56 protein-coding genes and 1 pseudogene (2 of these 57 running past the window's edge) are annotated in these 56,396 nt (G+C 71.7%); 40 read left to right on the top strand and 17 right to left on the bottom strand.

Annotation, left to right across the window (positions count from 1 at the left end):
* Positions 1-963: the 5' portion of an ATP-grasp domain-containing protein gene (locus tag E4198_RS08570; RefSeq protein ID WP_136182653.1), read on the bottom strand. 309 nt of this gene lie to the left of the window's left edge; the window shows 963 of its 1,272 coding nt (coding positions 1-963); the start codon lies at positions 961-963; its stop codon lies beyond the left edge, outside the window.
* 448 nt (positions 964-1,411) lie between these two features.
* Here E4198_RS08570 and E4198_RS08565 point away from each other — a divergent pair, with 448 nt between their 5' ends.
* The 8 genes from E4198_RS08565 (at position 1,412) to E4198_RS08530 (ending at position 10,620) form a co-directional block, all read left to right on the top strand.
* Positions 1,412-1,720, top strand: coding sequence for a hypothetical protein (locus E4198_RS08565; RefSeq protein ID WP_247597600.1), 309 nt, complete (start codon positions 1,412-1,414; stop codon positions 1,718-1,720).
* Positions 1,721-1,733: 13 nt separating this feature from the next.
* Positions 1,734-2,423: an SDR family oxidoreductase gene (locus E4198_RS08560; protein ID WP_247597599.1), complete on the top strand. Its 690-nt coding sequence runs from the start codon at positions 1,734-1,736 to the stop codon at positions 2,421-2,423.
* The gene (locus E4198_RS08555) at positions 2,424-3,806 is read left to right on the top strand and encodes a fatty acid--CoA ligase family protein (protein ID WP_136182651.1); all 1,383 of its coding nucleotides are present in this window, start codon (positions 2,424-2,426) and stop codon (positions 3,804-3,806) included.
* 84 nt (positions 3,807-3,890) lie between these two features.
* Positions 3,891-5,606 (top strand): chloramphenicol-biosynthetic FADH2-dependent halogenase CmlS, encoded by a 1,716-nt coding sequence (cmlS, locus tag E4198_RS08550; protein WP_136182650.1) that lies wholly within the window; start codon positions 3,891-3,893, stop codon positions 5,604-5,606.
* Between the two features lie 102 nt (positions 5,607-5,708).
* A complete protein-coding gene (locus E4198_RS08545) occupies positions 5,709-6,686 on the top strand; it encodes an aldo/keto reductase (RefSeq protein ID WP_136182649.1) in 978 nt (325 codons plus the stop codon).
* Between the two features lie 267 nt (positions 6,687-6,953).
* A complete protein-coding gene (locus E4198_RS08540; protein ID WP_136182648.1) occupies positions 6,954-8,981 on the top strand; it encodes a thioredoxin domain-containing protein in 2,028 nt (675 codons plus the stop codon).
* A 762-nt stretch (positions 8,982-9,743) separates the two neighbouring features.
* Positions 9,744-10,085: a MerR family transcriptional regulator gene (locus E4198_RS08535; protein ID WP_136182647.1), complete on the top strand. Its 342-nt coding sequence runs from the start codon at positions 9,744-9,746 to the stop codon at positions 10,083-10,085.
* A gap of 175 nt (positions 10,086-10,260) precedes the next feature.
* Positions 10,261-10,620, top strand: coding sequence for a hypothetical protein (locus E4198_RS08530; RefSeq protein WP_136182646.1), 360 nt, complete (start codon positions 10,261-10,263; stop codon positions 10,618-10,620).
* 14 nt (positions 10,621-10,634) lie between these two features.
* Here the strand turns inward: E4198_RS08530 and E4198_RS08525 are convergent, their stop codons facing one another.
* The 4 genes from E4198_RS08525 to E4198_RS08510 form a co-directional block, all read right to left on the bottom strand.
* Complete coding sequence (locus tag E4198_RS08525; protein ID WP_136182645.1) at positions 10,635-10,943, bottom strand: SCO5918 family protein; 309 nt, start codon at positions 10,941-10,943, stop codon at positions 10,635-10,637.
* 104 nt (positions 10,944-11,047) lie between these two features.
* On the bottom strand, positions 11,048-12,526 hold the full coding sequence (locus E4198_RS08520; protein ID WP_136182644.1) for a DEAD/DEAH box helicase: 1,479 nt from the start codon (positions 12,524-12,526) through the stop codon (positions 11,048-11,050).
* Between the two features lie 329 nt (positions 12,527-12,855).
* Positions 12,856-13,059 (bottom strand): cold-shock protein, encoded by a 204-nt coding sequence (locus tag E4198_RS08515; protein ID WP_136182643.1) that lies wholly within the window; start codon positions 13,057-13,059, stop codon positions 12,856-12,858.
* A gap of 362 nt (positions 13,060-13,421) precedes the next feature.
* Positions 13,422-14,051 carry a TetR family transcriptional regulator gene (locus tag E4198_RS08510; protein WP_136182642.1) on the bottom strand — a complete coding sequence of 210 codons (630 nt, stop codon included), beginning with the start codon at positions 14,049-14,051 and terminating at the stop codon, positions 13,422-13,424.
* A gap of 79 nt (positions 14,052-14,130) precedes the next feature.
* On the opposite strand from E4198_RS08510, the gene E4198_RS08505 reads away from it, so the two are divergent.
* From E4198_RS08505 to E4198_RS08490, 4 genes are all read left to right on the top strand, one after another.
* Entirely contained in the window at positions 14,131-15,342 is a 1,212-nt protein-coding gene (locus tag E4198_RS08505; protein ID WP_136182641.1) for a pyridoxal phosphate-dependent aminotransferase, read from the top strand.
* A gap of 109 nt (positions 15,343-15,451) precedes the next feature.
* Positions 15,452-15,862, top strand: coding sequence for a hypothetical protein (locus E4198_RS08500; RefSeq protein WP_136182640.1), 411 nt, complete (start codon positions 15,452-15,454; stop codon positions 15,860-15,862).
* A gap of 60 nt (positions 15,863-15,922) precedes the next feature.
* Positions 15,923-16,201 (top strand): type II toxin-antitoxin system prevent-host-death family antitoxin, encoded by a 279-nt coding sequence (locus E4198_RS08495; protein ID WP_136182639.1) that lies wholly within the window; start codon positions 15,923-15,925, stop codon positions 16,199-16,201.
* The gene (locus tag E4198_RS08490; protein ID WP_136182638.1) at positions 16,194-16,598 is read left to right on the top strand and encodes a type II toxin-antitoxin system VapC family toxin; all 405 of its coding nucleotides are present in this window, start codon (positions 16,194-16,196) and stop codon (positions 16,596-16,598) included. Before E4198_RS08495 ends, E4198_RS08490 begins: the two co-directional genes overlap by 8 nt.
* A gap of 112 nt (positions 16,599-16,710) precedes the next feature.
* Here E4198_RS08490 and E4198_RS08485 read toward each other — a convergent pair whose 3' ends face one another.
* A complete protein-coding gene (locus E4198_RS08485; RefSeq protein WP_136182637.1) occupies positions 16,711-18,546 on the bottom strand; it encodes a phosphoenolpyruvate carboxykinase (GTP) in 1,836 nt (611 codons plus the stop codon).
* A 284-nt stretch (positions 18,547-18,830) separates the two neighbouring features.
* Here E4198_RS08485 and E4198_RS08480 point away from each other — a divergent pair, with 284 nt between their 5' ends.
* On the top strand, positions 18,831-19,580 hold the full coding sequence (locus E4198_RS08480; protein WP_136182636.1) for a hemolysin III family protein: 750 nt from the start codon (positions 18,831-18,833) through the stop codon (positions 19,578-19,580).
* 60 nt (positions 19,581-19,640) lie between these two features.
* Positions 19,641-20,201: a Uma2 family endonuclease gene (locus E4198_RS08475; RefSeq protein WP_136182635.1), complete on the top strand. Its 561-nt coding sequence runs from the start codon at positions 19,641-19,643 to the stop codon at positions 20,199-20,201.
* A 41-nt stretch (positions 20,202-20,242) separates the two neighbouring features.
* Here the strand turns inward: E4198_RS08475 and E4198_RS08470 are convergent, their stop codons facing one another.
* On the bottom strand, positions 20,243-20,992 hold the full coding sequence (locus E4198_RS08470) for a LysR substrate-binding domain-containing protein (RefSeq protein ID WP_136182634.1): 750 nt from the start codon (positions 20,990-20,992) through the stop codon (positions 20,243-20,245).
* 59 nt (positions 20,993-21,051) lie between these two features.
* Here E4198_RS08470 and E4198_RS08465 point away from each other — a divergent pair, with 59 nt between their 5' ends.
* A complete protein-coding gene (locus tag E4198_RS08465) occupies positions 21,052-21,459 on the top strand; it encodes a DUF5997 family protein (protein WP_136182633.1) in 408 nt (135 codons plus the stop codon).
* 80 nt (positions 21,460-21,539) lie between these two features.
* On the opposite strand, the gene E4198_RS08460 is transcribed toward E4198_RS08465, so the two are convergent.
* Positions 21,540-22,013: an ATP-binding protein gene (locus E4198_RS08460; protein ID WP_136182632.1), complete on the bottom strand. Its 474-nt coding sequence runs from the start codon at positions 22,011-22,013 to the stop codon at positions 21,540-21,542.
* Positions 22,014-22,167: 154 nt separating this feature from the next.
* On the opposite strand from E4198_RS08460, the gene E4198_RS08455 reads away from it, so the two are divergent.
* Positions 22,168-23,082 (top strand): helix-turn-helix transcriptional regulator, encoded by a 915-nt coding sequence (locus E4198_RS08455; protein WP_136185258.1) that lies wholly within the window; start codon positions 22,168-22,170, stop codon positions 23,080-23,082.
* The gene (locus E4198_RS25365) at positions 23,039-23,167 is read left to right on the top strand and encodes a DUF397 domain-containing protein (protein WP_348771293.1); all 129 of its coding nucleotides are present in this window, start codon (positions 23,039-23,041) and stop codon (positions 23,165-23,167) included. Before E4198_RS08455 ends, E4198_RS25365 begins: the two co-directional genes overlap by 44 nt.
* Positions 23,168-23,226: 59 nt before the next feature.
* Here E4198_RS25365 and E4198_RS08445 read toward each other — a convergent pair whose 3' ends face one another.
* Together E4198_RS08445 and E4198_RS08440 are read right to left on the bottom strand one after the other, a co-directional pair.
* A complete protein-coding gene (locus E4198_RS08445) occupies positions 23,227-24,867 on the bottom strand; it encodes a D-aminoacylase (protein WP_136182630.1) in 1,641 nt (546 codons plus the stop codon).
* Positions 24,868-24,908: 41 nt separating this feature from the next.
* Entirely contained in the window at positions 24,909-26,213 is a 1,305-nt protein-coding gene (locus E4198_RS08440; RefSeq protein WP_136182629.1) for an alanine racemase, read from the bottom strand.
* 195 nt (positions 26,214-26,408) lie between these two features.
* Between E4198_RS08440 and E4198_RS08435 the strand changes: the two genes are divergently transcribed.
* The 5 genes from E4198_RS08435 to E4198_RS08415 all read left to right on the top strand — a co-directional run bounded on the left by E4198_RS08435 (position 26,409) and on the right by E4198_RS08415 (position 31,147).
* Positions 26,409-27,434: a sugar kinase gene (locus E4198_RS08435; RefSeq protein WP_136182628.1), complete on the top strand. Its 1,026-nt coding sequence runs from the start codon at positions 26,409-26,411 to the stop codon at positions 27,432-27,434.
* Positions 27,431-28,222 carry an IclR family transcriptional regulator gene (locus E4198_RS08430; protein ID WP_136182627.1) on the top strand — a complete coding sequence of 264 codons (792 nt, stop codon included), beginning with the start codon at positions 27,431-27,433 and terminating at the stop codon, positions 28,220-28,222. Before E4198_RS08435 ends, E4198_RS08430 begins: the two co-directional genes overlap by 4 nt.
* Complete coding sequence (locus E4198_RS08425; RefSeq protein ID WP_136182626.1) at positions 28,219-28,641, top strand: RidA family protein; 423 nt, start codon at positions 28,219-28,221, stop codon at positions 28,639-28,641. Before E4198_RS08430 ends, E4198_RS08425 begins: the two co-directional genes overlap by 4 nt.
* Before the next feature lie 162 nt (positions 28,642-28,803).
* Positions 28,804-29,703 carry a serine protease gene (locus tag E4198_RS08420; RefSeq protein ID WP_136182625.1) on the top strand — a complete coding sequence of 300 codons (900 nt, stop codon included), beginning with the start codon at positions 28,804-28,806 and terminating at the stop codon, positions 29,701-29,703.
* Between the two features lie 127 nt (positions 29,704-29,830).
* Positions 29,831-31,147: an Nramp family divalent metal transporter gene (locus E4198_RS08415; protein ID WP_136182624.1), complete on the top strand. Its 1,317-nt coding sequence runs from the start codon at positions 29,831-29,833 to the stop codon at positions 31,145-31,147.
* Positions 31,148-31,385: 238 nt separating this feature from the next.
* Here the strand turns inward: E4198_RS08415 and E4198_RS08410 are convergent, their stop codons facing one another.
* Positions 31,386-31,823, bottom strand: a complete 438-nt coding sequence (locus E4198_RS08410) for a hypothetical protein (protein ID WP_136182623.1) — start codon at positions 31,821-31,823, stop codon at positions 31,386-31,388.
* 125 nt (positions 31,824-31,948) lie between these two features.
* Positions 31,949-33,652, bottom strand: a complete 1,704-nt coding sequence (locus tag E4198_RS08405; RefSeq protein ID WP_247597885.1) for a glycoside hydrolase family 18 protein — start codon at positions 33,650-33,652, stop codon at positions 31,949-31,951.
* Between the two features lie 433 nt (positions 33,653-34,085).
* Here E4198_RS08405 and E4198_RS08400 point away from each other — a divergent pair, with 433 nt between their 5' ends.
* From E4198_RS08400 to E4198_RS08345, 12 genes and pseudogenes are all read left to right on the top strand, one after another.
* Positions 34,086-35,144: a hypothetical protein gene (locus tag E4198_RS08400; protein WP_210732793.1), complete on the top strand. Its 1,059-nt coding sequence runs from the start codon at positions 34,086-34,088 to the stop codon at positions 35,142-35,144.
* A complete protein-coding gene (gene cpaB / locus E4198_RS08390; protein ID WP_136182622.1) occupies positions 35,141-35,854 on the top strand; it encodes a Flp pilus assembly protein CpaB in 714 nt (237 codons plus the stop codon). Before E4198_RS08400 ends, cpaB begins: the two co-directional genes overlap by 4 nt.
* A gap of 7 nt (positions 35,855-35,861) precedes the next feature.
* A pseudogene (locus tag E4198_RS25785) lies at positions 35,862-37,043 on the top strand (AAA family ATPase); the annotation flags it as partial.
* Positions 37,044-37,625: 582 nt separating this feature from the next.
* A complete protein-coding gene (locus E4198_RS25780) occupies positions 37,626-37,955 on the top strand; it encodes a pilus assembly protein (RefSeq protein ID WP_311674707.1) in 330 nt (109 codons plus the stop codon).
* Positions 37,956-38,092: 137 nt separating this feature from the next.
* On the top strand, positions 38,093-38,506 hold the full coding sequence (locus E4198_RS08380) for a TadE/TadG family type IV pilus assembly protein (protein WP_247597884.1): 414 nt from the start codon (positions 38,093-38,095) through the stop codon (positions 38,504-38,506).
* A complete protein-coding gene (locus E4198_RS08375; RefSeq protein ID WP_247597598.1) occupies positions 38,503-39,921 on the top strand; it encodes a CpaF family protein in 1,419 nt (472 codons plus the stop codon). The genes E4198_RS08380 and E4198_RS08375 overlap by 4 nt, the downstream gene beginning before the upstream one ends.
* Before the next feature lie 13 nt (positions 39,922-39,934).
* Positions 39,935-40,879, top strand: a complete 945-nt coding sequence (locus E4198_RS08370; RefSeq protein WP_136182619.1) for a type II secretion system F family protein — start codon at positions 39,935-39,937, stop codon at positions 40,877-40,879.
* Positions 40,880-40,891: 12 nt separating this feature from the next.
* Complete coding sequence (locus tag E4198_RS08365; RefSeq protein ID WP_136182618.1) at positions 40,892-41,791, top strand: DUF5936 domain-containing protein; 900 nt, start codon at positions 40,892-40,894, stop codon at positions 41,789-41,791.
* Between the two features lie 249 nt (positions 41,792-42,040).
* The gene (locus E4198_RS08360) at positions 42,041-42,235 is read left to right on the top strand and encodes a hypothetical protein (protein ID WP_136182617.1); all 195 of its coding nucleotides are present in this window, start codon (positions 42,041-42,043) and stop codon (positions 42,233-42,235) included.
* Between the two features lie 53 nt (positions 42,236-42,288).
* Positions 42,289-42,816, top strand: a complete 528-nt coding sequence (locus E4198_RS08355; RefSeq protein ID WP_136182616.1) for a hypothetical protein — start codon at positions 42,289-42,291, stop codon at positions 42,814-42,816.
* A 34-nt stretch (positions 42,817-42,850) separates the two neighbouring features.
* Positions 42,851-43,429: a hypothetical protein gene (locus E4198_RS08350; RefSeq protein ID WP_136182615.1), complete on the top strand. Its 579-nt coding sequence runs from the start codon at positions 42,851-42,853 to the stop codon at positions 43,427-43,429.
* 8 nt (positions 43,430-43,437) lie between these two features.
* Positions 43,438-44,172: an OmpA family protein gene (locus E4198_RS08345; RefSeq protein ID WP_136182614.1), complete on the top strand. Its 735-nt coding sequence runs from the start codon at positions 43,438-43,440 to the stop codon at positions 44,170-44,172.
* Between the two features lie 121 nt (positions 44,173-44,293).
* Here E4198_RS08345 and E4198_RS08340 read toward each other — a convergent pair whose 3' ends face one another.
* A complete protein-coding gene (locus tag E4198_RS08340; protein ID WP_247597597.1) occupies positions 44,294-45,082 on the bottom strand; it encodes a WYL domain-containing protein in 789 nt (262 codons plus the stop codon).
* On the opposite strand from E4198_RS08340, the gene E4198_RS08335 reads away from it, so the two are divergent.
* The gene (locus tag E4198_RS08335; protein WP_168711398.1) at positions 45,075-45,539 is read left to right on the top strand and encodes a TIGR03086 family metal-binding protein; all 465 of its coding nucleotides are present in this window, start codon (positions 45,075-45,077) and stop codon (positions 45,537-45,539) included. The two genes, E4198_RS08340 and E4198_RS08335, sit on opposite strands and share 8 nt — an antisense overlap.
* Positions 45,540-45,605: 66 nt before the next feature.
* A complete protein-coding gene (locus E4198_RS08330) occupies positions 45,606-46,337 on the top strand; it encodes an A24 family peptidase (RefSeq protein WP_136182611.1) in 732 nt (243 codons plus the stop codon).
* 231 nt (positions 46,338-46,568) lie between these two features.
* Here E4198_RS08330 and mgrA read toward each other — a convergent pair whose 3' ends face one another.
* Positions 46,569-47,612, bottom strand: coding sequence for an L-glyceraldehyde 3-phosphate reductase (gene mgrA / locus E4198_RS08325; RefSeq protein ID WP_136182610.1), 1,044 nt, complete (start codon positions 47,610-47,612; stop codon positions 46,569-46,571).
* A 224-nt stretch (positions 47,613-47,836) separates the two neighbouring features.
* On the opposite strand from mgrA, the gene E4198_RS08320 reads away from it, so the two are divergent.
* The 4 genes from E4198_RS08320 to E4198_RS08305 all read left to right on the top strand — a co-directional run bounded on the left by E4198_RS08320 (position 47,837) and on the right by E4198_RS08305 (position 53,140).
* Complete coding sequence (locus E4198_RS08320) at positions 47,837-48,598, top strand: isoprenyl transferase (protein WP_136182609.1); 762 nt, start codon at positions 47,837-47,839, stop codon at positions 48,596-48,598.
* Between the two features lie 307 nt (positions 48,599-48,905).
* Positions 48,906-50,243, top strand: a complete 1,338-nt coding sequence (locus E4198_RS08315; RefSeq protein WP_136182608.1) for a PhoH family protein — start codon at positions 48,906-48,908, stop codon at positions 50,241-50,243.
* A gap of 390 nt (positions 50,244-50,633) precedes the next feature.
* On the top strand, positions 50,634-51,323 hold the full coding sequence (locus tag E4198_RS08310; RefSeq protein ID WP_136182607.1) for a transglycosylase SLT domain-containing protein: 690 nt from the start codon (positions 50,634-50,636) through the stop codon (positions 51,321-51,323).
* A gap of 248 nt (positions 51,324-51,571) precedes the next feature.
* Complete coding sequence (locus E4198_RS08305; RefSeq protein ID WP_136182606.1) at positions 51,572-53,140, top strand: AI-2E family transporter; 1,569 nt, start codon at positions 51,572-51,574, stop codon at positions 53,138-53,140.
* Positions 53,141-53,201: 61 nt separating this feature from the next.
* Here the strand turns inward: E4198_RS08305 and E4198_RS08300 are convergent, their stop codons facing one another.
* The 3 genes from E4198_RS08300 to E4198_RS08290 form a co-directional block, all read right to left on the bottom strand.
* Positions 53,202-53,459: a hypothetical protein gene (locus tag E4198_RS08300; RefSeq protein WP_136182605.1), complete on the bottom strand. Its 258-nt coding sequence runs from the start codon at positions 53,457-53,459 to the stop codon at positions 53,202-53,204.
* Positions 53,456-54,403 carry an SPFH domain-containing protein gene (locus E4198_RS08295; protein ID WP_136182604.1) on the bottom strand — a complete coding sequence of 316 codons (948 nt, stop codon included), beginning with the start codon at positions 54,401-54,403 and terminating at the stop codon, positions 53,456-53,458. Before E4198_RS08295 ends, E4198_RS08300 begins: the two co-directional genes overlap by 4 nt.
* Before the next feature lie 108 nt (positions 54,404-54,511).
* On the bottom strand, positions 54,512-56,396 hold the 3' portion of the coding sequence (locus E4198_RS08290) for an FtsX-like permease family protein (RefSeq protein ID WP_136182603.1). It continues 536 nt past the right edge of the window; 1,885 of the gene's 2,421 nt are visible here — the last part of the coding sequence; the start codon falls outside the window, past its right edge — the gene reads right to left on this strand; the stop codon is at positions 54,512-54,514.

Raw genomic sequence — 56,396 nt, 5'->3', positions numbered from 1 at the left:
GGCGGCGGCGACCGTGGGGTCGACGCCGGAGGCCAGCAGACCGACGTAGGGGATCAGGTCTCCGCCGAGGCGGGCGTTGACCTCCACCAGGCGGGGGCCCCGTGGAGTGAGCTTGAACTCGGAGTGGGTGGCGCCGTCGACGTAGCCCAGTGCGCGGTGGATCTCCTGCAACTGGCCCATCAGGTCCTCGTCGCCGAGCAGCGGGTCCTGCGCGTCGACGTCGTGCCCGGTCTCCACGAAATACGGTGCCCCGCCGAGGCGCTTGCGGGCCAGGACGGTCGGCGTGACCTCTCCGCCGTGGACGACGGCGTCGATGCTGATCTCCGGCCCGGTCAGGAACTCCTCCACCAGGACGTTCTCCTCGTGGCGGGACAGACCCAGGGCGTCCGTCCCGTCGGCGGCGGCGAAGGCGTCGGCCACCTCCCCGGCGCTGTCGACGCGCACGACCCCGGCACTGCCGGCCATCGCGCGGGCTTTGACGATCACCGGATACCCGATCTCCTCGGCCGCGGCGAGCGCTTCCTCCGCGTTGGTGACCGTGCGCGAGGCCGGCTGGGGCACGCCGGCGGCGGTGAGTACGGCGCGCGTGGTCGCCTTGTCGCGGCAGGCGCTGACGGCCTCGGGCGGACTGCCGGGCAGGCCGAGGTCCTGAGCGAGGCGTGCGCAGAAGACGACCTGCGATTCGTCGTAGGTGAAGACCCCCACGACCGGCAGCGATGTCGTGAGCGCTTCCGCCGCCTCGCGCAGGGCTTCCGGGTCGCGGGTGTCGACCCGGGTGGCACCCTCGCAGTACGTCAGCTGCCAGGTCGCCTCCGAGGAGTCCAGGAGCCACAGCCTGTAGTGCTGGGAGACGGCGGCCAGGATGTATTCGCGGTAGGGGCGGAATCCGCTGCCCACGAGCAGCAGGACGGGAGCGGTGTCCCGAAGCGTGGCGTCGGAACGGCGGGTGGCCTGTTCAGTCATGGCTTTCCTTTGCGATCACGGAGAAGGCCTGCATTCACGGAGCGCTGCGGAAACTGCTCACAAGCGGCTGCTCCGCGTATGCACGACTCACTGGAAGGCTCGTCGGATCTGGTTTCCGAATTCGCGGCGAGGGGCACCGTGAAGTGAACAAGACGTCAAGCGGACGTGATTCTTGCCGGGGTGCCGAGATCCTGTCAACAGAGTTCGGGGGGAACGTCGCACCCCCGGGAGTACGTCCGTGCGCGGAGAGAGGCAGGCAGGGCGCCCGAGGGCGTGAGTGCAGGTCGCGGCCCTGGTCGAGAGGTCGCCGTGCAAGTGAGCAACAGCGCAGTTGCACAGCCGTTCGCACATTCTGAACGACTCTTGCGCGTCGCACCGGCGTATGCGATAAAGGTCCGGGCGTTGACTCTGACGCATCTGAATGGGGCCCAGTAGAGGGAGGCCGGCCTTGACGGATCGAATCCTGCAGATCATCGTCGATGCGATCGACGACATCAATACGATGCGCGAAGAGAAGATACCCACCGACAATGTCCTCGATCTGTGCCTCTACGGCAACGACGGGATATTCGAGTCGATGTATCTCGTTGCCTTCCTCTCGCAGGTGGAGGAAATCCTTGAGGATGAATTCGAGGTAGAGGTCACTCTGGCTTCGGAGAAGGCCGTCTCGCTCCGGGTGAGTCCGTTCAGCAGTGTCCGTCGGCTGATCGCGTTCATTGAGGAGGAGCTGCAGTTGGTCGGTGCCGACGCGGCGTGACCGCATGAGAATAATGATCACCGGCACCCGGACCGGGATCGGCAGGTCACTTGCCGAACACTTCCTCGAGACCGGGCACGACGTCATCGGGTGCAGCAGGAAGCCGTCCGCCATCGACCACCCGAATTACGGGCACCATCAGGTCGACGTCACCGACCTCTCCCAGGTCAAAAAGATGTTCCGTGCAGTACGGAAAGAGCACGGTCACCTGGACGCGTTGATCAACAACGCGGGCACGTCCACCATGAACCACTTCATGACGACTCCGGAATCCGTCGCCAGGGACATCTTCGACGTCAACTTCTTCGCCGTCCTGAATTGTTGCCGCGAGGCCGTGAAACTGCTGCGCAAGTCGGACGAGCCGAGTGCCGCGATCCTGAACGTGAGCACGATCGCGGTGCCCTGGGCGCTGGAGGGGCATCTGGCCTACTCGGCCAGCAAGAGCGCGGTCGAGCAACTCGTCCGGGTCATGAGCAAGGAGCTGTCCGGCTTCGGTGTCCGGGTCAACGCCATCGGGCTGCCACCGGTCCGCACGGCGCTCACCCGGACGGTCGCACAGTCCCACATCGACGCACTGATCGAACGCCAGGCGATACGGCGCATGTGCACGACATCCGACATCACAGGGCCCGTTGAATTTCTCATCGGACGGCAATCGTCCTTCGTCACCGGCGAGACGCTATTCCTTGGGGGGGTGCACTGAGTGCGGGACGAACTGATACGGCGGTTCACCAACTTCGGCACACGAACCGCGATCCTCGACCAGGCGGACGGATTCACCTACCAGGAGCTCCTGGAGCGGATCCGGTACACGCAGGATGTACTGGAGAAGCACGGTGTGGCTCCGCACGACGTCGTGGTCGTGAACGGCAACTACTCGCTGGGTTCCATAGCGACCCTGCTCGCGCTGTTCCTCAACAGGAACGTCGTCGTCCCGCTGGTGACGCTCAGCGAGCGGGACCTGGACACCGTCACCGAGCACTGCAGGCCCCGGTTCCTGGTGACGCCGGACGGTGCCGAACTCGGTGTCGAGGAGCTCGCGGCGCCGTCGTCCGGACCCGCCGCCATGATCGGGCGGCTCAGCGACGAGAAGGCCGCGGGACTCGTCCTGCTCAGCAGCGGCAGCACCGGCGCCCCGAAGGTCATCCTGCACAGCCTCGACGCGCTGGTCGGGGAGAAGCTGGAAAAGCGCCCCCGGCGCAGCGAAACCCCGCTGAACATTCTCATGGTGCTGATGTTCGACCACATCGGTGGCATCAACTCCCTGCTCAGTGCGCTTCTCGTCGGCAGCACCGCGGTCCTGCCGCGCGAGCGCACCCCCGAGGAGATCTGCCGACTGATCGAGCGTCACGGCATCCGGGTACTGCCCGCGAGCCCGACGTTCCTCAATCTGATCCTCATGGGCGACTATCGCCGCACCTACGACCTCAGCAGTCTGCGGCTGGTCACCTACGGCACCGAACCGATGTCCGACGAACTGCTCAAGCGCGTCAACCGGAACTTTCCCGGAGTGCGGCTGCTCCAGACCTTCGGCACGAGCGAAACCGGGATCGCGACGACGACGAGTGAGTCGTCGAGCAGCACATACTTCAAGATCTCGGACGCCCACGTGGAATACCGGATCGTCGACGGCGAACTCCAGCTCAAGAGCAGGACCCAGTTCCTCGGGTATCTGAACTACCGCGACGACTCGCTGACCGAGGACCACTGGTTCAGGACCGGAGATCTGGTCGAGGAGACCGCGGACGGGTACCTCAGGATCAGGGGCCGGGCGAAGGAAGTCATCAACGTCGGTGGCGAGAAACTCCTCCCGCTCGAACTGGAATCCGTGCTGCTGAGCAGTCCGCTCATCGAGGACTGCGTGGTCTACGGCAGGCCGAACGCGATCACCGGGCAGATCGTGTGCGTGGACATCAAACCGCTGGGGGAACCGAACCGCGCGGCCCTGCGGAAGCACGTCCTCGAATTCCTCGCCGACAAGGTCGAGCCGTTCAAGATTCCTTCGAAGATCAGCGTGGTCGACTCCGTGGGGATGTCGGAACGCCTCAAGAAGGTGCGGTCGTCGTCGCGTCCCGGCAAGACCTGACCGAACCTCGCACGCACCCTTTCACACCGGAACGCGCGGCCGACCGGACGCGCCGTTCCTTTCCTCTTGTCCCAGGGAGAACAGATGGCACGATCGAAGGTGTCGATCATCGGCGGCGGCCCCGCCGGCTGTGTTGCGGCCCTCACCTTGCAGAAGCTCGGCCACGACGTCGCGGTGTACGAGCGCACCAGGTTCCCGCGCTACCGCATCGGCGAGTCCCTGCTGCCCGGCACGATGTCGATCCTGAACCGGCTCGGACTCCAGGAGAGGATCGACGCGCAGAACTACGTGAAGAAGCCGTCCGCCACCTTCCTCTGGGGGCAGGACCAGGCGCCCTGGACCTTCTCGTTCGCGGCGCCGAAGGTCGCGCCGTGGGTCTTCGACCACGCCATCCAGGTCAAGCGGGACGAGTTCGACCAGCTCCTGCTCGACGAGGCCAGGGCGCGTGGCGTCACGGTCGTCGAGGAGGCCACCGTGACCGACGTCGACCTCTCCCGCCCCGAGGGCGTAGCCCTGACGGTCCGGCAGGGCGACGAGACGACGACCGTCGAGGGCGACTTCGTCATCGACGCGGGCGGCTCGGGTGGACCCCTGGTCCGCAAGCTCGGAGTGCGCAGGTACGACGAGTTCTACAAGAACTTCGCGGTCTGGTCGTATTTCACGATGGAGGACCCGTTCAAGGGAGACCTCAAGGGCACGACGTACTCGATCACCTTCGAGGACGGCTGGGTCTGGATGATCCCGGTCAAGGACGACCTCTACAGCGTCGGTCTCGTCGTGGACCGCTCCAAGTCCGCCGAGGTGCGGGAGATGGGCGCCGACGAGTTCTACCGGTCCACCCTGGCGAAGTGTACCCAGGCCACCGAACTCCTGGCCGGAGCGGACCAGGCCGACGAGGTCCGGATCGTGCACGACTGGTCCTACGACACCGAGGTGTTCTCCGCCGACCGCTACTTCCTCTGCGGGGACGCCGCGTGCTTCACCGACCCGCTGTTCTCCCAGGGAGTGCACCTGGCCTCGCAGTCGGCCGTCTCCGCCGCCGCGGCGATCGACCGGATCACCCACAACGAGGAAGAACGCGACGCCGTACACGCCTGGTACAACCGCACCTACCGCGAGGCCTACGAGCAGTACCACCAGTTCCTCGCGTCCTTCTACACGTTCGCGTCCTTCACCGAACCGGACTCCGAGTTCTGGCGCAAGCGGCGGATCACCGAGTCCGACGACGACCGCCTGAGCCGCAGGCAGTGGTTCGAGAAGCTGACCGGCAACGGACAGGAGGAATCCGGCACCTCGGTCGCCGACTTCCGTGACCGGGCGTCCACGATGATCTCCATCGGAAAGCACCAGCGCCCCGGACTGAGCGACGACTTCTCCGAGGACGAGCTGAACGCAGCCCGGGTGCGCTGGATCAGCGACCTGACCAAGCGGCTCAACCGCATCACCCGGTTCCGGTGGACGGGTGGCAAGGTCCTGCTGAAGCCGCACTACCGGGTCGAGCCGCTCAGCTTCCGCCTCGAACAGCGCGAGATCCTCTCCAACCAGGAGGGGCTCGACATGGCGCACTACTCCATGGACGAGGAGGTCCGGCAGGTCTTCCAGGACCTCGCGGAGGAGGAGTTCGGGTACAAGGCGCTCGTCAAGCGGCTCGGCCGGGTCGGCAAGCAGGAGCTCACCACGCAGATCGTGCTCCGGCTCATGGAGGCCGGACTGCTCACCGGCTACGACAAGAACGGCGACCAGGTCGTCGTGCAGGGCCGGCTCCACTTCGGCGGAGTCGGCGTCGAGTACGAGGTCTGATCCCGGAACCTGCGACGTTCCGACGTCCGCACGTTCCGATGTCCGGTCGGTGCACGGCGCCGTGCACCGACCGGGCGCCCCTTCCCCCGCACGGAGAGACGCGTGAAACACATCAAGCTGGGTGACCTCGAGGTGTCCCGGATCGGGCTGGGCGCCATGGGGATGTCCTTCGGCTACACCGGGTCGGGAACGAGTGACGCCGAATCGGTCCGCGCCGTCCACCGGGCGCTGGAGCTGGGCGTCACCTTCCTCGACACGGCCGAGATCTACGGCCCGTTCACCAACGAGGAGCTCGTCGGCCGCGCGATCAGGGGGCGCCGCGACGACGTCGTGGTGGCGACGAAGTTCGGCCTCGTCTCCCACGCGGGCGGCGGCCCCGGCGTGCCCGACAGCAGCCCGGCCAACGTCCGCACCAGCGTCGAGGGCTCCTTGCGGCGCCTGGGGACCGACTACATCGATCTGTACTACCAGCATCGGGTCGACCCGGGCACACCCGTCGAGGACACCGTCGGTGCCCTCGCCGAACTGGTCGCCGAGGGGAAGGTCCGCCACATCGGTCTCTCCGAGGCCGGCGTCGGCACCATCCGCCGTGCCCATGCGGTGCACCCGGTCACCGCGTTGCAGTCGGAGTACTCCCTGTGGACCCGCGACCCCGAGGCCGACGTCCTGCCGGCGCTGCGGGAGCTGGGCATCGGCTTCGTGGCCTACTCGCCGCTCGGCCACGGGTTCCTCACCGGCGGTGTCCGTTCGACCGACGACTTCGACGACACCGACCTGCGGGCGACCAACCCCCGGTTCATGGGGGACAACTTCCGGCGCAACCAGCCCATCGCCGACGCGGTGGAGGCCGTCGCCGCCGAGGCGGGGGTGACACCGGCCCAGACCGCCCTGGCCTGGCTGCTCGCGCGGGGCGACGGCGTCGTGCCCATCCCCGGCACCCGTCGCGTCACCCGCGTCGAAGAGAACGCTGCGGCGGAAACGGTGGAACTGACAGCGGCCCAGCTCGCCCGCCTCGACGCCCTCCCGATGGCCGCGGGCGACCACCACACCGCCGAGCAGAGGGAACTGATGGGACTCTGATCCGCGGTTCCCCACCCCGGGCGCCCGCACAGGGAGACCCGGGGCCTCCTCGGGGCGGCCGGGGTCACCGGCCGTGCCGGGCGCCGGTGAGGGGCACCGCGTGCCGTCCTCGGGGCACTGCTCGGACAGCGGGATTCCTCGTGCACTCCGCCGGGTGCGTGGCGTGATCTGCCCGTCACAACAAGTGAACGCGCGTGGCTCCCGTCTGCGCCCTGGTTCCGGCCCGCGGGTTGGGCCGGACGGACCGGATCGTGCGACGATGTCGCCATGAACCGACTGGCCGACTCCCAGTCCCCGTACCTGCTCCAGCACGCCGACAATCCGGTGCACTGGTGGCACTGGAGCCAAGCGGCCTTCGACGAAGCACGGCGGCGCGACGTGCCCGTTCTGCTGTCGGTCGGATACAGCTCGTGCCACTGGTGTCATGTGATGGCGCACGAGTCCTTCGAGGACGACGAGACGGCCGCGTACCTGAACGCGCACTTCGTGTCCGTGAAGGTGGACCGCGAGGAGCGGCCCGACGTGGACGCCGTGTACATGGAGGCCGTGCAGGCCGCCACCGGGCAGGGCGGCTGGCCGATGACGGTCTTCCTCACGCCCGAGGCGGAGCCGTTCTACTTCGGCACGTACTTCCCCCCGCAGCCTCGGCACGGCATGCCGTCGTTCCGGCAGGTGCTGGACGGCGTGGCCACCGCGTGGGCCGACCGGCGCGGCGAGGTCGCCGACGTGGCGAAGCGGATCACCGGCGAACTGGCCGGGCGGACGCTGAAGTACGACGGCCCGCAGCCGCCCGGCGAGGAAGAGATGGGCGCCGCGCTGCTGGGGCTCACCCGCGAGTTCGACGAGAAGCGCGGCGGGTTCGGCGGGGCGCCGAAGTTCCCGCCGTCCATGGCGCTGGAGTTCCTGCTGCGCCACCACGCGCGCACCGGTTCGGACGGTGCGCTGCAGATGGTCGACGCCACCTGCGAGGCGATGGCGCGCGGCGGGATCTACGACCAGCTCGGCGGCGGCTTCGCCCGCTACTCCGTGGACGCGGAGTGGGTGGTGCCGCACTTCGAGAAGATGCTGTACGACAACGCGCTGCTGTGCCGGGTGTACGCGCATCTGTGGCGGGCGACCGGCAGCGATCTGGCGCGGCGGGTCGCGTTGGAGACGGCGGACTTCATCGTGCGGGAACTTTGCACCGAGGAGGGCGGGTTCGCGTCCGCGCTGGACGCCGACAGCGACGACGGGTCCGGCGCACACAAGGAGGGCGCGTTCTTCGTGTGGACGCCCGCGCAGCTCGCCGAGGTGCTGGGCGAGGACGACGGGGCGTTCGCGGCGGCCCGTTACGCGGTGACGGAGGGCGGCACCTTCGAGGAGGGCGCGTCGGTGCTCCAACTGCCCGCGGAGGCCGAGGACGCGGGGGAGGCGGAGCGGCTGGCGTCCGTGCGGGAGCGGTTGTTCGCCGCGCGGGAGGGGCGGCCGCGTCCCGGGAGGGACGACAAGGTCGTCGCCGCGTGGAACGGTCTGGCGGTCGCGGCGCTCGCCGAGACCGGCGCGTACTTCGACCGCCCCGACCTGGTGGAGGCGGCGAGCGCGGCGGCGGACCTGCTGCTCGCGGTGCACACCGACGACCGGGGCCGGCTGGTGCGCACGTCGCGGGACGGCGTGGCCGGGCCGAGCGCTGGTGTGCTGGAGGACTACGCGGACGTCGCCGAGGGCCTGATGGCGCTGTACGCGGTGACCGGCGAGACGCCGTGGCTGGAGGTGTCCGGCACCCTGCTGGATGCGGTGCTGCGGCACTTCACCGCCGACGACGGCACGCTGTTCGACACCGCGGACGACGCGGAGCGGCTGATCCGGCGCCCGCAGGACCCGACGGACAGCGCGACGCCGTCCGGTTGGACGGCCGCGGCGGCGGCGCTGCTGTCGTACGCGGCCCACACCGGCGAGAGCCGGTACCGAACGGCGGCGGAACGGGCGCTGGGGGTCGTACGGGCGCTGGGGCCGCGCGCGGCGCGGTTCATCGGCTGGGGGCTGGCGGCCGGGGAGGCGCTGCTGGACGGGCCGCGGGAGGTCGCGGTCGTCGGTGAGGCGGACGATCCGGCGCGGTCCGCGCTGCACCGGGTGGCGCTGCTGGGGACAGCGCCCGGCGCGGTGGTCGCCGTGGGCGAGCCGGGCGCGGCGCAGCCGCTGCTGGCCGACCGGCCGCTGGTCGGGGGCCGCGCGGCGGCGTACGTGTGCCGCGGTTTCGTCTGTTCGGCGCCCACGACGGACCCCGACACGCTCGCCGAGGCGCTGCGCACCGGCTGACGCCGGCCTTCCGGGCCCCCACTCCACCAAGGCGCTCTCCGGGCAGCACCGGCGATCGTGTCCGGCGACGGTCTCGCCCGGTACTCCACGGCGCCCGTCGTCCCTCGCGGGCACACCGGCGCGGGCACACCGGCCTCCCCTTTCCGCGGTCCCACGAGCGCGGCGCCGCGTCGACCGGTTGCGGCGGCCACCAGGCAGCCGCCGCCAGGGCGCGCATGGCCGGCTCCGTCTTCGCCGGGGGCGCCCCCGCAGTGGGCAGAGCAGAGTCCCCACGTCGGCACCGGCAGAAAACCTGCAGTGGCGAGAGTAGACATTGCCGACTGCGGGGGTTAGTGTTCTGTCCGTAGCCCAGAGGTCGAAAGGGCGCGGCAGAGGACGAACTGCCGCGCAGGTGAATCTGGACCGGCAGCGGGGCGACGGAGCCGTACGTGGTGGGTTCTGTCGTCGGTTGCCGGGCCGGGCGGTCCCAGGGGCCGCACAGCAGTACCGCATAACCCGGTAAGTACAGGAAGAACAAGAGAGAAGGAGCGAAACGCCATCTTGGATCGCCCGGGCGCATAGGACCGCCCGGGTACCGCAGGCCCCGGATTGGAAGGTGGTCCCCGGTCACGCATCCGCGATCCCCGCAGCTCCGCCCTCCGGGCGGGACCTGCGGTCACAGAAGGTCAGCGCAGTCAGCTGGCAGATGGTGTTGAAAGCTCGGGGCCCGAGCGCCGGTCGGCGCTCGGGCCCCTCGACGCGTCCCATCGGAAGAAGAGGTCTATGCCCCCTGCCCGTCCCGGATCCTCCATTCCTCTCGACGACGAGGATTACCCCGCATACACCATGGGCCGGGCCGCCGACATGCTCGGCGCCACCCCCGCGTTTCTCCGCGCTCTCGGCGAGCACCGTCTGATCACCCCGCTGCGGTCGGAGGGTGGTCACCGTCGCTACTCCCGTTACCAACTGCGGATCGCCACACGGGCCCGTGAACTCGTCGACCAGGGCACCCCTATCGAGGCCGCCTGCCGCATCATCATCCTCGAGGACCAGCTCGAGGAGGCCCAGCGCATCAACGAGCAGCTTCGTGCCGGGGGCGCCGGGCGGCCGGAAGCCTCGGGCTGACCCGGAACCGGCCGGTTTCCGAGTCGCTCCGTTCGGCTTCGTGCCTGCTCACGCGCCCGGAAGGTCCTCATGGGAGGTGGCCGATGATCCTGCGCGTCGATTGCGCCGGTGCTCGCGTGTCGCCGGTGGGAGGGCGGAACGGGGGAGCAGGGCCCGGCGCCTAGAATGGGCTGCCATGCCGAAGCCTGACGAGCTGATCATTGACGTGGCCGCCCGTGTGGAGTCCGGGCAGAGCAACCAGATGTCCCTGACCGTGGTCACCGGTGGTGCCGTCATCACCGGTCGCCTGGCTCCCGAATCCGTGTGGCGGCAGAGGGTGTCGGAGGTGCTGACGGCTTCCGACCGCCTGGGCGAGTTCTCTGCCGTCTTCGACTCTCCCGCGAAGAAGGACGGGCCACCCACACATCTGCACTTCCATGTCGCCCGGATCCTGCAGGGCACTGTGGGCATTCCCGAGACCGGCGGGATGTACCGCGTGGCCATCGAGGATGTCAGTGCCTGGACCGTGGGGGACTTCAGCTACTCCGACTACTGACCCGCCGAGCCCCGTCAGACAAAGCGGGCGGGGCCGAGCATGGCGGAAGCCCGCTCGTACGGGCTGTCCGCGGGTGCCGATGAGGCCGTGGACCGTGCGCGACAGGCGAAGCCGAGCCGGGCCATGGCCCGCAGCACCTCGGCGGAGGTGAAGTCGCGCCGGTCCTGGCGCGTGATCACCTGGCCGACCTGCTTGGCGGAGTAGTGGCGTCGGCCGATCACGACGTAGTCACCGGTGACCGGCTCCGGCTTGACGTCCTTCATCGATTCGAGCACGCCACTCTTGGTCAGATCGAACGGATAGCGGGCGATGACACAGCGCATGATGCCTCACAGGGGGAGGAGGGGGCGGGCCGGTTGAGGGGGCCTGCAGGGGGAACGGGCCGGCACGCCTTGGCTCTGCCGGGCTGTTGGGCCATCGGTGGCGTTCAGGACGCCGAGCCCGGGGCTGACTGCCGTACGGGCCTCCGCCGGGGCGACGCGGCAGGGCGGCGTCGGCCGCGTGAGGTGGCACTGCGCCTCTTGGACCGCTCGGCCACCGGTTCGGTGATGACGACGGGGACACCTGAAGGGGTCCGCGCACCGGTGATGCGCCGGAGGTCCTCCTCGCCCGAGCGGACCTCGGTAGTCTGCGGAACGATACCTGCCGCCGCCATCAAGCGCGTGACTCCTCGCCGCTGGTGCGGGGTGACCAGCGTGACGACGCTGCCGGACTCGCCGGCGCGGGCCGTACGACCGCCGCGGTGGAGATAGTCCTTGTGGTCGCTCGGCGGGTCGACGTTCACGACGAGGTCGAGTTTGTCGACGTGGATCCCGCGCGCGGCGACGTTCGTCGCCACGAGCACGCTGACGTGCTCGGTCTTGAACTGCGCCAGCGTGCGGGTGCGCTGCGGCTGTGACTTCCCCCCGTGCAGGGCGGCGGCCCGTACCCCGCGGCTCAGCAGATGCGTGGTGAGGCGGTCGACCGCGTGCTTGGTGTCGAGGAACATGAGGACGCGGCCGTCACGCGCGGCGATCTCCGTGGTGGCCGCGTGCTTGTCGGCGCCGCGGACATGGAGCACGTGGTGCTCCATGGTCGTGACCGCCCCCGCGGAGGGGTCGACGGAGTGCACGACGGGGTCGTGGAGGTAGCGGCGCACGAGGAGGTCGACGTTGCGGTCGAGGGTGGCCGAGAACAGCATGCACTGCCCGGCTGGCCCGACCTGGTCGAGCAGGGCGGTGACCTGGGGCATGAAGCCCATGTCGGCCATCTGGTCCGCCTCGTCGAGGACGGTGATGGAGACCTGGTCCAGTCGGCAGTCGGCGCGGTTGATGAGATCCGTGAGGCGCCCGGGGGTGGCGACGACGATCTCCGCGCCGCCCCGCAGCCTGTTGGTCTGCTTGGCGATCGACATCCCGCCCACGACCGTTGCGAGGCGCAGTTTCACGGCCCGGGCGTACGGCGTGAGTGCGTCCGTGACCTGCTGCGCCAGTTCCCGCGTCGGGACGAGGATCAGCCCCAACGGCTTCCCGGGCGCGGCACGCCGGCCGGCCGTGCGGGCGAGCAGCGCCAGGCCGAAGGCGAGGGTCTTGCCGGAGCCGGTGCGCCCGCGCCCCAGCACGTCGCGGCCAGCCAGGGAGTTCGGCAGTGTCGCCGCCTGGATCGGGAAGGGAACGGTCACGCCCTGCGAGCGGAGTGCGGCCCGAAGCTCCTGCGGCATCTCGAGGTCGTCGAATTCCTCCGCGGCCGGCAGCGCGGGGGTGAGAGTCCGGGGGAGAGTGAACTCGCCGTGCGGTGCGGCGGACCGGCGACCGTGACCACCGGAGCGGCCCGGGTTCGGCGAGCCGAGCCGGCCGCCGCTCTGCGCCTGGCGGGCGCTGCCGTCGCGGGTGCGGGCGTAGCGGTTGTTCGTGCGTGTGCGGTTCATGGGGAAACTTCCTGGAGGCGGCGCATGCCGAGGAATTCCCACAGCCGTGATCAGCGCGAGAACTGCATGAATGAGCCGAGGTGAGCGCGCGGGGGAATCCCGTCGCGTGCGGTCCGTGCGGGGGTGCCGCAGCCGGTCAGGGCGGCAGCGCGGGGGTGTCGCCAGTGGTCTGGCGACATCACCGGACGGTCGCGGCTGTGGACGCGGACTGCGCGTGAGTACGCAGTACTCGGGACAGTCCCCGGGGCATGCCGCTGTCAGAGGCGTATGCCGCCGGTGCCCGCACCCCGAAGGATGCGGGCACCGGCGGCACGAGTACGTCAGTCGCGTCAGGCGGGAACGATGTTCTCCGCGGACGGGCCCTTCTGGCCCTGGCCGATGTCGAAGTTCACCTTCTGGCCTTCGAGCAGCTCACGGAAGCCCTGGGCGGCGATGTTCGAGTAGTGGGCGAACACGTCGGGGCCGCCACCGTCCTGCTCGATGAAGCCGAAACCCTTTTCCGAATTGAACCACTTCACGGTACCGGTAGCCATGTCATTCTCCTTCGGGGCAGTGTCATCGGCGTCCGCACCGTGCGGACGCCGTTGTCGCCGCGATGATTACCCCGCCCGGAAAATGCCGGGACCACAGAACCGCCTCCAGTGGCGAAAGCGCCGACCGGAATGCACCTGAATTACTGGGAACCACAACTGCAACTGGTGCCGACACTAGCACGTCGTGACGGCGGGTGTGCGGTGAGGATTTCCGCTCCGGCTCTTCGTTGCAGTGAATCTGTACGCGGCTTCTGTTGAATTCTCTCTTCGCGGGAGCAGATAGTGCAGTCGTCTCGCGTCATTTCCGGGGAAGCGCGGCGCCAGGCTGATGGAGGGTGCCCGGATGAGTCCGGCGGGGTCTCCTACAGGGTGAGGCCGCGTTCGAGGACGTCGAGGGCGCGGCCGACCGGTTCCCAGAGGTCGCCGTGCATGCCGCGTTCGGCCCACAGCACCATCGCCTCCGTGAGCGCGCCGAGCATCGCGCCGGTGACGACGCGGAGTTCGAGGTCGTCCTCGGGGCGCCCGGTGCGTTCGGAGAGCACGCGGGTGAGCAGGCGGCTGGTCTCCGCGTTGTGCTCGAACATCCGGGCCCGGATGGTGGGCACGTCGCGGATGAGGCGGAGCCGCTGGTGGGCCTCGGCCAGGTCCTCCTCGTAGGACTGCGCGAGCACCTCGGACAGCGCCTCGCGCAGGGCGCGGACGGGTGGCTCGGCGGCCGGGCGCCGACGGAGCGCCTCTTCGACGAGCGGGTCGTACTCGTCGGTGAGGACGATGTCCTCCTTGGTGGGGAAGTAGCGGAAGACGGTGCTGGGCGAGACCTCCGCGGCCTCGGCGATGCGGTCGACGGGCGTGGCGTCGTAGCCGTGTTCGGCGAAGAGCCGGTAGGCGGCGGCGCGGATCGTTCTGCGGGTGCGGATCTTCTTGCGCTCCCGCAGGCCGGGCCGTCGTCCGGCGGGTGGGACGGGGGCGTCGTCGGGAAGTGCGGAGGTCATGGCCTCCATTGTCACCCGGTCGGTCCGCCGTGACCGAAAACACCAGGCGCCTCCAGGGGGTCGCCCGTATGGTTTCGGTATGCAGGTGATCCAGTCGACCAAGCTCGCCAACGTCTGCTACGAGATCCGTGGCCCGGTGCTCGAGGAGGCCATGCGGCTCGAGGCGGCGGGTCATCGCATCCTCAAGCTCAACACCGGGAACCCGGCGGCGTTCGGTTTCGAGTGCCCGCCGGAGATCCTTGAGGACATGGTGCGCAACGTGGGCGACGCGCACGGCTACGGCGATGCGAAGGGGCTGCTCACGGCCCGCCGCGCGGTGATGCAGCACTACCAGACCAAGGGCATCGAACTGTCGGTCGAGGACGTGTACCTGGGCAACGGCGTCTCCGAACTGATCCAGATGTCGATGCAGGCGCTGCTGGACGACGGCGACGAGGTGCTGGTCCCGGCGCCGGACTATCCGCTGTGGACGGCGGCGGTGTCGCTGTCCGGCGGCACGGCCGTGCACTACCGCTGCGACGAGCAGGCCGACTGGATGCCCGACCTGGCGGACGTGGAGCGGAAGATCACCGACCGCACCAAGGCGCTGGTGATCATCAATCCGAACAACCCCACGGGCGCGGTGTACGACGAGGAGATGCTGCGCGGGCTGACCGAGATCGCCCGTCGGCACGGGCTGATCGTGTGCAGCGACGAGATCTACGACCGCATCCTGTACGACGGCGCGACGCACACGCCGACGGCCGTGGTGGCGCCCGACCTGCTGACGCTCACCTTCAACGGGCTGTCCAAGAACTACCGGGTGGCGGGCTTCCGTTCGGGCTGGCTGGCGGTGTGCGGGCCGAAGCACCACGCGCAGTCCTACATCGAGGGCCTGACCATCCTGGCCAACATGCGGCTGTGCGCCAACATGCCGGCGCAGCACGCGGTGGCGACGGCGCTGGGCGGGCGGCAGTCCATCGAGGAGCTGGTGCTGCCGGGCGGCCGGATCCTGGAGCAACGCGACGTGGCGTTCGACCTGCTGACGCAGATCCCGGGCGTGACCTGCGTGAAGCCGAAGGGTGCGCTGTACCTCTTTCCGCGGCTCGACCCGAAGGTCTTCAAGGTCAAGGACGACCGGCAGATGGTGCTGGACCTGCTGCGGGCCGAGCAGATCATGGTGGTGCACGGCACGGGCTTCAACTGGCCGGAGCCGGACCACTTCCGCATCGTGACGTTGCCCCCGGCGCAGGAGCTGGCGGACGCGGTGACCCGTATCGGTACGTTCCTGGACGGTTACGGACAGCCATGACCGGTGGGGGTCGGTGGGCCTTCCCGTGCACACATTCCGCGAAGAGGGTCAACTTTGGACTTTGTCCAAGGTAGGATGGCTGCCTCAGTACGTCGCCAGGGAGCCCTCCATGTACGAACCGATCCGCAAGAAGTCGGTCCACTCCATGGCCGAGCCGGACGGGCCGCACCGGTCCCGTACGGAGGAGCTGGACATCCGGCTGGCCGGTCATCTCACCGCGCTGCTCACCGTGACCGACGAGTTGCGGGCCCTCACGCCGGGGCCGGCCCTCGACGACGCGGCCGAGCGTCTCGCGGAGACCGCGGCCCGGCTGCGGGGCGGCCGGGTACCGCTCCGGGCTGCGCCGACGGCGCGTGACGAGGGCGAGGCACACCTCACCGCCCTGCGGCAGCGGGCACACAACCTCGCCGGCATGGCGCTGGTCATCGCCACCTCGCGGGACGACCTGGTCGCCGCGGAACTCGCCGCCGCGTGCCTGGAGCAGCACGCCGAGGCCCTCGGCCTCGCAGAGACCGCCTGACGGCGGGAGCCGGAACGGCAGATGTAGCCCGGTGAGACACGCCGGGCTACACTTGGCTGCATGAAGACCATCACTCAGCGTGAGTTCCGCAACAGCTCCGCTGCCGTCATGGATGCCGTCGAGGCGGGCGAGACGTACCACATCACCCGTAACGGCACCGAGGTCGCCGAGCTGCGCCCGCTACGGCACCGGCACCGGCTCACGGCCGAGGAGCTGGTCGCGCGCCACCGCGCGCTGCCCCGCGTCGATCAGGCCGCCATGAGGCGGGACGCTGAGGGCTTCTTCGGGGACGCGGACGAGGTCGGCGAGGACGACCCCTGGGAGCGCAGCTGTGGCTGACCGGCATCCGGCCGGCGTACTCGACACGTGCACGTACATCGACCTGGACGTACTCGATCCAGCCGTGCTCCCGCAGGTCCCGGAGCTCACGGCCGTCACGCTGGCCGAGCTGCACCAGGGCGTGGCACTGGCCCGTACTCCGGCGGCCCGGGCCGCCAGGATGGAGAAGCTCGGGGCGGCCGTGGCCGACTTCGACCCGCTGCCGTTCGACGGTGACGCCGCCTCGCGCTACGGCTCGCTGGTCTCCCTCACGCTCGCCGCGGACCGGAACCCCCGCCCCCGGCGTCTGGACTTGATGATCGCCGCCGTCGCCTCTGCAAGGGGCCTGCCGCTCTTCACCCGGAACGTGGACGACTTCAAGGGGCTGGACGACCTGGTGACGATCGTCGCGGTCTGAGTGCGTCCCGGTGCGGCGCCCGCCGTACGCGTCCAGGCGGCCCCCGTTCGGTGGGCATCGCTGACGAAGCCGGGAGGAGCCCTGCGGGTGCAGGGCGCCCCCGGCGGTTCGCTCAGCCCAGGCGCTGCACGAGGGCGCGGTACTCGTCCCACAGCTCCGTCGGCGTGTGGTCGCCGAAGGTGTTGAGGTGCTCGGGCACGAGCGCCGCCTCGTCGCGCCAGACGTCCTTGTCCACCGCGAGCAGGAAGTCCAGGTCCTTCTCGGACAGGTCCAGCCCGTCCCGGTCCAGGGCCTCCTTCGTCGGCAGGATTCCGATGGGCGTCTCGACGCCCTCCGCGTCGCCGCGCAGGCGGCCGACGATCCACTTCAAAACGCGGCTGTTCTCGCCGAAGCCCGGCCAGACGAACGCGCCCTCGTCGTTCTTCTTGAACCAGTTGACGTAGTAGATCTTCGGCAGCTTCGCGGGGTCCGGGGCCTCGGCGCCGATCTTGACCCAGTGGGCCATGTAGTCGCCCATGTTGTAGCCGCAGAAGGGCAGCATGGCGAACGGGTCGCGGCGCAGTTCGCCGGCCTTGCCCTCGGCGGCGGCGGTCTTCTCGCTGGCCACGTTGGCGCCCAGGAAGACGCCGTGCTGCCAGCTGAAGGACTCGGTCACCAGCGGCACGGCCGTGGCGCGTCGGCCGCCGAAGAGGATCGCGGAGATCGGCACACCGCGGGGGTCCTCCCACTCCGGGGCGATGATCGGGCACTGCCCGGCCGGGGTGGTGAAGCGGGCGTTGGGGTGCGCGGCCGGGGTGCCCGACTCCGGCGTCCACTCGTTGCCCTTCCAGTCCGTGAGGCGGGCGGGAGTCTCCTCCGTCATGCCCTCCCACCAGACGTCGCCGTCGTCGGTCAGGGCGACGTTGGTGAAGACCGAGTTGCCCCACAGCGTCTTCATGGCGTTGGCGTTGGTGTGCTCGCCAGTACCGGGGGCGACGCCGAAGAAGCCGGCCTCGGGGTTGATCGCGTACAGGCGGCCGTCCTCGCCGAAGCGCATCCAGGCGATGTCGTCGCCGATGGTCTCCACCGTCCAGCCCGGGACGGTGGGCTCCAGCATCGCTAGGTTGGTCTTGCCGCAGGCGCTGGGGAACGCCGCCGCGACGTAGTGGGACTCGCCGCGCGGCGGGGTCAGCTTCAGCACCAGCATGTGCTCCGCGAGCCAGCCCTCGTCACGCGCCATGACGGAGGCGATGCGCAGCGCGTAGCACTTCTTGCCGAGCAGGGCGTTGCCGCCGTAGCCGGAGCCGAAGGACCAGATCTCGCGGTCCTCGGGGAAGTGCGAGATGTACTTGGTGTCGTTGCACGGCCACGGCACGTCCTTCTCGCCCGCCGCGAGGGGGGCGCCCAGGGTGTGCACGGCCTTGACGAAGAAGCCGTCGGAGCCCAGCTCGTCCAGCACGGGCTGTCCCATGCGGGTCATGGTGCGCATGGAGACGGCGACGTAGGCGGAGTCGGTGATCTCGACGCCCAGCGCGGACAGCGGGGAGCCGAGGGGGCCCATGCAGAACGGGACGACGTACATCGTCCGACCGCGCATCGCGCCGCGGAACAGCCCGCCCTTGCCCTTCTCGCCCTGGAAGATCTGCCGCATCTCGGCGGGCGCCTTCCAGTTGTTCGTCGGGCCGGCGTCCTCCTCCTTCGCGGAGCAGATGTACGTCCGGCCCTCCACGCGGGCGACGTCGCTCGGGTCCGACGCTGCGTAGTAGCTGTTCGGACGCTTGATCGGGTCGAGCTTCTTGAAGGTCCCCTTCTCGACGAGCTCTTCGGCGAGGCGCTCGTACTCGGCCTCCGAGCCGTCGCACCACACGACGCGGTCGGGCTCGGTGAGGGCGGCGATCTCGTCGACCCAGGCGACGAGCTCGGCGTGGTCGGTCGGGGGGCTGGTGGGAGCCGCAGTACTGCGCGCCACGATCGCTCCAGACGGTGTGAGGGTGTGGTGGTCGTCCGGCGGCGGACGTCGCACGTGTGTCCGCCGCCGGGCTGCTCTGCAGATGTGTGCCCCTTGGGGGCGGCGGCCCGGATGCATTCGTGGCAGACGCTCATCCGGTGCCGTCTACGCTCATCTGATCATGTCTCCTCCCGTGTCATGTGTCCAGAGGGGCGCTCAGGTGAGCGATCGTGAGCAATCCCACTCCAGGTCGACGCGCACGGCGTGGGCCCGGACCCTACGGGTGCGTAGGTAGCCTGACCGCTATGACTGCTGCCCCGACCGACGCCCTGTCCCAACCCGGCAGCGCGGCTGCCGTCACCAGAACATCCGAAAAGGGGACCGACGAGCCCGACACGGGCCCCCACCTGGCGCACATCCCGCTGAAGCCGCTGATGCGCGGCTGGCTGCACGCCGGGATGTTCCCGGCCGTGCTCACCGCCGGCACCTTCCTGACCGCGCTCGCCGACAGCAGCCGGGGCCGCCTGGCCTGCGCCGTCTACACGCTCACCGCGTGCCTGCTCTTCGGCACCAGCGCCCTCTACCACCGGGGCAACTGGGGCGACCGGGCCAACGCCGTGCTGCGGCGGCTGGACCACGCGAACATCTTCCTGATCATCGCGGGCACCTACACGCCGCTGACCATCCTGCTGCTGGAGGACGGCCGCCAGGACGTCCTGCTGTGGGGCATCTGGACCGCCGCCGTCCTCGGCATCGCCTTCCGCGTCTTCTGGGTCGGCGCCCCGCGCTGGCTCTACACGCCCTGCTACCTCGCCATGGGCTGGGCCGCGGTGTTCTTCCTGCCCGATTTCCTGCGCGCGGGAGGCGTCGCCGTGCTGGTCCTGGTCGTCGTCGGCGGTTTGCTCTACAGCGCGGGCGGCATCGTCTACGGCATCAAACGCCCGAACCCCTCACCCCGCTGGTTCGGCTTCCACGAGGTCTTCCACACCCTGACCCTCGCCGCCTTCGTCGTCCACTACGTCGGCATCTCGCTGGTCGCCTACCAGCACGGCTGACGCCTCGGGCGCCGCGCCGACTTATCCTGATGTCGCGGGCTTCACGGCGGGAGGATTCCGGTGAACAGCATCAACGCGCTCGTGCGCGCCTGGCACGACATGGACGTCCCGGACGGTCTACGCGTCGAACTGCTCGACGGCGAGATCGTCATGCAGGCCAATCCCGGACACGTCCACGATCTCCCCGGTCGCAGCCTCGTCCGCCACACACCAGAGCCCTTCGAGGCGTGGGCGGAGCGGGGACTGCTCCTCGCCGACGATTACCGGCCGCGCGCGGACGCAGTGATCATCCGCTCCGAGGACATGCCTGCCGACGACGCCGAGGCGGACTGGCCACCGCAGATCGTCCTCGCCGTCGTCGAGACGGTCTCCACCACGCCGACCGCGATCAAGCGCGACTGGGACGACAAGCGGCGCCGCTATGCGACAGCCGGCATTCCCGTCTACCTGGTCATCGACCCCAACGACGCGACGTGGCACCTCCTCGAGCTCGACGGCAGCCAGTACGTCGAAACGGGCAAGGGCGTCTTCGGCCAGGAGATCCCCCTGCCGGAACCGCTCGGTTTCACCGTCCGCACGGCAGGCTGGCACCCCTACCCGCGCAGTTCCTCTGCGCGGTGACCCGGCGGAGGGTGGTGGGGCGGCAGGCTGTGCGCTCCGGGCTACGACCGGCGGCGGGGCCCGCGGCGCTTACCGCCCCGCGTACCCCCGGTACCGCGGCGCCGGTTTCCCCGCGCGGACGTGTCCTGCGCGCCACGCGCGGAGGCGCGCTTGGGCTGGGCCGGGGGCGCCGTGCGCCCCCGCGTGCTGTTGACGGTCCGCCCCCGGACGATCCCGATGAAGTCCTCCACCCTGTCGGTGGTCGCCGCCTCCGGCCACGCCAGCGCGACACGTGACTGCGGGGCGTCCGTCACCGGCCGGTACGTGAGGTCCCTGCGGTGGTGCAGGCGGGCGAGCGACTGCGGGACGACGAGCAGGCCCACCCCCGCCGCCACCAGCTCGATCGCGTCCGCCGTCGTGGCGGGCCGCTCGATCGCCGGCCGGCCGGGCAGGCGCTCCCCGCCGTCCCAGTCGAGGGTGTCGTCCAGGGGATGCAGCACAACGTCCTCGGAGAGCTCCCAGGCCTCGACCTCGTCGACCACCGCGACGACGTGATCCTTCGGGGCCACGACGACCGTCGTCTCCGTGTAGAGGGGGATCGCGCTGAAGTACGTACGGTCGACCGGCAGCCGTACGAAGCCCGCGTCGGCGCCGCCGTCCCGCAGCAGATCCGGTGCTTCGGCGGCGCTCACCGGGACGAGGGCCAGCGGAATGCCGGGCAGCCGCTCGTTCCAGATCCGCACCCACTTGGTCGGCGTCACGCCGGGCACGTACGCGACCCGGAACGGGGAGGCCGGGGAAGAGCTGGTCACGGCCGCCAGGGTACCGGTCGGGGTCCGGTGCCCGACACGGTCTGGATACCCTGGACACCATGACGTCGCGCCAGAACACCCAGACCATGAAGCCCGCGACCGCGGCGAAGAAGCTGGGTGTGTACCTCCAGGCCACGCCCCCCGAGTTCCAGGAGGGCGTCGTCTCGCGCAGCGAGCTGAACGCGCTGCAGGCCGATCCCCCCGAGTGGCTGGTCGAACTCCGCCGCAACGGCCCGCACCCCCGCCCGGTCGTCGCGGCGAAGCTGGGCGTCTCCATCTCGGGGCTCGCCCGTGGGGGCGTCACCGAACCCCTCACCACCGAGCAGATCGAGGCGCTGAAGAAGGAACAGCCCGACTGGCTCGGCCAGGAGCGGGCCACCCAGGCCGAGGTCCGCAAGGAGTCGGCCCGCCTCAAGGAGAAGAACCGCGCGAAGCGCCAGGAAGAGCGAGACGAAGAGGCCCGCTGACCGCAGGGCCACGCGGCCCAGTCGGTCCTTGCGACAGGTCTGACTCTCCCACCGCGCCAGCGGCGGAGTCGCCGCCCCCGTCAGGGCGCGGTCTCCAGTTCGGCCCAGACCGTCTTGCCGACGGGGGTGCGCGGGTTGGTGCCCCAGCGTGTGGCGAGGACGTCGACGATGAGCAGGCCCCGGCCCGACTCGGCTTCGTGGCCGGCCGGGGCGGGGTGGCCGGGAGGCCGGGTGGGGTGGGCGTCCGACACCTCGATGCGGACGAGTCCGCTGCTGGACGTGTACGTCAGGTCCAGGGCGAACTCCCGGCCGGGCACGAGGCCGTGGCACACCGCGTTGGCGGCGAGTTCGCCGACGACGAGCGCGACGCTGCACGAGGTGTCCGACGTGGGCGGGTGACCCCACTGCTCCAGGCGCCGCACGGCGACCTTCCGGGCGAGCTGGGCTCCGCGGCGGGACGACGTGAAGCGCATGGAGAAGCAGTGCTGCTGGGTGGGCACGGCTTCGGCGGCGCGGTGCGGTTCGTCGTCGGGCATGGTGGTGGCCTTCAGCACGGCGTGGTTCTCCTTCGGCGGGATGCGGATCGTGACGTTCCGTGCTCAAGCATCGACTCCGGGTCGTATGCTCGGAAGGAGGGCAGCGCTTAACCTTCCGGCTGTAAGGAGTCGAAGTCAGCCCATGGCCAAGGAAATCGACCCCACGTCATCGATGGCCGCGCTCTTCGGCAACCGCGTACGGAGACTGCGCACCGCCGCCGGTCTCACACAGACGGAGCTGGGCGCGCGGACCCATGTCGTCGGCACCCGGATCACGCAGGTGGAGCGGTCCTCGGGCGCGAAGCCCACGCAGGAGCTCGCGCGGGCGCTGGACGAGGTGCTCGGCGCGGACGGGCTGCTGGTCGACCTGTGGCCGTACGTCTACCGCGAGGCGTTCCCCGACTGGTCGCAGAAGTTCATGGAATACTCGGCCCGAGCGGTGAGCATCCGCGAGTACGCCGCTCACGTGGTGCCCGGTCTGTTGCAGACGGAGGAATACGCGCACGCCGTGCTGAGCGTCGGCCGCACGTTGCAGTCTGAAGGCCACCTGGCGGAACGCGTCGAGGCCCGGTTGCAGCGGCAGGAACGCTTGGCGGAGACGGATCGTCCCGAGCTGTGGGTCGTGCTGGACGAGGCAGTGCTACAGCGTCCGGTCGGCGGCCTCGACGTCATGCGGCGTCAGCTCCGGCGCCTGCTGGCGGCCGCCCGGGACAGGTGCACCACGGTTCAGGTGCTTCCCTTCCGTCAGGGCCAGCACGACTCGCTCGGTGGGTCCATGACGCTCTTGACGATGCCCGACGGCGAGGAGACTGCTTACCTGGAGGGCTCCAACTACGGCCAGCTCGTGGAGGAACCAGCAGAGGTCAAGGAGCACGTGCTCATCTACGATCGGCTGCGGGCAGCGGCCCTGCCCCCGGTTCTGTCACTCGACATGATCCGAGCCGCGATGGAGGGCACTTACCGTGGAGCGAACGTCCCGACTCGATCTGACCGGCGCCGCCTGGCGCAGCAGCAGCTACAGCAACCAGGAGGGCGGCAACTGCGTGGAGGTGGCCGACGGGCTCCCCGGCGTGGTCCCCGTCCGTGACAGCAAGGTCCCGCACGGGCCTGCGGTGCTCGTGCCGTCCGTCTCGTGGGCGGTCTTCGTGGAGGGGCTGAAGTCCGGCCGCTGAGCGTGATGTGGAAGGGGAGGCCGACGATGACGGCCTCCCCTTCGGTGCGTCCGGTGGGCTCAGGCGCGACGGAGGACGCGGCCGGGGAGGGCGTCGGTGCGGTGGCCGTGGTGGAGGGTGAGGCGGCCATCGAGGAGGACGTGGTGGATGCCCGTCGGAGGGGTGCGGGGCGCGGCGAAGGTGGCGCCGTCGGCGACGGTGTCGGCGTCGAGGAGGACGAGGTCGGCGCGGTGGCCCTCGCGGACCAGGCCCCGGTCGGGGAGGCGTAGCCGGGCGGCGGGCCGTCCGGTGAGGTGGGCGACGCATTCGGGCAGGGTCAGTGTGCCGGTGTCGCGGACGTAGGGGCCGAGGTAGCGGGGGAACGTGCCGTAGGCGCGGGGGTGGGGCTTCGCGCCGTGCAGGATGCCGTCGCTGCCGCCGGTGTGCGCCCGGTGCCGCATGATCGCGCGGACGTTCTCCTCGTGGCCGACGTGCTGGAGGATCGTGGTGCCGAGGCGGTCGGCGAGGAGGAGGCGGCGGGCGACGGCGAACGGTTCCTCGCCGCGGTCGTGGGCCACGGCGGCGACCGTACGGCCGACGTGGGTGGCGAGGGCCGGGTCGTCGGGGTGGGCGACGCCGGAGACCTCGATCGTGTCCCAGTCGACGGGCACTCCGTGGCAGCCGTCGGAGCCCGTTGTCTCCAGGGTGTGCCGGATGCGGGCGGCTTCGGTGTCGGAGCGGAGGCGGGCGAGCAGGGCGTCGGGCCCGCCCTCGTGGGCCGCGCTCGGGAGCAGCGCGGCGAGGGCCGTGCAGCCGGGGGTGTACGGGTAGGTGTCGAGGGTGAGGTCGATGCCGTCGGCCAGGGCTGTGTCCAGGAGGGCCAGCAGGTCCGCCGCGCGGCCGGCGTTGACGCCGAAGTTCAGGGTGGCGTGGGCGAGATGGAGGGCGCAGCCGGACGCACGGGCGACGGCGATCATCTCCGCGTAGGCGTCGAGGGCGCCCGCGCCGTACGAGCGGTGGTGCGGGCAGTGGTAGCCGCCGTGCGCGGCAACCACCCGGCACAGCTCGGTGAGTTCGGCGTCCGGGGCGTACATGCCGGGGGTGTAGGTGAGGCCGGAGGACATGCCGACGGCGCCCTCGCGCAGGCCGTCGGCGACGAGTGCGCGCATGCGGTCCAGTTCGGCGGGGGTGGCGGGGCGGTCGTCCCAGCCGACGGCAAGCATGCGGACGGTCCCGTGCGGGACGAGGTAGGCGGCGTTGACGGGGAGGCCGTCGCCGGTGGGGCCGGCGTCGAGGCGGGCGAGGTAGCCGGCGACCGTGCGCCAGGTGAAGTCGACGGCGCCGGCGGCCGGTTCGCCGTCGGTGGTGGTGTCGCCGTTCCAGCCGGCGATGGCGCGGCGCACCTGGGGGAGGGTGCGGTCGTCGACCGGCGCGTAGGACAGGCCGTCCTGCCCGATGACCTCCAGGGTGACGCCCTGCGCGACCTTCGCGGAGTGGTCCGGGTCGCGGAGGAGGGCCAGGTCGCTGTGGGCGTGCATGTCGATGAAGCCGGGGGTGAGGGTGAGGCCGTCGGCGTCGAGGACGCGGCGGCCGGTGAGGCGGGGCGCCTTGGGGTCGCGCCGGATCTCCGCGATGCGGCCCGCGGCGAGGGCGACGTCGGCGCGGTACGGCGGGGCGCCGGTGCCGTCGACGACGGTGGCTCCGCGGATGGCCGTGTCCATGGGTGCCCTTCGGGGCAGCGGCGGGGCGGTTGGAAGGGCGGTCAGAAGAAGGTGCGGACGTACGAGGTGACGGCGCCGTCGACGGCGACGAGGGGGATGAGCTGCCACTTGTCGAAGATGGTGCAGGGGTGGGACATGCCGAGGCCCACCCAGTCGCCGACCTCCAGGTCGCCCGCCTCGTCGGTGGTCTCCAGCCAGGCGTGCTGGTCGGAGAGTTTGGTGACCTCGATGCCCTCGGCCGGACGCATCGACCCGTCGCGCGCGGAGCGCACGACGCGGGGGACGGGCAGGTGCAGGTCGTGGGCGGCGTCGCGCTTGCCCGCGTTGAGGAACGCCTGCCGTTCGTTCGGCCGGGAGACGACCTGCGCCCAGAGTGTGAACGCCGCCCGCAGTTCGCCCTCCTCCGGTACCCGGTTGAACGGCGTCAGCTCCCGGTAGTGCCGGTCGTCGTGCGATACGTAGGCACCGGAGCGCAGCAGCTTCAGCACCGGCCGGGACAGCTTCGGGACGTCGGCGAAGACGTCCGCCACCGCGTCGAACCAGGCGCTGCCGCCGGCGCTGACCACGATCTCCTCGACGTCCGCGCCGAAGGCGCCCGCCTGGTCCAGGTCGGCGGCGAGCGCGACGAGGCGGCGCAGCCAGCCCCGTACGCGGTCGCCGTCGGCGTCGGGCACCTCGCCCTCGTAGCCGGCGACGCCGGTCAGCCGCAGCGTGGTCGCGCCGCCGACGGCGCGGGCGACCTCTGCGCAGCCCTCCTGGGTGCGGACGCCGGTCCGGGCCTCGTCGCCCGCGGCCAGCTCGATGACCACGTCCAGGGGGCGCGTCGCGCCGGCGTCGCGCAGGGCGGCGTCCATCAGCTCGGCGCCACGCACCGAGTCGACGTAGGCGACGAGCTGGAAGCCGGGGTCGGCGGACATCTCGGCGGCGACCCAGCGCAGGGCGGCCGCGTCGACCAGTTCATTGGCGAGGAAGACGCGCTGCACGCCGTAAGCCCGGCAGACCCGCGCCTGGTGCGGGACGGCGACGGTGATGCCCCACGCGCCGTGGGCGAGCTGCCGGTCGAAGAGCTGCGGCGCCATGGAGGTCTTGCCGTGCGGGGCGAATGCCAGTCCGTGCCGGGCGGAGAAGAGTTCGAGCTGCCGCACGTTGTGCTCGACGTCCTCGGCGGACAGGGCGAGGACCGGCGTGGTGAAGCCGTCGGTGAACAGGTTGCGGCGTTCGGCGGAGAGCTCCCCGACGGTGCGTCCGTCGGCGTCCGGCGGCAGGCCCTTGAAGCGGTGGTCGACGACCTCGCCCGCGAGCCGGTTGAGGCGTGCGGCGGCCGTACGGTCGGCTGCGGTGGACATGGTGCGGCTCCGGCTCCGTCGACGGCTCGTGTGCGCGCGTTGCATCCGCTGCAACGGTCATTGCGTCCCTCGCTACAGGTGTCTAGCATCCCGCGCAAGAACCGGTCAACGCATCCCCGCGCCACCGCCGGACTCCGCCGTCGGACTCCGCCGTCGGCCTACGCCACCGGGCGGGGAGAAGGAGCGCTCACCATCGTGGCCAGAACCGTGCGCGCGGACGCAGTCTGCCTGGGCGAGTCGATGGTCACGTTCCTGCCGACGACGCCCGGCCCGCTCGCCGAGGTGCCGGCCTTCGAACGGTCCATCGGCGGCGCCGAGTCCAACGTGGCCTGCACGCTCGCCCGTGCGGGGCACCCCACCCGCTGGGTCAGCCGGGTCGGCGCGGACGGGTTCGGCGACCACCTGGTGGCGGCGGTCGCCGCCACCGGGGTCGACACGGCGCACGTCGTCCGCGACCCGGACCGGCCGACCGGCGTCTACTTCCGCACGCGCGGCGAACGGGCGACCGTGTCCGGGGAGCGGGCGGCCGGCGAGGTCGCCTACTACCGCGCGGGTTCCGCGGCCTCGGCGATGTCCCCGCAGACGGTGGGCCTGGCCGCCGCCGACGCGGGCCGCGTTTTGCACCTCACCGGCATCACGGCCGCGCTGTCCCGCGGCTGCCTCGACCTGCTGCGTACGCTCACCGCGCCGCGGCCGGGCCGCCCGACGGTCGCCTTCGACGTCAACTACCGCGTCGGCCTGTGGCGTTCGGCCGCCGAAGCCCGGGTGCTGCTGGACCTTGCCCGGGGCTGCGACCTGGTGTTCGCCGGTGAGGACGAGGCGGAGGCCGCCTGGGGTGTCACCGGCGGCCCGGCCGCCGTCCGCGCGGCGCTGCCCGAACCGGCCGCCCTCGTGGTCAAGCAGGGCGCCCTCGGCGCGACGGCCTTCGGGCACGGCGGGGCCGTGCACGTCCCGGCGCCCCGCGTCGACGTGGTCGCGCACGTCGGGGCCGGGGACGCGTTCGCCGCCGGCTACCTGTCGGCGACGCTGCGCGGCCTGTCCGTACGCGACCGGCTGCGGCACGGCCACCTGCTGGCGGCCGCCGCGCTCACCGTGCCCGGCGACCTGGCGGAGCCGCCCGCGAGGGAGCACGCGGACCGGCTCGCCGCCCTGCCCGACGACGCCTGGGCGCGGCTGCGCCTCGCACCGGGCTGGACCGCACAGGAGACCGCCGTTCCATGAGCCAGACCGTCGACAGAGCGCTGAGCATCCTCCCGCTGCTGGCCGAAGGGCCGGCCGGACTGGAGCAGGTCGCGCAGCGGCTCGGGGTGCACAAGTCCACGGCACTGCGCCTGCTGCGCACGCTGCACGAGCACGGCATCGTCTACCGCACGCCGGACCAGCGCTACCGGCTCGGCGCCCGGCTTTTCGCCCTGGCCCAGCAGGCGATCGAGAACGTGGACGTGCGCGGCGTCGCCCACCCCCACCTCACCGCCCTCAACGAGCGCACCGGTCACACCGTTCACCTCGCCGTGTACGAGGAGGACGAGGTGGTCTACGTCGACAAGGTGGACAGCCGCTACCCGGTGCGGATGTACTCCCGCATCGGCAAGCCGGTGGCCCTCACGGTCGCCGCCGTCGCCAAGCTGCTGCTCGCCGACCTGCCGGAGGCGCGGCGGCGTGCCGTCGCCGAACGGCTCGACTACCCCGCCTACACGGCCCGTTCGACCCCGGACGCGGAGGCGTTCCTGGCCGAGCTGGCGCTCGTCCGCGAGCAGGGCTGGGCCACCGACCTGGGTGGGCACGAGGAGTCCATCAACTGCGTGGCCGCGCCGGTCCGGGGCGCGGACGGGCGGGTGGTCGCCGCGATGTCGGTGTCGGCGCCGAACGTGGTGGTCTCCGCGGACGAACTGCTCACCCTGCTTCCGCTGGTACGCCGCACCGCCCGGGCGATCAGCGCCGAATACGCCGGGCGCCCCGCCGACGAGCCGGGCCCCGGCACCGCCCCTTCGGAGGAGACCACCCGATGACGACACGGCCCACCGAGAAGACCGCGCTCACGCCGCCGACCCACACCACCCCGCCTGCCCGCTTCTCGCACGGTGTGCGGAAGGGGAACATCCTGCAGGTCGCCGGGCAGGTCGGCTTCCTCCCGTCCGTTCCCGGCGAACCGCCCACCCCCGCGGGGCCGACGCTGCGCGAACAGACCCTCCAGACCTTCGCCAACGTCGCGTCGATCCTCCGCGAGGGCGGGGCGAGCTGGGACGACGCCGTCATGATCCGCGTCTACCTGACCGACACCGCGCACTTTCCCGAGTTCAACGCGCTCTACGACGCGTACTTCGCGGAGCAGGGCCTGACCGGCCCGCCGGCGGCCCGTACGACGGTCTACGTCGGGCTGCCGCCGGGGTTGCTGGTGGAGATCGACGTGCTGGCCGTGCTCGGCTGAAGGCACCGAGGGTGCTGAGGTGCCGAGGAGTTGAGGCAGGCCGCGAGGAACTCCAGCCGACTGGTGGGTTTCGGCCACGCCCCCTTGTGGTGGACATGCTCAGTCCGAAGAATGCGGCAGGCACCGCCGAACACATCTTCGGTACGGAGAGGAATCCCCCACATGAAAAGACCTCTCGTCGGCGCCCTGACCGCCGCCCTGCTCGGGGCGACCGCGTTCACGGGTCTCGCCACGACCCCCGCCGCCGCGTCCGCGCCGGACGCCGCTCCCTTCGGCAAGGCGGCCCCCACGTCCGCCGCGCCCGCCCAGGTCGAGAAGGCCCCCCAGGCCGCACCCGACTTCGCCGGCGCCGTGGCGCTGAGCAACTGCTCGGGCTCCCTCGTGCGGGTCCCGCAGTCGCAGCCGACAGACCCGGCGCTGGTGCTCTCCAACGGGCACTGCCTCCAGTCCGGCATGCCGAGCCCGGGCGAGGTCGTCGTCGACCAGCCGTCCAGCCGCAGCTTCACCCTGCTGGACGCGAGCGCGAACGATGTCGCCACGCTGAACGCCACCCGGCTCAGCTACGCGACCATGACCGACACCGACGTGTCGTTGTACGAGCTCGACTCCACCTACCAGGAGATCGAGTCCCAGCACGGCATACAGCCGCTGGACATCGCGGCCGGCCACCCGACCGCCGGTACCGCCATCACGGTCGTCTCCGGCTACTGGAAGCGCACCTACAGCTGCGACATCGACGCGTTCGTGCACGAGCTGCACGAGGCCGGGTGGGTCATGAAGGACTCCATCCGCTACACCCCGGAGTGCGAGACCATCGGCGGCACCTCCGGTTCCCCGATCGTGAACAACGCCACCGGCGAGGTCGTCGGCGTCAACAACACCGGCAACACCAACGGTGGCGAGTGCACGATGAACAACCCCTGCGAGGTGGACGAGAACGGTGAGGTCACCGTCCGCCAGGGGATCAACTACGGCCAGCAGACGTACAAGATCACCGAGTGCGTCACCACCGGCAACAAGATCGACCTCGGTCTGCCGGGCTGCGAGCTTCCCAGGCCATAGGCCCGGAGCCGCGGACAAGGGGTCCGCGCGGACTGTTCACGGACAGTCCGCGCGGACCCCTTGTGCTGGGTCGTCGATGGCCTGTTTCATGCGCCCACACCCCTGGGGACGAGCACGGAGGCACGTGATGACCACGGAGAACAGTCCGGGCACGAAGAGTGACGAAGCCGGCGGCGCCGCCGTGCGCAAGTCGAGCTGGCGCTACATCGGGCCCGGCATGGTCGTCGCCGCGACCGGTGTCGGCGCCGGTGACCTCGTGTCCACCCTGCTGGCCGGCAGCAAGTTCGGCTACACGCTGCTGTGGGCCGCGGTCATCGGATGCATCGTCAAGATCGCACTGGCCGAGGCGGTCGGCCGCTGGCACCTCGCCACCGGCCGCACCCTCTTCGACGGCTGGCGTTCCCTCGGCGCCTGGACCACCGTCTACTTCGCGGTCTACGTCGTCGTCTGGGGCTTCGTGTACGGCGCCACCGCGATGACGACCAGCGGCCTGCCGCTGCACGCCCTCTTCCCGGACGGACCCGGGCTGAAGTTCTGGGCGATCCTCTCCGGCCTGGCCGGACTCGTCGTCGTCTGGTTCAACCGTTACGCCGTCGTCGAGAAGATCATGATGCTCTTCGTCGGCGTGATGTTCGTGGTCGTCGTCTACCTCGCGATCCGCGTCTCCCCGGACGTCCCCGCCCTCTTCTCCGGCCTGGTGCCGACCCTGCCGGACGGCTCGGTCTTCTACACTCTCGGCCTCATCGGCGGGGTCGGCGGCACCATCACCATGGCCGCCTACGGCTACTGGGTGAACGCCAAGGGCTGGACCGACTCCGGCTGGATGAAGATGATGCGCCTGGACAACCGGGTCGCCTACGTCACCACCGGCATCTTCGTCATCGCGATGCTCATCGTCGGCGCGGAGCTGCTGCACGCTGCGAACATCGCGCTCACCGACGGCAGCGAGGGCCTGGTCGACCTCGGCGACGTGCTGGAGGAGCGCTTCGGCTCGACCACCGCCGTGCTGTTCCTGATCGGCTTCTTCTCCGCCTCGTTCTCCTCCCTGGTCGGCGTCTGGCACGGCGTCAGCCTGCTGTTCGCCGACTTCGTCGAGCGCATCCGGGCGGCCCGCGCCCCGAACGGCGAGCGGCCGGAGGACAGCGCGAAGCAGGTCTCGCGCGGCGAGCGCGAGAAGTCGACGCCGTTCCGCGCCTACATGCTGTGGCTGACCGTCCCGCCGATGGCGCTGCTGTGGCTGGAACAGCCCTTCGGGCTGGTCATCGCGTACGGCGTGCTGGGCGCGTTCTTCCTGCCGTTCCTCGCGGGGACGCTGCTGTGGCTGCTCAACACGGACCGCACGCCGCACGCCTGGCGCAACGGCCTGCTCAGCAACGTGATGCTGGTGGTCGGCGGGCTGCTGTTCTTCGTGCTGCTCGTGGAGAAGATCCGGTCCCTGCTCTGACGGCGCGTCCCCGGCGGCGGCGCGGCGTCACGTGCTCTGCGCCGTCCCGCCGCCGGGGGACTGCGGAGTCGTCGCGGAGCCGCGGGCCGTGGGTGGGCCGTCCGGCGGGAGGTCCGTCAGCACCCACCTCCGGCGCGGTGCGAGGCCCAGGACCGCCAGCGGCGCAGCGGGGACGGCGACCAGGGCCATGAGTCCCGCCTGGCCCGTCCGGGCCGCCGGGCCGGGCGGCGTCAGGCGGTCACAGGCGGCTCCAGGAGGCGCAGTCGGCGGTGTCCTCGGTGCCCCGGCAGACGGTGATGTAGGCCGTGGTGGTCGGCATCATGTAGGCCCGGAGCGACACCGGCGCGGACTCCGTGCCGCACACCTCGGCCTGCTTCGCGGGGAAGGCCGGCGCGAGGTCGTAGACGAACCGCGTCCACACGGAGTGGCAGGCGGCCCCCGTACCGGTGAGCTCTCCCTCGACGACCAGGTCGGAGAAGATCCCGTTCGGTTCCCGCCAGCGCTCTCCCGTCGCCTGGGCGCCGTCGTGCGCGACGGACCACGGGGTGCGGTCCGCACGCGCCCCGGCGATGCTCGGCGTCTCCGCCGTGCCCGGTGCCGCTGCGGCGGAGGCGGCGGTGGGTGCCAGCAGCGGCAGGATCGCGGCGGCGATCGCCACGGGCAGAGTGCGGCGCATGAGGGGATCCTCTCCTCGCGGGCGGAAGTCGAGCCTGAGCCTGTCCAGTCCGGGCCGGGGACATGCCTCTCCCCGGGCGGATTCGGCCCGGGGAGAGGCAGGGGGTGACGCGGGCGAACGCCGGGCTACGGCAGTCCGTGGACGTGCGGGCCGACCGCGTTCGACCACTGGTCGCCGTTCAGGGCGTCCCAGTTGGTGGACCAGGTCATCGCGCCGCGCAGCGACGGGTAGGTCTGCGAGGGCTGGAAGGAGCCGCAGTTCGTGCCCCGCGTCAGACAGGACAGGGCGTCGTTGACCACGGACGGGTCGACGTAGCCCGATCCGGCGCCGCGCGGCGAGGCGGGCGTGCCGAGGCCGACCTGTGAGGCGTCGAGCCCCCCGCGGAGCTGGATGCAGGCGAGCGCGGTGAGGAAGTCCACCGAGCCCTGGCTGTACACCTGGCCGTCGCAGCCCAGCATCGAACCGCTGTTGTAGTACTGCATGTTGACGACGGTGAGGATGTCCTTCACGTTCAGCGCCAGCGTGAAGTACTCGGTGGACGTGGACTGCATGTCCAGCGTCTGCGGTGCCATGGTGAGCACGAAGTCCGGCCCCGCGTTCGCCGCCAGGTCCCGGATCGCCCGCGTCAGGTAGGTCGAGTTGATCCCGTGTTCCAGGTCGATGTCGATGCCGTCGAAGCCGTACTCCTGCATCAGCGCCCAGGCACTGTCGGCGAAGGCGCGGGCGGACGCGTCGTCGTTGACCGTGACGTTGCCCAGTTCGCCGCCCACGGAGAGGATCACCGCCTTGCCCTCGGCCTGCTTCGCGGCGATGTCCGCCTTGAAGGCGTCGTCGGACGGGGCCAGCGCGGGGTCGAGCGCGAAAGTCAGTTCGCCCGGTGTGCTGGTCGAGGAGGCGAAGGCGACGGCGATGATGTCGTACGCGTCCTGCACCTCGGTCAGCCGCTGCGTCTGCGCGCCGTTGTCGAAGTTCTGCACGTAGCCGGTGACGGCGTGCTCGGGCACGGTGGTGCCGCCGTCCCCGCCGTCGGCGGACGTGCGGGCCGTCACCGCGGCCGACTTCGCGGACTCCCCGGCGCCGTTGACGGCGCTGACGCGGAAGGCGTACGAGGTCGACGGGGACAGCCCGGTGACGGTGGCGGAGGCGCCCTCGGCGGACGCGACCTTCGTCCCGTCCCGGTACACGTGGTACGCCGTGGCGTCCGGCACCTCGGTCCAGGACAGGCCGACGGAGCCGGCGGTCACGGCGCCCACGGCCAGACCGCTCGGCACCGCCGGCACCTCTGGGTCGCCCGGGTCGCCCGGGTCACCGGGCTCGCCCGGTCCGCTGAGCGCCAGGTCGTCGGCGTGGTAGGCGCCCTGGCCGTACCAGCCGTGCAGGTAGACCGTCACCGAGGTGGTGTCCGGGCCGGTGCGGAAGGTCGTGGACAGCTGCTTCCAGGACGGTGTGGAGCCGGTCCAGGTGGCCACGTCGGTGGTGCCGGTGCCGGTCGCGCCCAGGTAGACGTACGAGCCCTGCACCCAGCCGCTCAGCGTGTAGTCCGCGTCGGGCTCGACGGCGACGACCTGGCTGCACCGGGCGTTGTCCTGCCCGGCGGGGGTCGCCGTCAGCGCGCGGACGCCGCTGCGCGCGGGGGAGGCGGCGGCCGTACCGCTGTCGCCGGAGCAGGTCCAGCCCTCCAGGCCGGCCTCGAACCCCGCGTTGTCCAGGAGTTGGGCCGCTGCCCGGGAGCCGTCGTCCTCGGCGGGCGCGGCGCCGGCGGCGGGTCCGGTCAGCGCGGTGGCGATGAGCGCGCCGGCGGCGGCCAACGCCGCCGCCCCGGCGGTCAGTCCGCGCGACGGACGACGTCCGCGGTGTCTGCGGCTCGTTCTGGTGGTGCCTTCCACGACTGCCTCCACGGCATGGGGGACGGGGGAGAGGGTGGGGAGGAAACGCTCGAAGGGACGGTGGCCACCGTCGTCGCTGCGCCGCAGAATGGTTCAGACCAATGATCCTGTCAAGGCTTCGCGCAAGGCTTCGCGCAGCTGCCGATGCGTGAGCAGCGGCCCGACGGGGGAGGTCTCCTCCGGGGCCGGACGCGGGTACGTCCACGTGCGACGGGCCCGGTGACGGGTTCGGCGGGTCGGGGCCGACGGGTTCCGTGGACGGTTCACTGGCGGCCGACCGCGCCGATAAGGTGTTATGTCGTCAGCAGGGTGTGCGGACGGTCGCACCGAGCGACGACGAGTCCGTGGCCGACCGCCGAGGACGGGGGGAGTGGATGTGACCACCGCACTGGCCGTCACCAGCCCCGACCACGTGCTCTCCCCGCCCGACCGGCACACGCCCGGCGCGCACGTCTTCCGGCCGCCCGAGGACCAGCCGCTCGAAGTCGCCCTGGCCCAGACCCAGTCGCTCGTCGACCAGTACGGCTACCTGGTCGTCGTCCACCCGCACACGCTGACCACCGCATACCTGCACCGGCTGCACGCGCTGCGCGCCCTGCTGGAGAGCGACCGTATCGCGCTGATCCCCAGCAGGTTGCCGCCCCTCGGTATCGGCGTCCTGGTACGGCAGTTGCGGCAGCTCTCGCTGTGCGAGTTCAGCCCCGGCGTGCTCGGCAGCGCCGCCCGGCTGCTCACCCACTACGTGCACGCGGGCGCCCTGCTCGGTTCCGTCGCCCGGCTCGACCAGGTCCCGGTGTCGCTCACCGCACACGCCAAGTCCTGGCTTCCCGGCGCCCAGTTCGCCGTCACCACCGCTCCCGGGCCGCAGCTCGTACGGCTCGGAGCGAAGGACGCACGTCCCCTGGCCGGGCCGCAGTTCGCCACCCGCCTCACCATCGCCCCCGGCACCCTCGCCTCCGACTGGCCGCGCAGCACCCTCGCCGCACAGTGGCGCGTCACCGACGTGCAGGAGGAACGGCTGCCCGCCGACTCCGCCGCCTGGTGGGGCACCGGGAAGGTCACCGAGTTCGCCGCCGCGATCGCCGACCTGCCGGTGCTGCACCAACTCGTCAGCTCCGTGCGCCGGGACACCTGCCGCTGGTGCGGCCTCGAACTCCTCGGCGACCGCTGCGCGTTCTGCGACGCCGGACTCGCCCGCCCGGAGCCGGACGGACCGGCCGGTCACGCCCCCGCTCCAGGGGTCGCGGCCCTTCCGGCACAGACCGAACTCACCGCACCGGCCTCCGCGACCGGCCACGGCCCCCTGGGCCCGGGCGCCGCCGCCCCGGCCGGCCCCCCGCCGGCCGGCCCCGGGGACCCGTATGCCCCCGGCCCGCAGGCGGCCGGGGCCGCCGACCTCCGACCAGCCGTCCACCAAGGGATCCCCCGTTCATGAACTCCCGTCAGCGCCGCGGCGTCCTCCTCATCGCCATATCCGCCCTGTGCGCACTCGGCGCCTTCGCGGGCGTCCTGGCGGTGATCCGGCAGGTGCAGTCCAAGGTCGGCCCCGAGGTCACCGCGTACGAACTCAAGGCCGACATCGCCGCCTACGAGACCATCGGCGAGGACGACGTGCGCCGCATCTCCATGCCGGAGCGCTGGCTGCCCGAGACGGCCGTCACCGACCTGGGGGACCTGCGCGGAAGGATCGCCGTCAACCCGCTCCGGCAGGGCTCGCTGCTCCAGAGCGACATGATGGCCGAACGGCCCGCCCTCGAAGCCGGCCAGCAGGAGATCGCCATCATGATCGACGCGGCCACCGGCGTCGCCGGGAAGATCAACCCCGGCGACGAGGTCAACGTCTACGCCACCTTCGACGGCGACCGCGACGGCGAGGAGGCCGCCCCCGACCAGTCCCGCCTGATCGTCACCCAGGCCCGGGTCATCGACGTCGGCGAACTCGCCCCCTTCGAGGACGACGACTCCCGCAGCCGGGCGGAAGAGCGCGAGGGCGTGCCCATCACCTTCGCGCTGAGCACCCGGGACGCCCAGCGCGTCGCGTACGCCGAGTCGTTCGCCGAGCACGTACGCCTCGCGCTGGTCGCCCCCGGCAGCGAGCCCGTACCCGAGGACGAACGCGTCTACAGCCTCGCCGGGGACAGGTGAGCCGCCCGTGACGACCCGCGTCCTCCCCGCCGTAGGCGACCCCGACGCCGCCCGCGCGCTGACCACCCTCGCCGCGCAGCTACCCGGCGCCGAGCCGCTGCCGCCCGCCGCCGACGGCACCCGCCTGCTGGAGACCCTCGACCAGCTCGCCGCCGGGACCCCCGCCGACCTGCCCGAAGTGGTCCTCGTCCACGAACTCGTCGGCCCGCGACCCGCACTGGAACTCATCCGCGACGTCGCGCTCCGCTTCCCCTCCGTCGGCGTCGTCCTCGTCACCCGCGACACCACGCCCGGGCTCTACTCCGCCGCCATGGACGCAGGCGCCCGCGGCGTCGTCGGTCTTCCCCTCGCCTACGACGAACTCGCCGCCCGTGTGGAGGCCGCCGCCACCTGGGCCGGCGGCGTGCGCCGCCACCTCGGCCACGCCAAGGGCCCCGCCCCGGCCCGCGGCGTCGGCGGCACGGTCGTCTCCGTCACCGGCGCCAAGGGCGGCGTCGGCTGCACGCTCACCGCCGTGCACCTCGCCCTCGCCGCCCGCGCCTCCGGCCGGGACACCGTGCTGGTCGACATGAACCTCCAGTCCGGCGACGTCGCCTCCTTCCTCGACGTGCAGTTCCGCCGTTCCGTGGTCGACCTCGCCGGCATCGCGGACCTGACCCCGCGCGTGCTCGCCGACGCCGTCTACACCCACGACACCGGCCTCGCCCTGCTCCTCGCCCCCGCCGAGGGCGAGCGCGGCGAAGAGGTCGACGACCACGCCGCCCGCCAGGTCGTCGCGGCGCTGCGCGCCCGCTACGAGGTCGTGGTCGTCGACTGCGGCACCCAGATGCACGCCGCCAACGCCGCCGCCGTCGAACTCGCCGACCGCGCGCTGCTCGTCACCACCCCCGACGTCATCGCCGTACGCGCGGCCAAGCGCATGATGCGGCTGTGGGACCGCCTCCGCGCCCGCAAGGCCGAGGACACTCTGACCGTTGTCAACCGCGCCTCCAAGCACACCGAGATCCAGCCCTCCCTCATCGCCCGCATCGTCGGCACGCCGGTGGCCCGCGCTACCGTGCCCGCCGGCTTCAAGGAGCTGCACACCGCGCTCGACGCGGGCCGCATCCAGGATGTCGACGACCGCAGCTCGGTCAAGCAGGCGCTGTGGACGCTGGCCGCCGAAGTGGGCGCCGCCGCGCCACCCCAGGGCGGCAACGGCGGTGGCAGAGGAGGCGAGGGCAAGGGCGGGCGCGGCCCCCGGCACTCCCGCGGCACGCCGGCACCGCCCGCCGTCTCCGGAGGCACACCGCCCCCCGCCGCCCTTCCTCCCGGAGCCCCCGCCGCCCCGGGCCGCCTCGGCTCCGACCGGGGCGCGGTCGCGCTGCCGGGCTGGTTCGTCCGCGCGGTCGGCCGGGTCGCGGGGGCCCCCGGAATTTCGGGAGTCTCCGGGGCCACCGGGATCAGCACGGTCGCCGGGGTCGCAGCAACCGGGACCGGCACCGCCGCCGGGAGGGTCGTCGCCACGCTGCCCGGAGCCGTCGCAGGCACCGGGCGGACAGGCGCCGCGACCGGTTGCGGCCGAGACCGTGCGACCTCCGGAGCGCCGTCCCCGTCCGGCGGTGAACGCCACCGCCGGACGCCGTCGCCCGCACCCGGCGGGCCGCCGCCGTGGGACGGGCCCACGCAGGGCCGACGCGTCCTCGGCCGGCTGCGCCGAGCCGTGCGCCTTCCGGCGCTCCGGGAGTCCGGGGAACGCGACCGGGGGGCGCTCACCGTGGAGTTCGCCGGGATGGCGCCCCTCGTGCTGCTGGTGCTGGCCCTGCTGTGGCAGGCGGTCCTGATCGGCCACACCTTCACCCTCGCGGGCAACGCCGCCGACGAGGGCGCCCGCGCGGCGACGGCCGCCGCAGCCTACGGCGACCCGGCTGCGGCCTGCGCGGCGGCGGCCCGCGAGCACCTGCCGTCGGCCTGGAACTCCGGCGCCACGGTGTCCTGTTCACGCTCCGGCGACCTCTGGACGGCCGACGTGACCCTTCCGACCCCCGCCCTGTTCCCCGGCGCCGCCAACCTGCCCTTCACCGTCGACGGCTCCGCCGGCGCCGCCGCGGAGGCGGACTGATGCCGGGCCGCACCGGGCCCCGGCGGGCGACACCTCCGCGAACCCGGCGCTTCCCGTGCCCTGCCGGGTTCCGCCGCCCAGCCCGGCCCTCGGAGACCGGGGGCTCCCCCGCCGCCGGGGGAGCCCCGCAAAGGAGGATCCGCCCCGCCACGCGCCCGGCGACCGCCCGGCACACGGCATGTCGGCGCGACCGCCAACGGGGAGCGTCCAGCATCGAGTTCGCCGGGATGCTGCCGCTGCTCCTCCTCGTCGCCCTCGCGGCGCTCCAGCTCGGCATCGCCGGCTACGCCGTGCAGCAGGCCGGCACGGGCGCCCGCGCGGGGGCCCGTACGGCGGCACAGGCCGAGATCGCGGACCGGTGCGCGGGCACCGGCAAGGCCGCCATGAGCGGCTGGACCGCCCGCCGCTCCACGTTCGACTGCGCCCACGGCGGCGACGCCGTCACCGTCACCGCGACCGTCACCATCCCGTCGGTCATCCCCGGCATCGACGACTTCGGCTCCGCCGCCCGCTCCGTCACGATGCCCAGCGACGAGGGGAGCACCGAGTGAGCCTGCGTTCCCGCCTGTCCGGCCCCGACGGACATCCGCCCGGCACGGCGTCGCAGCCCGCGAACGGCACCGGCGCGACCCCCGCGAACGGCGCGCGCGGCACCGAAGGCGCCGAAGCCACCGCCCGGCTCGTCCCCGCCTACCGCACCAAGCTCCTCGAGGAGATCGACCTCGCCGAGATGTCGGCGCTCACCCCCGCCGAACGCCGCTCGCGCCTCGAACGCGTCCTCGGGCACCTCATCAGCCGCGAGGGCCCCGTCCTGGCCACCGACGACCGCGACCTGCTCATCCGCCGCGTCGTGGACGAGGCGCTCGGCCTCGGCGTCCTCGAACCCCTCCTGGAGGACGCCTCCGTCACCGAGATCATGGTCAACGGCCCGGACCAGATCTTCGTGGAACGCGCCGGCCGCGTCGTACAGGTGCCGGTGCGATTCGCCTCGCACGAGCAGCTGATGCAGACCATCGAGCGCATCGTCTCCACCGTGAACCGGCGCGTGGACGAGTCCAATCCCATGGTCGACGCCCGCCTCCCGACCGGCGAACGCGTCAACGTCGTCATCCCGCCGCTGTCACTGACCGGCGCCACCCTCACCATCCGCCGCTTCCCCCGCGCCTACCGGCTCGACGAACTCGTCCGGCTCGGCACCCTGGACGACGCGATGGTCCTGCTCCTCTCCGCCTTCATCCGGGCCCGCTTCAACGTGATCGTCTCCGGCGGCACCGGCTCCGGGAAGACGACCCTGCTCAACGCCCTGTCCGGCCTCATCCCCGAGACCGAACGCATCATCACCGTCGAGGACGCCGCCGAACTCCAGCTCCAGCAGCAGCACGTCATCCGCCTGGAGACCCGCCCGCCGAACGTCGAGGGCAAGGGCCGGGTGACCGTGCGCGACCTGGTGCGCAACAGCCTCCGCATGCGGCCGGACCGCATCATCGTCGGCGAGGTGCGCGGCGGCGAGACCCTCGACATGCTCCAGGCCATGTCCACCGGCCACGACGGCTCGCTCGCCACCGTGCACGCCAACAGCGCGGAGGACGCGCTGATGCGCCTCCAGACCCTCGCCTCCATGTCCGAGGTCGAGATCCCCTTCCCCGCGCTCCAGGACCAGATCAACTCCGCCGTGGACGTGCTGGTGCAGCTCGCCCGCTTCCCCGACGGCTCCCGGAAGATCGTGGAGATCTCGCTGCTCGCCTCGCACGGCCGGGAGACCTTCCAGATCGCGTCCGTGTGCCGCTTCCGCGCCCGCCCGATGACCCCGGACGGCCGGATCTTCGGCACCTTCGAGCACCTGCCCGTGACCCGCCGCGCGGCCGACCGTCTCACCATGACCGGCGAATCCGTCCCGCCCGCGTTCGGCGTCGCCGCCCCCGACAGCCGGCTCACCACCCGCGAAGCCGGCGGCGCAACAGGCTGAGGCCCCCACCCCCATGACCACACTCGCGCTGATCACCCTCGCCGCCGCGCTGCTGGCCTGTGTCCTCGCCGTCGCCGGGGTCCAGGCGTTCGCGTCGGGCCGCGCCCGACGGCAGGCGCTCGTCGAACGTCTCGCCGCACCCGCCGAGGGCCCCCTCCCTCCCGACGGACGGGGACGGCCGTTCACCGCCGTCGACCGTCGCCTGCGCCGCACCCGCCTCGGCCGCCGCATCCACCTCAGGCTGGCCGCCACCGGACTCGACCTCACCCCCGGCGAGTTCGCCGTCTACGCCGTCACCGGCGTCGCCGGACTGTGGATTCTCGCCGCCACGCTGCTCGCCCCCTTTTTCGGCCCCCTCGCCGGCATCCTCGGCGTCCTCGCCGCCAACGCCTTCCTCGACTGGCAGCGGCAGAAGCGCATCGAAGCCTTCATCGGCCAACTCCCCGAGCTCTCCCGCATCCTCGCCAACGCCACCTCCGCCGGCCTCGCGCTGCGCACCGCACTCGGCATGGCCGCCGAGGAGATGGACGCCCCCGCAGGCGACGAACTCACCCTCGTCGCAGGCGAACTCGCCGTCGGACGCTCAGTCGAGGACTCCCTCGGCGAGCTCGCAGAGCGCCTCCCGTCGCGCGAACTCGTCGTCCTCGTCACCACCCTGGTGCTCTCCCACCGCGCCGGCGGCACCATCGTCAGCTCGCTGCGCAACCTCACCGAGACGCTGGAGGAACGCAAGGAGACCCGGCGCGAGGTCCGCACCATGCTCGCCGAGGTCAACGCCACGGCGTACACCATCCCCGTGCTGGGCGTCGGCGCGATGCTGATGATGAACTCCATGTCCCCGGGCGCCCTCGACCAAGTCACCGGCACGCCCGCCGGACAGATCGCGATGATCGTCGCCGTCGGGCTGTTCGCCGTCGGATTCACCGTCATCCGCCGCCTCGGTCGGATCGAAGTCTGAGGAGCGTGCACCGTGACCTCTCTCCCCTCGCTGCTCCTCGCCCTCGCCGCAGGACTGGCCGTCCTCGGCGTCCTCACCGGCATACGCCTCTACCGCGGCGAGACCAGGCTGCCGTCCGACCTCGCCCTCGCGCTGGAGGTCGGTGCCACCCGCGCCAAACCGCGCCAGCAGGCCGTCGACACCCTCGGCGTCCGCCTCGCCCCGCTCGTGCTGCGGCTGATGGGACCCAGACGGCGGGACGCCAAGCGCCGACGCATCGACCAGGCCGGCAACCCCGGCGGCCTCACCCTCGACCGCTACGCCGCCCGCCGCGCCGTCTACGGGCTCTTCGGCGCCGTCATGGCGTGCATAGGCCTCGTCGCCGGCAGTCCGGTCTTCGCCCTGATCGCCCTGGCCTTCGGCTGGTTCGCCGCGGATCTCGCCCTGCGCGAGGCCATCCGGCACCGTAGGCGCGAGATCGAGCGGACGCTGCCCGACTTCCTCGACGTGCTCGCCGTCGTCGTCTCGGCCGGGCTCAGCTTCCGTCAGGCCCTGGAGCGGGTCGCCGAGCGCTACAAGGGGCCGTGGGCGGACGAACTCCACATCACCCTGCGGCAGATGGACATGGGAGTGAGCCGCCGCGAGGCCTTCGGCCAGCTGCGCCGCCGCAACACCTCCGAACAGGTCGACCAGTTCGTCACCGCACTGCAGCAGGGCGAGGAACTGGGCGCCCCCATCGCCGACACCCTCATGCAGATCGCCACCGACATGCGCCGTACGGATGCGCAGAACGCCCGCCGCAAGGCCGCCAAGACGGTTCCCAAGGCGACCATCGCCACCATCGCGTTCCTGCTGCCCGGCACGCTCATCCTCATCGTCGCCACCTTCGTCCTGGGCAGCGGGACGGACTTCGGTTCGTTCCTGGGCGAATGACGAGGTGGGCGGGCGACGGTGTGGGCGGAGGCGCTCACGCCGAGGCCATCCCGATACCCGCCGACTCTGGTGCAGATGCCACCGATCGTGACACCCTCAGCGATGTCACATCGACGGTGCGCGACAATACGACAGACCACCGAAACGACGAACCACAGCCGGAGGTGAGGACGTTGACCCTACGGGGCATCCTCACCTCGCTGAGCGGGACCGGCCGCACGAGGCCGGCCGACACCGGAGGAGACCGCCATGAGGGCCATCCGCGAGTGGGTCCGCAAGACCACCCCACACCTGAGGGGCCGCGCCGCGGACCGGGGCGTCACGTCCATCGAGTACGCGGGCATCGTCATCCTGGTCGCCGGCATCATCCTGCTGATCACCCAGCTGAACCTGGGCGCCTCGATCTCCGGTGGTATCTCGGACGCGGTGAGCAGCATCCTCTGAGCCGTGTGCGACGGGGCGACCGTGGGCAGACACTGATCCTGTACGGAGCGGTGATGGCGGGTCTCCTGTTCCTCGCCCTCGCCTTCTTCGTCGTGGCCAAGGCTGCAGCCGTGCGCAACGGCGGCCAGTCCGCCGCGGATGCCGCCGCGCTGGCGGCCGCCCGCGACGACCGGGACCGTTTCTTCGAGGGATTCCTCGACTCTCTCGGAGAGGGTGACGACTGGCAAGGCTGGCTGGGCCTGACGGAGCCGCTTGACCCGGAGGGATGTGGTGCAGCCTCAGATTTCGCTGAGCGGAACGACTCCTCCGTGACCTCGTGCGATCCGGTTCTGCGTCACGGCGACCTCGGCTACAGGGTCCGGGTCGAAACGAACTTCAGTACCGGCAAGACCATCATTCCCGGCACGGGCAACAAGACGGCCGACGCGGACGCCACCGCCGTGGTCCAGCCGCTCTGCGACTTCGACGCCGCCGAGGAGGACGTGGAACTCACGTGTGACGGGGAAGAGATCGAGATCGACCCCGATGACGACGCCGACGTGACCCCCTCCGACCTGTTCGACGTGGTCCTCGTCGACTGACGACCGAGCAACGAGTGAAGGACGAGACCGAACCATGAGCATCCGGCCAGCCCGAGCCCGCAGGGCTTCCACCGTCGTGGCCGTCACCGTGGGCACCGCATTGGCTCTCGCCGGGTGCAGCGACGGGGGCAGCCCACCGTCCGAGCCGTCCAGCAGCCAGACAGCGCCGCAGGAGGGCGGGAAGGAGGGTGATACCGCCGGACAGGAGCAGCAGAACCAAACGCTGGCAGAAGTGAAGAGCGGCGACATCACTCTCCGGATCAGCAGCGCCCTCCGCGAGCAGGGCGGCTTCGTGACCGTGAGGGGGACGGTCACCAACGCCGGCAGTGACCGTTGGGCCGCGCCCGGCTGGCAGGGCGACGAGGTGGAACTCGCCGACAACCAGGCCTCGATGGCGGGGGCCAAGCTCGTGGACAAGGAAGGTCGCAAGCGCTATTTCATCCTCCGCGACACCGAAGGCCGCTGTCTGTGCACCAAGTTCAACATGGGGCTGGGCGGGGGCGACTCGACCGACTGGTACGCGCAGTTCCCCGCGCCGCCGGAGGGGAACGACGAGGTGGACTTCCAGATCGCCGACATGCCGCCCGCCACCGTCTCCCTCTCGGAAGGGTGAGCCCGGCCATGACCCCTCGCCCCCGCGCACGTGTCCTGCGGTCGGCCGCCTGTACCTCCGTGTCGGTGCTGGTCCTGGCAGGCGTCGGTGCCACCGGCGCGCACGCGGACCCCAACGATCCGCCGGCCCCGCCCTCGCTGCCGGGCGCCGCCAACCCGACCACGATCCCGACCGACGACCCCGCCCTGCCGGGGGAGGACGGCGGACCCGCCCCCTCGTACAGCGAGCCGCCGGACAACATCGGCGACGCCGAACCGCCGGTGGCGGTCGATCCCCAGGCCGTCGGCCTCAAGCTCGCCGACGGGGCGCGTCTCGCCCCGCCGAAGGTGCTGGACATCAAATTCGTGACCGAGACCATGACCGGCGAGCAGCGCCGCGCCGACAGCAACACCAAGACCACCTTCACCCTCCAGGCGGAGGTGCTGTTCCCCAAGAACAGCGCGAAGCTCAACAACGAGGCGCGCGCTCGCATCGAGGACATCGCGACGGAGATCGAGAGCCAGGGCGCGACCGAGGTGAACGTCTTCGGCTTCACCGACAACCTCGGCTCGTACGCCCACGGCGAAGTTCTCTCCAAGCAGCGGGCCAACGCCGTCCAGAAGGAACTGGCCGGGGAGTTGGCCCCGGGCATCACCTTCCAGGTGCGCGGCTACAGCGAGGACTACCCCATCGCGGACAACTCCTCGGAGGAGGGGCGGAAGAAGAACCGCCGCGTCGAGGTCTCCTTCGCCCGCGAGGGCTGACGCCGAGGGGCGCGGCGTCTCTGGGGGTGCGGTTTGGGCGGCAGCAGCCCGACTCGGCACCCAGGAAAGAGACCAACCGCCAAGATCGGCGCCGGGCAACCCTGCAAGAGAGGTGTTGACGTCAGCCCACCACCAGGACAGCAGCCATTCCGCCCGCATACGTCATGTGGAATCCGCTCAGCGCCTGCGCCCGCCCCCGTGCCCGTCGATGCCCCTCCCCACCCGTCGGCGCCGTGGCGGCGGGTTGGTCCAGGGCCCAGCGCCATGTCCCGTCGGGGCGCGAGCGGTGCCCTTCCTCCGGACCGGCAGGGCTCAGGCCGGGTCCGGGTCCGTGGCCGGGTCCGTGGCCGGGTCCGGGTCCGTGTCCGGGTCTGGGGGGCGGCGGATAGAGGGCGGTGATCTCGCGGGCGGCGCGCAGGAGTTCGGCGCGGGCGGCGGGCGGGTCGAGGACTTCCACGTCGCCGCCGAACTGGAGGAGCTGGCAGACCGCGCCGAAGGCGGGGTAGGCCATGCGGACCTCCGCCCACTCCTCCCTTCCGGTTCCGTCCGGGGGCGGGAAGCCGGGGTCGAGCATGGTGCCGCAGATGCGCAGGAAGAGGGCCAGCCGCTCGCGGCGTACGCGGGCGTGGACGCGGACGACGGTCGGGCGCACTTCGACCGCGTCGCGCAGCGCCTCCCATGCCTCGGCCAGTTCGACGCCGGCACGCCGTTGCACCGGGGTGTCCAGCACTTTCGCCGAGGCCAGCCGGTCCGCGCGGAACAGCCGGGGCCCGCCGCGCAGGTCGGCGACGAGGCACCAGACGCCGGCCTTCGCCACCAGGCCGTACGGGTCGACGGTGTAGGTGTGCGGCTCGCTGTCCCCGCCGTGCCGCCCGCGCTCCGACTCCCTGCGGGAGTGGGATGTGTGCACGCTGCTGGAGCACGTCGTCGACGGCACGCAGCGCACGGCGGCGCTGGGTGAGGCGGGCCCGGGGGCGGTCATGGAGGAGGAGACGCCGCGCGGGGTCCCGGACGACGGCTGGGCCGCGGCCTATGCCCGGGCGCGCGCCCGGTTCCGCGCCGCGTGGGCGGACGACGGCGGGCTGGCGGGCACCTACACCGTGCCGTGGGGCGATGTGCCCGGTCACGGCGTGGTGGGTGCTGAGGTGCAGGAGACCGTGGTGCACGCCTGGGACCTGGCCCGCGCACTGGGCGCGGTCGGCCGTCTCGACGCGCGGCTCGCCGAGGCGACCCTGCCCTTCGCCGAGCAGATCGTCCCCGCCGAACCCCGGGGCGGTGCCGTGCCCTTCGGCCCGGTACGCCCGACCGCTCCGGACGCCGGCCCCTACACCCGGCTCGCCGCCTGGCTCGGCCGCGACGTGGGCTGACGGCGGGCCGCGCACCGGCCCCGCGGCACCGTACCCGTGCGGTGCCGCGGCGCGTACGCTCACCGCGTGGACGTGGCCGAGGGGTTGAGGGTGCTGGTGGCGGCCGGTTACGGGGCGGGGGCCGGGGCACTGCTGCCACGGCCGGCATACCGCTTGTCGGTGGAGCCGGGGGAGGCGTGGCGGGGCCGGTGCCCGGACGGGCATCCGCTGCGCGGGCGGGGCGGCGGGTGGCTGGGCCGTGCCCGGTGCGGGGACTGCGGGACGTACGGCCGGTCGGCGCGGGCGTTCGCCGCGGGCTCGGCCCTGGTGTGTGCGGCGCTCGCCCTCGTGGTCGGGCCCCGACCGGAGCTGGCGGTGTGGCTCCTCGCCGTCCCGGTGGCGCTGCTGCTCGCCGCGGTGGACCGGGCCGTCAACCGGCTGCCCGACATCCTCACCCTGCCACTGGCGTTCGGTACGGCCGCGCTGCTCGGCGTCGCCGCGCTGCTACCCGGAGCGGCCGGGAGCTGGCCTCGTGCCCTGCTCGGAGGGGTGGTGCTGAGCGCCGCGTATGGTGTGTTGTTTCTCATTCAACCGAATGCGATGGGATTCGGCGACGTGAAGCTCGCCCTGCCGCTTGGGCTCGCCCTGGGCTGGTACGGCTGGGGTGCTCTGCTGACCGGCGCGTTCCTCGGTTTCCTCTCCGGCGCGGTCTACGGAATCACCCTTGTCCTGCGCGGACGCGCCACCCGGAGCAGCGCGCTCGCCTTCGGCCCCTTCATGGTGCTGGGCACGCTGGGGGGTCTCCTGCTCGCGGCCTGAAGCACCCCCGGCGAGGCCGGTCCCGGGTGCGCCGGCCGGGTTCCGGACGGGTTCCGGAAGGGAAACCCGGCGAGTGTGCTCCGAGCACGGCCTTGGAGGGGCTATGGTGGAAACCCCCCCCTCGGGCCGGTCCGACTCCCCCCTCGGACCGGCCCGCTTTCGTGTGCGGGGTGTCCGCCCCGTTGGCAGGTAGCGGGAGCGGCTCGCCCCGGCCCCGCCCGGCCCCGGCGCTCAGCTCTCGCTGCTGCGGGACCAGATGTTCACGCCGGGCTCCGAGGTGGCCAGTGCGTCGATGTCCGCCAGCTCCGCGTCGGTCAGCGCGGGTCCGTCCAGCGCCGCCACGTTCGCTTCCAGCTGCGCCACGCTGCTCGCGCCGATGAGTGCCGAGGTCATGCGCGGGTCGCGCAGCACCCAGGACAGGGCGAGCTGCGCGAGGGACTGGCCGCGCCGCCGCGCGATGTCGTTCAGGCCGCCCAGCCGGCGGCGTACCTCGTCCGTCAGCCAGCCGGGGTCGAACGACTTGCCCTGTGTGGCCCGGGAACCCTCCGGGATGCCGCCCAGGTACTTGTCGGTGAGCATGCCCTGCTGGAGCGGGGCGAAGGAGATGCAGCCCATGCCCTCCTCCTCCAGCGTGTCGAGCAGTCCGTCGTCCTCCGTCCACCGGTTGATCATCGAGTAGGACGGCTGGTGGATCAGCGGCCGTACGCCCATGTCGCGCAGCAACCGCGCCGCCTCGCGCGTGCGCGCCGCGTTGTACGAGGAGACGCCCACGTACAGCGCCTTTCCCTGGTGCACGGCGGAGGCCAGGGCCCCCATGGTCTCCTCGAGCGGGGTGTCCGGGTCGAAGCGGTGCGAGTAGAAGATGTCGACGTAGTCGAGCCCCATCCGCCGCAGCGAGGCGTCCAGCGAGGAGAGCAGGTACTTGCGGGAGCCCCATTCGCCGTACGGGCCGGGGTGCATGTCGTAGCCGGCCTTGGTGGAGATCACCAGCTCGTCGCGGTACGGGCGGAAGTCCTGGGCGAGGAGCGTGCCGAAGTTCAGCTCGGCGGAGCCGGGCGGCGGGCCGTAGTTGTTGGCCAGGTCGAAGTGCGTGACGCCGAGGTCGAAGGCGCGGCGCAGGATGGCGCGCTGGGCGCCGAGGGCGCGGTCGTCGCCGAAGTTGTGCCACAGGCCGAGCGAGATCGCCGGGAGTTTCAGCCCGCTGCGGCCGGAGCGCCGGTACGTCATGGTGTCGTAACGGCTGTCCGCGGCGCGGTAGTGGAGTGCGTCGTTCATGAGACCGTCATATCAAGCGGTGACGAACCCGCCTCCTGCCACGCCGGGCGGGTGACCGCAGTGACTGGGGTGACGGTCGGGGCTCCGGTGATCGTGGTGATCCGTGGGCGTGACGGGTGCGTGCCCGGGGGTGGTGGAGCCCGGTTGCCCGGATTCGCCCGGACGGGGGACCGGCAGTAGGGTTCTGTGATTCCCGGACACGGCACGGAGGGCTGGCCATTCCCATGAAGCTTCGCGACCTGGTGTACAGGCTCTACGCGCGGCGGGTGGAGGACCGCCTCGATCTCGCGCGTGTGCCGGAGCACATCGGGGTGATCCTGGACGGCAACCGCCGCTGGGCTCGCGCTTCCGGGGGGACCACCGAGCAGGGCCACCGGGCCGGCGCCGGAAAGATCCAGGAACTGCTGGGCTGGTGCTCCGAGACGGACGTCCAGGTGGTCACGCTGTGGCTGCTCTCCACGGACAACCTGAGCCGCCCGGACAACGAACTGCTGCCGCTCCTGGGCATCATCGAGGACACGGTGCGCGACCTGGCCGCCGACGGCCGCTGGCGGGTGCACCACGTGGGTCAGCTCGATCTGCTGCCCGGACGCACCCAGCGGGTGCTGAAGGAGGCCGAGGAGAAGGCCGGCAGCGTGGACGGGATACTCGTGAATGTCGCCGTCGGTTATGGCGGCCGCCAGGAGATCGCCGACGCCGTGCGCTCGCTGCTCGCCGACCACGCCGGCCGCGGCACCGGCCTCCACGAGCTGGCTGAGAACCTCACCGTCGAGGACATCGCCGAACACCTCTACACCAGCGGCCAGCCCGACCCGGACCTGGTGATCCGCACCAGCGGCGAGCAGCGGCTGTCCGGCTTCATGCTCTGGCAGAGCGCCCACTCGGAGTACTACTTCTGCGACGTGTTCTGGCCGGCCTTCCGCAAGGTCGACTTCCTGCGGGCGATGCGCGACTACGCCGCCCGCCACCGCCGCTACGGGGGCTGACCCCCGCCCTCGCCCCTCACCCGCGCCACCTCGCGCCGGGGCACCCCTCACTGAACCGAAACGTACCCGTTCGCGTGGTGTCGCCCCCCGTTGCATGCTCCTTCGCTCCGGCGGGAATATCTCAGGTGGCCGCGCCGTACACGGAGCGGCCGCCGGGAGGCCCGTTGAGCGACCACGGAAGACCGCACCCCAAGCGCGGCGACCGTCGGGAGAGGGCCGGAGTCCGGCCCGTTCTACGCGGCCCGACCCGGTCTCTTCCCCCGCGACGCCGTCGCTTCCGACCTCATCCGAGGGGGTACGTCCACCCGTGGCGAACAGCAAGAAGCGCCTCACACCCGACCGGCGCACCTATGTGATCGACACCAGCGTCCTGCTCGCCGATCCGGCGGCCATGACCCGCTTCGACGAGCACGAGGTCGTGCTCCCGGTGGTCGTGGTGACGGAGCTGGAGGCCAAGCGCCATCACCCGGAACTGGGCTACTTCGCGCGGCAGGCCCTGCGCCTCCTCGACGAGTACCGGATCCGGCACGGCAGGCTGGACGTGCCGTTGCCGGTCGGCGAGCTCGGCGGGACACTGCGCGTCGAGCTCAACAACACGGACGTCGCCGTGCTCCCCGCGGCCCTTTCCAAGGGGAACGGGAGGATGGAGGACAACGACACCCGCATCCTCGCGGTGGCCCGCAACCTCCAGGCCGAGGGCTACGACGTCACGGTCGTCTCGAAGGACCTGCCGCTGCGCATCAAGGCGTCGTCGGTCGGCCTGCTCGCCGAGGAGTACCGCGCGGAGCTCGCCATCACCGACTCCGGCTGGACCGGCATGGCGGAATTGACACTGCCCGGAGAGGACATCGACGAGCTCTTCGCGCAGGAGTCCGTGCTCCTGCCGCAGGCCGCCGACCTGCCCGTGCACACTGGTCTGGTGCTCCAGTCGGAGAAGGGCAAGGCACTCGGGAGGGTGACGGCGGAGGGCCGGATCAAGCTGGTGCGCGGCGACCGCGAGGTGTTCGGCATCAAGGGCCGCAGCGCCGAACAACGCATCGCGTTGGACCTGCTGCTCGACCCCGAGATCGGCATCCTCTCGATGGGCGGCCGGGCGGGCACCGGCAAGAGCGCGCTGGCGCTGTGCGCCGGCCTGGAGGCCGTGCTGGAAAGGCGGCAGCACCGGAAGGTGATGGTCTTCCGCCCGCTGTACGCGGTGGGTGGGCAGGACCTCGGCTACCTGCCGGGCACCCACGACGAGAAGATGAACCCGTGGGCGCAGGCCGTCTTCGACACGTTGTCGGCGGTGACCAGCCGGGACGTCATCGAGGAGGTCGTCGCCCGCGGCATGCTCGAGGTGCTGCCGCTGACGCACATCCGGGGCCGTTCGCTGCACGACGCGTTCGTCATCGTGGACGAGGCCCAGTCCCTGGAGCGGAACGTGCTGTTGACGGTGCTCTCGCGCATCGGGCAGGACTCGCGTGTCGTTCTCACCCATGACGTGGCACAGCGGGACAATCTGCGCGTCGGCCGGTACGACGGAGTGGTGGCGGTCGTGGAACGACTCAAGGGGCACCCGCTCTTCTCCCACATCACGCTCACGCGTTCGGAGCGTTCGCCGATCGCCGCGCTGGTGACCGAAATGCTGGAGGAAGGTCGGATTTAATGCCCTGATCCGCCAGTTGACGGCCGAGTCTCGTACGAGTGGGCGAAGCAGCTTACTCATTCGGGGCTCGGCCGCACCCATGTTTCCGGCAAACACACCTGCCAAACCCCCTGTGAACTTTCCCACTCGGTGCAGAATTGCCTCAACCCCGCCTCGTCCGGCAGGGTGTGGGTTCTGTCAGGCCCCGCATACGGCACTCCAGCACCCCCAGCGGTGCAGCACCACACAAGTCAACAGCCGTCAGCCGTATGCCGCCCGAGGAACCACGCGGGCTCCCGCCATCGGGAGACCGCCCGGGCCCGCGACTCCCGCAACGGTGTGGGGGTCCAGCGCCAGGGGCACGATTGCGCCCGCGGGTCCCTCCCGTGGGCGATGTGGGAAGGAAACCGTGTGAGCCGGATTTCGGTCCGGGGATTCGCCGTGGCGTCAGCCACCGCGGTCACCACTGTCGGCGCCGTCGTCGGTGTGGCTTCGGGGAGCGAGCAGGCACCCTCGAACGACATCGAGGCCACTGCCGCCGACGCGACGCTCCTCGCCGACATACCTGCGGGTGGCAACGCCCAGGTTCAGACTGTCTCCCTGACGCAGCAGGCGGACGCCCAGACGACGGCTGCGCACTCCGCGGCCAAGAAGTCCGCCCAGGAAGCCGCGCGCAAGCAGGCCGCCGAGGACGCCGCCGCGAAGAAGGAGGCGGCCGAGGAGGCGGCACGCGAGGCGAAGGAGCGCGAGGAGGCCGAGGCAGCCAGCCGCAACGCCGAGCGTACGGACTTCGCCGTCCAGTCCTCGTACACCACCGCCGAGGTCCAGGCGATGGCACGGCAGATCGTCGGAGCAGGCCAGTTCCAGTGCTTCTCCAACATCGTCGACCACGAGTCGGGCTGGGACTACACCGCCACCAACCCGTCCTCCGGCGCGTACGGCCTGATGCAGGCCCTGCCCGGGACGAAGATGGCCTCCGCCGGCGCCGACTGGCGGACCAACCCGGCGACCCAGATCAAGTGGGGCGTGAACTACATGAACGACCGCTACGGCAGCCCGTGCGGCGCATGGGACTTCTGGCAGGCCAACAACTGGTACTGACCGGCCGCGGCTCTGAGCCACCCGCTTTCGCCGAGGAGCGTTCCGGGCCGCCGTAGCACGCATGACTGCCCCTGACCGGGATACTGGTCAGGGGCAGCTGCATGTGCGGGGAGTGACCACGGTGGCGTGGGGGACGGAAGGCAACCTTCCGCGCCGGTAACGTCGTCCCCCACACGACGAGCAGGCGCGCAGCGCGGGCGGCCGCACGAGCACACGGGACACGGGACCCACGGGGGGCGGAGGACGGGATGGAACGGGAACGCAGGGTCGACAGGTTCCTGGACGGCGTGCAGAAGTGGGCCGCCCGCGCCGCCGAACGCCGGGCGCGGGCCACCATGGACGATCCGGTGCTCTCCGGACCCGGCGGGTCCGGCTCCGGGCCGGGCGGCGGTTCGGGTTCGGGCTCGGGCTCCGGTTCCGGGGACGACGGCGAGCGGGACCCGCGCCGCTACCCGGCACCGCCCTCCTATGCACCGGCCGTCGTGGCCAAGCCCGAGCCGGCCGCCGCGATCCCGTGGGGCATGCGGGTGGCGGCCGAGGCCGGCTGGCGGCTGCTCGTGCTGGCCGGTGTCATTTGGGTGCTCACCAAGGTCGTCAGCACCGTCAGCCTGCTGATCATCGCGTTCTCCGCGGGCCTGCTGATCACCGCGCTGCTCCAGCCCACGGTCGCCCGGCTGCGCCGGCTTGGCGTCGCCCGGGGTCTGGCGACCCTGCTCACGTTCATCATGGGCACCGTCTTCATCGGTCTCATCGGCTGGTTCGTCGCCTGGCAGATCATGGAGAACCTGCCGACCCTGACCGAGCGCATCCAGGACGGCATCGAGGAGCTCAAGAGGTGGGCCGTCAACGGTCCCTTCCACGTCTCCGAGGACCAGGTCAACAACATCGCCGGCACGGTCAGCGACTGGATCGGAGACAACAGCAAGACCATCACCAGTGCGAGCCTGACCGGTGTGACCGTGGTGCTGGAGTTCTTCTCCGGCGCGCTGCTGGCCATGTTCGTGACGCTGTTCCTGCTGTACGACGGCCGCCGGGTGTGGGACTGGACCCTCAACTTCGTTCCCGCCGCCGCGCGGGAGGGCGTCGCCGGCGCCGGCCCGCGGGCGTGGGTCACCCTCACCGGGTACGTGCGCGGCACGGTGATCGTCGCGCTGATCGACGGCCTTTTCATCGGCATCGGCCTCTACTTCCTCGACGTGCCGATGGCGGTACCGCTCGCCGTGCTGATCTTCCTCTTCTCCTTCGTGCCCATCGTGGGTGCCGTGACCTCCGGTGCGCTGGCGGTCCTGGTCGCGCTGGTCACGAATGGCCTGTTCACCTCGCTGCTCGTGCTCGCGGTGGTGCTGGCCGTCCAGCAGATCGAGAGCCACATCCTGCAGCCCTTCATCCTGGGCCGGCTGGTGCGGGTGCACCCGCTGGGCGTGGTCCTGTCCGTCACCGCGGGCGGCCTCATCGCCGGCATCCCCGGCGCCGTGGTGGCCGTGCCGCTGGTCGCGGTGACCAACACGGCCGTCGGCTACCTGCGGGCGTACGCGCACGAGCAGGTGGTGCGGCGCTCCACGGAGGGGCGGGGCCCGGGACCGTACGGCGCGACGGTCGCGGCGGTCGCGCCCACGTCCGCGCCGTCGGCGTCGACGGGCGCCGCGAGGCGGGCCGAGTCGACGACGGAGCCCCCCGCGCCGGAGCAGCGGGACCTCGCCGACGGCGCGGCGGACGCCACCCCCGGCGCCGCCGGCGCCTCCGACGAGGGGAAGGGCGCCGACGGGAACGGCGCCGACCGGAACGGTCCCGGCGGCAGCGAACCGCCGCCGCGCTGACCCTCCCGCCTCCGGGCCGCCGCACCGGCACCCGGTACCGCCGTCGCGGCGGCGGCGCGGGTCAGGAGTCGGAGGGCGGCCGGCCGCGGCGGGGGTGGGGCCGGGCGTCGCGGGGCAACCGCCCCGCGGCGCGCAGCGCCTCCCGCAGCAGGTAGTCGATCTGCGCGTTCGTGGAGCGCAGTTCGTGCGCCGCCCAGCGCGCCAGCGCGTCGTGCACCGCCGGGTCCAGGCGCAGCAGCACCTGCTTGCGCTGCTGCGCCCGCCGCTTCGGGGGCGGTGCACCCTCGTCGTCGGCGACGTCGTCGCCGTCGGCGGTCACTGGTGGAGCGTCCCGGTGTTCAGCACGGGCTGCGGGGACCGGTCGCCGCACAGCACGACCAGCAGGTTGCTCACCATGGCCGCCTTGCGCTCCTCGTCGAGTTCTACGAAGTTCTGCGCCGCGATCCGGCTCACCGCGTCCTCGACCATGCCGCATGCGCCGTCGACGATGGTCTTCCGTGCCGCGACCACCGCGCCGGCCTGCTGCCGCTGGAGCATCGCGGAGGCGATCTCCGGCGCGTAGGCGAGGTGGGTGAAGCGGGACTCGATGATGGTGACGCCGGCCGCCTGCACGCGCGCGGTCAGCTCGACGGCGAGCTTCTCGGTGACCTCCTCGGCGTTGCCGCGCAGCGACAGCGCGTCCTCGTCGTGGGCGTCGTACGGGTACTCGATGGCGATGTGCCGGACGGCGGCCTCGGTCTGGGTGGAGACGAACTCGACGTAGTCGTCCACCTCGAAGGTGGCCTGCGCGGTGTCCGCGACCTGCCACACGACGACCGCGGCCAGCTCGATCGGGTTGCCATAGGCGTCGTTGACCTTGAGCACGGCGGTCTCGTGGTTGCGGACACGGGTGGAGATCTTGGTGCGGGTGGTCAGCGGGTTGACCCAGCGCAGGCCGTCGGCGCGGATGGTGCCGGTGTAGCGGCCGAAGAACTGCACCACGCGCGCTTCGCCGGGGGCGACCATGTTGAGGCCGGCCATGGCGAAGACGGAGCCGATCAGCAGCACGATGCCGATGATCAGCAGTGGTGCGCCGACGCCCGCGGTCCCGTTGCCGATGAGGATGCCGCCGAGGGCGATGCCGCCCGCGCCGAGCAGGAAGCCGACGAGGCCGAAGAGGAGTGCGAGGCCGCCGCCGATGCTGTGCGCGGCCTTCTCCCGCACCTGGGGTGCCGGCATGTCGGGCAGTTCGTCGGGCTGGGCGGTCGTGTCGTGGTCGGGCATGGAGGTTCCCCCGTTTCGCGTCCGGTGCTGATCTAGCAAAGTGATATCACTTTAAAGGGTGGCGGCGATCCGGTCCAGCCCTCCGTGCCGGCCCGGACCGCCGCCCGTTCACTCCGTGCGCAGGCCGTCCGGCCGCATCAGCCGCCACAGCACCGGCAGGCTCAGCAGGGTCACCACGACGATCAGCGCACCGCCGAGCCCGGTCATCGCCCCGAGCGCCGCCCCGTCGACGCCCATCGGCAGGCCGGCGACCCGCAGCAGCACCGCGCCGAGCCCGGCACCGGTGAGGGCTGCGAGCGCGAGGCCCAGCAGGACGGGGAGCGCGGTCTGCCAGAGCACCGACCAGGCGAGCGTCGAGCGCCGGGTGCCGAAGGCGACCAGCACCGACAACAGCCGCTTGCGCTCCCGGAGTTGTTCCAGCACCGAGACGATCATGCTGGCGCCGATCAGGACCAGGATCCCCACCGCACCCACGTACAGGCCGCGCTTGATCATCTGGAGTTCGCGGCTGGTCTTCTCCGAGGTGAGGTCCATGACGTACGGGTCGGGCCCCACGGCGGCGACCGCGTTGCGCACGTACTCCCGGGCCTCCGGCTCGCCGGGATCGAGACGGACGAAGAGCGCGGCGGTGGCGGACGGGAACCGCCCGGCGTCGAGCGACCCGGGCGTCGCCAGCACCCCTTCGGTGAGCCGCCCCGAGGGGTCCTCGACGGTCCTCACCGTGCGGGCGTCCTCGGGCACGGTCCAGATGCCGGGGTCCCGTTCCGTGCGCTTCCGGCCGTCCTCCTGATCCGGGTCGCCGAGGTCCAGCCGTGTGCCCGGCTCGACGTCCGGGGAGTACGAGGACTGCTGCCCGGTGGCCGGGGCGAGGAACACGTCTCCGCTCTTGCAGGAGGGCAGCGGTGCCAGCCGTCGCAGGGTGGCGCAGTCGGCGACGGTGACGCCGACCCAGGGTGAGTCGTCCGGGTCCTCGCCCGCCTCGAACACGTAGCCGTGGGTGACGCCCCAGGCGTCCCGCACGCCCAGGGCGTCCGCCAGCCGGGCGGCGAACGCGTCCGCACCGCCCACGGCGGAGGGGTCCGCGTGCACGGCCATCTGGGCGCGCGTGGGATCCTGCCCGGTCTCCCGCGTCTCCTGTTCGGCGACGGAGCCGAGAAGGCCGGCCAGGGCGATCGAACCGGCCACCGCGACGGTGATGCCGCTGACCGCGCGAGCTGCCGTGCCGCTGTCGAGCTGGAGCCGGCGCACCGCGAGCTGGAACGGCAGGCGGCCGCCGTGCAGGCGCCGTACCGCGAACTCCACGAGCCACGGCAGCAGCGCCGTCACGCCCACCAGGATCAGCACGATGCCGCCCGCCACCATCGCGGTCTCCAGCTGTCCGCCCTCCTCGGCGAAGTCGCCGAACAGCGGGACGAGCAGGCCGACTCCGAGCACCGGCGGGATCAGCCGCCACCACAGGTGGCGTCGCCGCGGCTCCGATCTGCGCACCACTCCCAGCGGCTCGATCACCACGCCGCGCAGCGCCAGCAGCGTCACCAGCACCGCGCAGCCGGGGACGGCCAGCGCGATGAGCACGGTGATCAACGGGTCGGGCACCACGTCGGAGGTGAAGACGCTCAGCTCCTGCATGCGCAGCCCGCTGAGGGCGGGACGCAGGGCCAGGAAGCCCGCGGTGCCGACGGCGAGGCCGAGCAGCGCGGCCGCTCCCGCCTCGCCCGCCGCGATACGGCGGGTCGCCCGGCCGTCGGTGCCGACCAGGCGTAGCGCGGCGAGTCTCCGGTCGCGGCGTTCGGTGCCGAACCGGACGGCGGCCGCCATGAAGGCGCCCACCGGCAGCAGCAGCACCACGCAGATCACGACGATGAGCAGCAGCAGGACGGGGTGCAGCGGTTCGGGCGGGCCCACGACGTCGAACCGGTCGATGCGGTGGGCGTTGTCCACCCCGGCCAGTTCGTCGCTGCCCGCGTAGTAGGTGAGTTCGCCGGGTCCGGCG

Origin of the sequence: Streptomyces sp. RKND-216 (assembly GCF_004795255.1) — a bacterium.
GTDB lineage: Bacteria > Actinomycetota > Actinomycetes > Streptomycetales > Streptomycetaceae > Streptomyces > Streptomyces hazeniae.
The sequence above is the reverse complement of the archived record's forward strand: the minus strand, read 5'-3'. Positions and strand labels throughout refer to the sequence as shown.

Excerpts from the sequence above, each read along its gene's own strand:
- E4198_RS08560 (WP_247597599.1), top strand. The coding sequence starts at position 1,734 with ATGATCACCGGCACCCGGACCGGGATCGGCAGGTCACTTGCCGAACAC.
- cmlS (WP_136182650.1), top strand. The coding sequence starts at position 3,891 with ATGGCACGATCGAAGGTGTCGATCATCGGCGGCGGCCCCGCCGGCTGT.
- E4198_RS08540 (WP_136182648.1), top strand. The coding sequence starts at position 6,954 with ATGAACCGACTGGCCGACTCCCAGTCCCCGTACCTGCTCCAGCACGCC.
- E4198_RS08535 (WP_136182647.1), top strand. The coding sequence starts at position 9,744 with ATGCCCCCTGCCCGTCCCGGATCCTCCATTCCTCTCGACGACGAGGAT.
- E4198_RS08530 (WP_136182646.1), top strand. The coding sequence starts at position 10,261 with ATGCCGAAGCCTGACGAGCTGATCATTGACGTGGCCGCCCGTGTGGAG.
- E4198_RS08525 (WP_136182645.1), bottom strand. The coding sequence starts at position 10,943 with ATGCGCTGTGTCATCGCCCGCTATCCGTTCGATCTGACCAAGAGTGGC.
- E4198_RS08520 (WP_136182644.1), bottom strand. The coding sequence starts at position 12,526 with ATGAACCGCACACGCACGAACAACCGCTACGCCCGCACCCGCGACGGC.
- E4198_RS08515 (WP_136182643.1), bottom strand. The coding sequence starts at position 13,059 with ATGGCTACCGGTACCGTGAAGTGGTTCAATTCGGAAAAGGGTTTCGGC.
- E4198_RS08510 (WP_136182642.1), bottom strand. The coding sequence starts at position 14,051 with ATGACCTCCGCACTTCCCGACGACGCCCCCGTCCCACCCGCCGGACGA.
- E4198_RS08505 (WP_136182641.1), top strand. The coding sequence starts at position 14,131 with ATGCAGGTGATCCAGTCGACCAAGCTCGCCAACGTCTGCTACGAGATC.
- E4198_RS08500 (WP_136182640.1), top strand. The coding sequence starts at position 15,452 with ATGTACGAACCGATCCGCAAGAAGTCGGTCCACTCCATGGCCGAGCCG.
- E4198_RS08495 (WP_136182639.1), top strand. The coding sequence starts at position 15,923 with ATGAAGACCATCACTCAGCGTGAGTTCCGCAACAGCTCCGCTGCCGTC.
- E4198_RS08480 (WP_136182636.1), top strand. The coding sequence starts at position 18,831 with ATGACTGCTGCCCCGACCGACGCCCTGTCCCAACCCGGCAGCGCGGCT.
- E4198_RS08465 (WP_136182633.1), top strand. The coding sequence starts at position 21,052 with ATGACGTCGCGCCAGAACACCCAGACCATGAAGCCCGCGACCGCGGCG.
- E4198_RS08455 (WP_136185258.1), top strand. The coding sequence starts at position 22,168 with ATGGCCGCGCTCTTCGGCAACCGCGTACGGAGACTGCGCACCGCCGCC.
- E4198_RS08445 (WP_136182630.1), bottom strand. The coding sequence starts at position 24,867 with ATGGACACGGCCATCCGCGGAGCCACCGTCGTCGACGGCACCGGCGCC.
- E4198_RS08440 (WP_136182629.1), bottom strand. The coding sequence starts at position 26,213 with ATGTCCACCGCAGCCGACCGTACGGCCGCCGCACGCCTCAACCGGCTC.
- E4198_RS08430 (WP_136182627.1), top strand. The coding sequence starts at position 27,431 with ATGAGCCAGACCGTCGACAGAGCGCTGAGCATCCTCCCGCTGCTGGCC.
- E4198_RS08425 (WP_136182626.1), top strand. The coding sequence starts at position 28,219 with ATGACGACACGGCCCACCGAGAAGACCGCGCTCACGCCGCCGACCCAC.
- E4198_RS08420 (WP_136182625.1), top strand. The coding sequence starts at position 28,804 with ATGAAAAGACCTCTCGTCGGCGCCCTGACCGCCGCCCTGCTCGGGGCG.
- E4198_RS08415 (WP_136182624.1), top strand. The coding sequence starts at position 29,831 with ATGACCACGGAGAACAGTCCGGGCACGAAGAGTGACGAAGCCGGCGGC.
- E4198_RS08410 (WP_136182623.1), bottom strand. The coding sequence starts at position 31,823 with ATGCGCCGCACTCTGCCCGTGGCGATCGCCGCCGCGATCCTGCCGCTG.
- cpaB (WP_136182622.1), top strand. The coding sequence starts at position 35,141 with ATGAACTCCCGTCAGCGCCGCGGCGTCCTCCTCATCGCCATATCCGCC.
- E4198_RS25780 (WP_311674707.1), top strand. The coding sequence starts at position 37,626 with ATGGCGCCCCTCGTGCTGCTGGTGCTGGCCCTGCTGTGGCAGGCGGTC.
- E4198_RS08370 (WP_136182619.1), top strand. The coding sequence starts at position 39,935 with ATGACCACACTCGCGCTGATCACCCTCGCCGCCGCGCTGCTGGCCTGT.
- E4198_RS08360 (WP_136182617.1), top strand. The coding sequence starts at position 42,041 with ATGAGGGCCATCCGCGAGTGGGTCCGCAAGACCACCCCACACCTGAGG.
- E4198_RS08355 (WP_136182616.1), top strand. The coding sequence starts at position 42,289 with ATGGCGGGTCTCCTGTTCCTCGCCCTCGCCTTCTTCGTCGTGGCCAAG.
- E4198_RS08350 (WP_136182615.1), top strand. The coding sequence starts at position 42,851 with ATGAGCATCCGGCCAGCCCGAGCCCGCAGGGCTTCCACCGTCGTGGCC.
- E4198_RS08345 (WP_136182614.1), top strand. The coding sequence starts at position 43,438 with ATGACCCCTCGCCCCCGCGCACGTGTCCTGCGGTCGGCCGCCTGTACC.
- mgrA (WP_136182610.1), bottom strand. The coding sequence starts at position 47,612 with ATGAACGACGCACTCCACTACCGCGCCGCGGACAGCCGTTACGACACC.
- E4198_RS08320 (WP_136182609.1), top strand. The coding sequence starts at position 47,837 with ATGAAGCTTCGCGACCTGGTGTACAGGCTCTACGCGCGGCGGGTGGAG.
- E4198_RS08305 (WP_136182606.1), top strand. The coding sequence starts at position 51,572 with ATGGAACGGGAACGCAGGGTCGACAGGTTCCTGGACGGCGTGCAGAAG.
- E4198_RS08295 (WP_136182604.1), bottom strand. The coding sequence starts at position 54,403 with ATGCCCGACCACGACACGACCGCCCAGCCCGACGAACTGCCCGACATG.